57 protein-coding genes (2 of these 57 running past the window's edge) are annotated in these 55,006 nt (G+C 72.3%); 17 read left to right on the top strand and 40 right to left on the bottom strand.

The window, feature by feature from the left end; genetic code table 11:
- Positions 1-252: the end of an NCS2 family permease gene (locus DEJ24_RS09495; protein WP_111078417.1), read on the top strand. The gene continues 1,218 nt to the left of window position 1, outside the view; only the last 252 of its 1,470 coding nucleotides appear in the window; its start codon lies off the left edge, out of view; its stop codon occupies positions 250-252.
- A 118-nt stretch (positions 253-370) separates the two neighbouring features.
- On the opposite strand, the gene DEJ24_RS09490 is transcribed toward DEJ24_RS09495, so the two are convergent.
- Positions 371-826 carry a hypothetical protein gene (locus tag DEJ24_RS09490; protein WP_111078416.1) on the bottom strand — a complete coding sequence of 152 codons (456 nt, stop codon included), beginning with the start codon at positions 824-826 and terminating at the stop codon, positions 371-373.
- Positions 827-959: 133 nt separating this feature from the next.
- Here DEJ24_RS09490 and DEJ24_RS09485 point away from each other — a divergent pair, with 133 nt between their 5' ends.
- On the top strand, positions 960-1,223 hold the full coding sequence (locus tag DEJ24_RS09485) for a hypothetical protein (protein ID WP_110903650.1): 264 nt from the start codon (positions 960-962) through the stop codon (positions 1,221-1,223).
- Positions 1,220-1,807 carry a DUF1697 domain-containing protein gene (locus DEJ24_RS09480; RefSeq protein ID WP_258374772.1) on the top strand — a complete coding sequence of 196 codons (588 nt, stop codon included), beginning with the start codon at positions 1,220-1,222 and terminating at the stop codon, positions 1,805-1,807. Before DEJ24_RS09485 ends, DEJ24_RS09480 begins: the two co-directional genes overlap by 4 nt.
- Before the next feature lie 21 nt (positions 1,808-1,828).
- Here the strand turns inward: DEJ24_RS09480 and DEJ24_RS09475 are convergent, their stop codons facing one another.
- From DEJ24_RS09475 to DEJ24_RS09465, 3 genes are all read right to left on the bottom strand, one after another.
- Positions 1,829-2,596: an SDR family NAD(P)-dependent oxidoreductase gene (locus DEJ24_RS09475; RefSeq protein ID WP_111078415.1), complete on the bottom strand. Its 768-nt coding sequence runs from the start codon at positions 2,594-2,596 to the stop codon at positions 1,829-1,831.
- 146 nt (positions 2,597-2,742) lie between these two features.
- On the bottom strand, positions 2,743-5,250 hold the full coding sequence (locus DEJ24_RS09470; protein ID WP_111078414.1) for a glycoside hydrolase family 65 protein: 2,508 nt from the start codon (positions 5,248-5,250) through the stop codon (positions 2,743-2,745).
- A complete protein-coding gene (locus DEJ24_RS09465; RefSeq protein WP_111078413.1) occupies positions 5,247-6,017 on the bottom strand; it encodes an HAD family phosphatase in 771 nt (256 codons plus the stop codon). The genes DEJ24_RS09470 and DEJ24_RS09465 overlap by 4 nt, the downstream gene beginning before the upstream one ends.
- Before the next feature lie 158 nt (positions 6,018-6,175).
- Between DEJ24_RS09465 and DEJ24_RS09460 the strand changes: the two genes are divergently transcribed.
- A complete protein-coding gene (locus tag DEJ24_RS09460; protein WP_110903646.1) occupies positions 6,176-7,528 on the top strand; it encodes an APC family permease in 1,353 nt (450 codons plus the stop codon).
- A gap of 125 nt (positions 7,529-7,653) precedes the next feature.
- Here the strand turns inward: DEJ24_RS09460 and DEJ24_RS09455 are convergent, their stop codons facing one another.
- From DEJ24_RS09455 to DEJ24_RS09445, 3 genes are all read right to left on the bottom strand, one after another.
- Positions 7,654-8,298, bottom strand: a complete 645-nt coding sequence (locus DEJ24_RS09455) for a PepSY domain-containing protein (protein ID WP_111078412.1) — start codon at positions 8,296-8,298, stop codon at positions 7,654-7,656.
- 79 nt (positions 8,299-8,377) lie between these two features.
- Positions 8,378-9,724 carry a HAMP domain-containing sensor histidine kinase gene (locus DEJ24_RS09450; protein ID WP_111078411.1) on the bottom strand — a complete coding sequence of 449 codons (1,347 nt, stop codon included), beginning with the start codon at positions 9,722-9,724 and terminating at the stop codon, positions 8,378-8,380.
- The gene (locus DEJ24_RS09445; protein WP_111078410.1) at positions 9,717-10,394 is read right to left on the bottom strand and encodes a response regulator transcription factor; all 678 of its coding nucleotides are present in this window, start codon (positions 10,392-10,394) and stop codon (positions 9,717-9,719) included. The genes DEJ24_RS09450 and DEJ24_RS09445 overlap by 8 nt, the downstream gene beginning before the upstream one ends.
- A gap of 123 nt (positions 10,395-10,517) precedes the next feature.
- Between DEJ24_RS09445 and DEJ24_RS09440 the strand changes: the two genes are divergently transcribed.
- The gene (locus DEJ24_RS09440) at positions 10,518-10,883 is read left to right on the top strand and encodes an SHOCT domain-containing protein (RefSeq protein ID WP_111078409.1); all 366 of its coding nucleotides are present in this window, start codon (positions 10,518-10,520) and stop codon (positions 10,881-10,883) included.
- A 242-nt stretch (positions 10,884-11,125) separates the two neighbouring features.
- Here the strand turns inward: DEJ24_RS09440 and hxlA are convergent, their stop codons facing one another.
- Positions 11,126-11,755: a 3-hexulose-6-phosphate synthase gene (hxlA, locus tag DEJ24_RS09435; protein ID WP_110903642.1), complete on the bottom strand. Its 630-nt coding sequence runs from the start codon at positions 11,753-11,755 to the stop codon at positions 11,126-11,128.
- 20 nt (positions 11,756-11,775) lie between these two features.
- Positions 11,776-12,348: a 6-phospho-3-hexuloisomerase gene (gene hxlB / locus DEJ24_RS09430; protein ID WP_111078408.1), complete on the bottom strand. Its 573-nt coding sequence runs from the start codon at positions 12,346-12,348 to the stop codon at positions 11,776-11,778.
- Between the two features lie 113 nt (positions 12,349-12,461).
- Between hxlB and DEJ24_RS09425 the strand changes: the two genes are divergently transcribed.
- Positions 12,462-13,286, top strand: coding sequence for a LuxR C-terminal-related transcriptional regulator (locus DEJ24_RS09425; RefSeq protein WP_110903640.1), 825 nt, complete (start codon positions 12,462-12,464; stop codon positions 13,284-13,286).
- 166 nt (positions 13,287-13,452) lie between these two features.
- Here the strand turns inward: DEJ24_RS09425 and DEJ24_RS09420 are convergent, their stop codons facing one another.
- Both DEJ24_RS09420 and DEJ24_RS09415 read right to left on the bottom strand, forming a co-directional pair.
- Positions 13,453-14,139, bottom strand: coding sequence for a response regulator (locus DEJ24_RS09420; RefSeq protein ID WP_111078407.1), 687 nt, complete (start codon positions 14,137-14,139; stop codon positions 13,453-13,455).
- A complete protein-coding gene (locus tag DEJ24_RS09415) occupies positions 14,136-16,628 on the bottom strand; it encodes an ATP-binding protein (protein ID WP_111078406.1) in 2,493 nt (830 codons plus the stop codon). The genes DEJ24_RS09420 and DEJ24_RS09415 overlap by 4 nt, the downstream gene beginning before the upstream one ends.
- A gap of 192 nt (positions 16,629-16,820) precedes the next feature.
- Here DEJ24_RS09415 and DEJ24_RS09410 point away from each other — a divergent pair, with 192 nt between their 5' ends.
- Positions 16,821-17,588: an Abi family protein gene (locus DEJ24_RS09410; RefSeq protein ID WP_111078405.1), complete on the top strand. Its 768-nt coding sequence runs from the start codon at positions 16,821-16,823 to the stop codon at positions 17,586-17,588.
- Between the two features lie 11 nt (positions 17,589-17,599).
- Here the strand turns inward: DEJ24_RS09410 and kdpC are convergent, their stop codons facing one another.
- The 7 genes from kdpC to DEJ24_RS09380 all read right to left on the bottom strand — a co-directional run bounded on the left by kdpC (position 17,600) and on the right by DEJ24_RS09380 (position 23,870).
- A complete protein-coding gene (gene kdpC, locus DEJ24_RS09405) occupies positions 17,600-18,205 on the bottom strand; it encodes a potassium-transporting ATPase subunit KdpC (protein ID WP_111078404.1) in 606 nt (201 codons plus the stop codon).
- Positions 18,202-20,349 carry a potassium-transporting ATPase subunit KdpB gene (gene kdpB / locus DEJ24_RS09400; protein ID WP_111078403.1) on the bottom strand — a complete coding sequence of 716 codons (2,148 nt, stop codon included), beginning with the start codon at positions 20,347-20,349 and terminating at the stop codon, positions 18,202-18,204. Before kdpB ends, kdpC begins: the two co-directional genes overlap by 4 nt.
- Positions 20,349-22,031, bottom strand: coding sequence for a potassium-transporting ATPase subunit KdpA (kdpA, locus tag DEJ24_RS09395; RefSeq protein WP_111078402.1), 1,683 nt, complete (start codon positions 22,029-22,031; stop codon positions 20,349-20,351). The genes kdpB and kdpA overlap by 1 nt, the downstream gene beginning before the upstream one ends.
- Positions 22,031-22,120 carry a potassium-transporting ATPase subunit F gene (locus tag DEJ24_RS09390; protein ID WP_111043536.1) on the bottom strand — a complete coding sequence of 30 codons (90 nt, stop codon included), beginning with the start codon at positions 22,118-22,120 and terminating at the stop codon, positions 22,031-22,033. Before DEJ24_RS09390 ends, kdpA begins: the two co-directional genes overlap by 1 nt.
- Entirely contained in the window at positions 22,117-22,308 is a 192-nt protein-coding gene (locus DEJ24_RS16595) for a hypothetical protein (RefSeq protein ID WP_111236908.1), read from the bottom strand. The genes DEJ24_RS09390 and DEJ24_RS16595 overlap by 4 nt, the downstream gene beginning before the upstream one ends.
- Positions 22,309-22,366: 58 nt before the next feature.
- A complete protein-coding gene (locus DEJ24_RS09385) occupies positions 22,367-22,750 on the bottom strand; it encodes a cupin domain-containing protein (RefSeq protein WP_111078401.1) in 384 nt (127 codons plus the stop codon).
- Positions 22,751-22,847: 97 nt separating this feature from the next.
- On the bottom strand, positions 22,848-23,870 hold the full coding sequence (locus DEJ24_RS09380) for a YafY family protein (protein WP_111078457.1): 1,023 nt from the start codon (positions 23,868-23,870) through the stop codon (positions 22,848-22,850).
- 103 nt (positions 23,871-23,973) lie between these two features.
- Here DEJ24_RS09380 and DEJ24_RS09375 point away from each other — a divergent pair, with 103 nt between their 5' ends.
- Together DEJ24_RS09375 and DEJ24_RS09370 are read left to right on the top strand one after the other, a co-directional pair.
- On the top strand, positions 23,974-24,396 hold the full coding sequence (locus tag DEJ24_RS09375; protein WP_111078400.1) for a VOC family protein: 423 nt from the start codon (positions 23,974-23,976) through the stop codon (positions 24,394-24,396).
- A 69-nt stretch (positions 24,397-24,465) separates the two neighbouring features.
- Positions 24,466-25,170 (top strand): hypothetical protein, encoded by a 705-nt coding sequence (locus tag DEJ24_RS09370; protein ID WP_111078399.1) that lies wholly within the window; start codon positions 24,466-24,468, stop codon positions 25,168-25,170.
- Positions 25,171-25,196: 26 nt separating this feature from the next.
- On the opposite strand, the gene DEJ24_RS09365 is transcribed toward DEJ24_RS09370, so the two are convergent.
- Positions 25,197-26,024, bottom strand: a complete 828-nt coding sequence (locus DEJ24_RS09365; protein ID WP_111078398.1) for a putative RNA methyltransferase — start codon at positions 26,022-26,024, stop codon at positions 25,197-25,199.
- A 119-nt stretch (positions 26,025-26,143) separates the two neighbouring features.
- Here DEJ24_RS09365 and DEJ24_RS09360 point away from each other — a divergent pair, with 119 nt between their 5' ends.
- Positions 26,144-27,082 carry an aldo/keto reductase family oxidoreductase gene (locus tag DEJ24_RS09360; protein ID WP_111078397.1) on the top strand — a complete coding sequence of 313 codons (939 nt, stop codon included), beginning with the start codon at positions 26,144-26,146 and terminating at the stop codon, positions 27,080-27,082.
- A 39-nt stretch (positions 27,083-27,121) separates the two neighbouring features.
- Here the strand turns inward: DEJ24_RS09360 and DEJ24_RS09355 are convergent, their stop codons facing one another.
- The 12 genes from DEJ24_RS09355 to DEJ24_RS09300 form a co-directional block, all read right to left on the bottom strand.
- Entirely contained in the window at positions 27,122-27,319 is a 198-nt protein-coding gene (locus DEJ24_RS09355; RefSeq protein WP_111078396.1) for a hypothetical protein, read from the bottom strand.
- Positions 27,320-27,367: 48 nt separating this feature from the next.
- A complete protein-coding gene (locus tag DEJ24_RS09350; protein WP_111078395.1) occupies positions 27,368-27,637 on the bottom strand; it encodes a hypothetical protein in 270 nt (89 codons plus the stop codon).
- 43 nt (positions 27,638-27,680) lie between these two features.
- On the bottom strand, positions 27,681-29,303 hold the full coding sequence (locus tag DEJ24_RS09345; RefSeq protein WP_111078394.1) for a serine/threonine-protein kinase: 1,623 nt from the start codon (positions 29,301-29,303) through the stop codon (positions 27,681-27,683).
- Positions 29,304-29,347: 44 nt separating this feature from the next.
- Positions 29,348-30,187 (bottom strand): phosphatase PAP2 family protein, encoded by an 840-nt coding sequence (locus DEJ24_RS09340; protein ID WP_111078393.1) that lies wholly within the window; start codon positions 30,185-30,187, stop codon positions 29,348-29,350.
- Positions 30,188-30,276: 89 nt separating this feature from the next.
- Positions 30,277-31,962, bottom strand: coding sequence for a bifunctional 3'-5' exonuclease/DNA polymerase (locus DEJ24_RS09335; RefSeq protein WP_111078392.1), 1,686 nt, complete (start codon positions 31,960-31,962; stop codon positions 30,277-30,279).
- Positions 31,963-32,032: 70 nt separating this feature from the next.
- Entirely contained in the window at positions 32,033-32,227 is a 195-nt protein-coding gene (locus tag DEJ24_RS09330; RefSeq protein ID WP_110903623.1) for a multidrug transporter, read from the bottom strand.
- A complete protein-coding gene (locus DEJ24_RS09325) occupies positions 32,224-33,021 on the bottom strand; it encodes a hypothetical protein (protein ID WP_111078391.1) in 798 nt (265 codons plus the stop codon). The genes DEJ24_RS09330 and DEJ24_RS09325 overlap by 4 nt, the downstream gene beginning before the upstream one ends.
- Positions 33,018-33,926 carry a carbohydrate ABC transporter permease gene (locus DEJ24_RS09320; RefSeq protein ID WP_258368824.1) on the bottom strand — a complete coding sequence of 303 codons (909 nt, stop codon included), beginning with the start codon at positions 33,924-33,926 and terminating at the stop codon, positions 33,018-33,020. The genes DEJ24_RS09325 and DEJ24_RS09320 overlap by 4 nt, the downstream gene beginning before the upstream one ends.
- Positions 33,923-34,882 (bottom strand): carbohydrate ABC transporter permease, encoded by a 960-nt coding sequence (locus DEJ24_RS09315; RefSeq protein WP_110903621.1) that lies wholly within the window; start codon positions 34,880-34,882, stop codon positions 33,923-33,925. Before DEJ24_RS09315 ends, DEJ24_RS09320 begins: the two co-directional genes overlap by 4 nt.
- A 121-nt stretch (positions 34,883-35,003) precedes the next feature.
- A complete protein-coding gene (locus DEJ24_RS09310) occupies positions 35,004-36,320 on the bottom strand; it encodes a sugar ABC transporter substrate-binding protein (protein ID WP_111078390.1) in 1,317 nt (438 codons plus the stop codon).
- Positions 36,317-37,558: a Gfo/Idh/MocA family protein gene (locus DEJ24_RS09305; RefSeq protein WP_110903619.1), complete on the bottom strand. Its 1,242-nt coding sequence runs from the start codon at positions 37,556-37,558 to the stop codon at positions 36,317-36,319. The genes DEJ24_RS09310 and DEJ24_RS09305 overlap by 4 nt, the downstream gene beginning before the upstream one ends.
- A gap of 215 nt (positions 37,559-37,773) precedes the next feature.
- Positions 37,774-38,562: a DeoR/GlpR family DNA-binding transcription regulator gene (locus DEJ24_RS09300; protein WP_110903618.1), complete on the bottom strand. Its 789-nt coding sequence runs from the start codon at positions 38,560-38,562 to the stop codon at positions 37,774-37,776.
- A 132-nt stretch (positions 38,563-38,694) separates the two neighbouring features.
- Between DEJ24_RS09300 and DEJ24_RS09295 the strand changes: the two genes are divergently transcribed.
- The 5 genes from DEJ24_RS09295 to DEJ24_RS09275 are packed head-to-tail and all read left to right on the top strand — an operon-like array spanning position 38,695 to position 43,430.
- Entirely contained in the window at positions 38,695-39,573 is an 879-nt protein-coding gene (locus DEJ24_RS09295) for an SIS domain-containing protein (RefSeq protein ID WP_111078389.1), read from the top strand.
- Positions 39,573-40,529, top strand: a complete 957-nt coding sequence (locus DEJ24_RS09290; protein ID WP_111078388.1) for an ROK family protein — start codon at positions 39,573-39,575, stop codon at positions 40,527-40,529. The genes DEJ24_RS09295 and DEJ24_RS09290 overlap by 1 nt, the downstream gene beginning before the upstream one ends.
- Positions 40,526-41,650 (top strand): N-acetylglucosamine-6-phosphate deacetylase, encoded by a 1,125-nt coding sequence (locus DEJ24_RS09285; protein ID WP_111078387.1) that lies wholly within the window; start codon positions 40,526-40,528, stop codon positions 41,648-41,650. The genes DEJ24_RS09290 and DEJ24_RS09285 overlap by 4 nt, the downstream gene beginning before the upstream one ends.
- Positions 41,647-42,597, top strand: a complete 951-nt coding sequence (locus tag DEJ24_RS09280) for a 1-phosphofructokinase family hexose kinase (RefSeq protein WP_111078386.1) — start codon at positions 41,647-41,649, stop codon at positions 42,595-42,597. Before DEJ24_RS09285 ends, DEJ24_RS09280 begins: the two co-directional genes overlap by 4 nt.
- Positions 42,594-43,430: a class II fructose-bisphosphate aldolase gene (locus DEJ24_RS09275; protein WP_111078385.1), complete on the top strand. Its 837-nt coding sequence runs from the start codon at positions 42,594-42,596 to the stop codon at positions 43,428-43,430. Before DEJ24_RS09280 ends, DEJ24_RS09275 begins: the two co-directional genes overlap by 4 nt.
- Positions 43,431-43,466: 36 nt before the next feature.
- Here DEJ24_RS09275 and DEJ24_RS09270 read toward each other — a convergent pair whose 3' ends face one another.
- The 3 genes from DEJ24_RS09270 to DEJ24_RS09260 all read right to left on the bottom strand — a co-directional run bounded on the left by DEJ24_RS09270 (position 43,467) and on the right by DEJ24_RS09260 (position 48,172).
- A complete protein-coding gene (locus tag DEJ24_RS09270; protein ID WP_111078384.1) occupies positions 43,467-45,812 on the bottom strand; it encodes a hypothetical protein in 2,346 nt (781 codons plus the stop codon).
- A 120-nt stretch (positions 45,813-45,932) separates the two neighbouring features.
- On the bottom strand, positions 45,933-47,321 hold the full coding sequence (locus DEJ24_RS09265) for an L-serine ammonia-lyase (protein ID WP_111078383.1): 1,389 nt from the start codon (positions 47,319-47,321) through the stop codon (positions 45,933-45,935).
- 179 nt (positions 47,322-47,500) lie between these two features.
- Positions 47,501-48,172, bottom strand: coding sequence for a response regulator transcription factor (locus DEJ24_RS09260; RefSeq protein ID WP_111078382.1), 672 nt, complete (start codon positions 48,170-48,172; stop codon positions 47,501-47,503).
- Between the two features lie 135 nt (positions 48,173-48,307).
- On the opposite strand from DEJ24_RS09260, the gene DEJ24_RS09255 reads away from it, so the two are divergent.
- The gene (locus tag DEJ24_RS09255; RefSeq protein WP_111078381.1) at positions 48,308-48,583 is read left to right on the top strand and encodes a GlsB/YeaQ/YmgE family stress response membrane protein; all 276 of its coding nucleotides are present in this window, start codon (positions 48,308-48,310) and stop codon (positions 48,581-48,583) included.
- A gap of 156 nt (positions 48,584-48,739) precedes the next feature.
- Here the strand turns inward: DEJ24_RS09255 and DEJ24_RS09250 are convergent, their stop codons facing one another.
- On the bottom strand, positions 48,740-48,934 hold the full coding sequence (locus DEJ24_RS09250; RefSeq protein ID WP_111078380.1) for a PspC domain-containing protein: 195 nt from the start codon (positions 48,932-48,934) through the stop codon (positions 48,740-48,742).
- Positions 48,935-49,069: 135 nt separating this feature from the next.
- Positions 49,070-50,008, bottom strand: a complete 939-nt coding sequence (locus DEJ24_RS09245) for an NADP-dependent oxidoreductase (protein ID WP_111078379.1) — start codon at positions 50,006-50,008, stop codon at positions 49,070-49,072.
- 99 nt (positions 50,009-50,107) lie between these two features.
- Here DEJ24_RS09245 and DEJ24_RS09240 point away from each other — a divergent pair, with 99 nt between their 5' ends.
- On the top strand, positions 50,108-50,926 hold the full coding sequence (locus DEJ24_RS09240; protein ID WP_111078456.1) for a shikimate 5-dehydrogenase: 819 nt from the start codon (positions 50,108-50,110) through the stop codon (positions 50,924-50,926).
- Between the two features lie 283 nt (positions 50,927-51,209).
- Here DEJ24_RS09240 and DEJ24_RS09235 read toward each other — a convergent pair whose 3' ends face one another.
- The 4 genes from DEJ24_RS09235 to DEJ24_RS09220 all read right to left on the bottom strand — a co-directional run.
- On the bottom strand, positions 51,210-51,653 hold the full coding sequence (locus tag DEJ24_RS09235; RefSeq protein ID WP_111078378.1) for an SRPBCC family protein: 444 nt from the start codon (positions 51,651-51,653) through the stop codon (positions 51,210-51,212).
- Between the two features lies 1 nt (position 51,654).
- On the bottom strand, positions 51,655-53,100 hold the full coding sequence (locus DEJ24_RS09230) for an NAD(P)/FAD-dependent oxidoreductase (protein ID WP_111078377.1): 1,446 nt from the start codon (positions 53,098-53,100) through the stop codon (positions 51,655-51,657).
- Between the two features lie 66 nt (positions 53,101-53,166).
- Entirely contained in the window at positions 53,167-53,835 is a 669-nt protein-coding gene (locus DEJ24_RS09225; protein WP_111078376.1) for a hypothetical protein, read from the bottom strand.
- A gap of 275 nt (positions 53,836-54,110) precedes the next feature.
- Positions 54,111-55,006, bottom strand: the 3' portion of a protein-coding gene (locus tag DEJ24_RS09220) for a sugar ABC transporter permease (protein WP_111078375.1). Its footprint extends 373 nt past the window's final position; only the last 896 of its 1,269 coding nucleotides appear in the window; its start codon lies off the right edge, out of view; the stop codon is at positions 54,111-54,113.

Genomic DNA, 55,006 nt, shown 5'->3' with positions numbered 1-55,006 from the left:
ATGGTCGCGCAGGTCGCGGACATCGACTGGACCGACTTCGGGTCGGCGCTGCCGGCGTTCCTGACGATCGTCGTGATGCCGCTGACGTACTCGATCGCGAACGGCATCGGCGCCGGCTTCATCAGCTGGGTGCTCATCAAGGCGCTGTCCGGCAAGGGCCGGCAGGTCTCGTGGCTGCTCTACGTCGTCGCCGCCGGCTTCCTGCTCTACTTCGCACGCGGTCCGCTGGAGGCCCTGCTCGGCGTCGGCTGACCCCGCCCCCGAACGCCGAGACGCCGCCATGGCGTCGAGACGCCGCCGAAACTGGCGGCGTCTCGACAGCCTGGCGGCGTCTCGGCGTCTCGGCGTCTCGGCGTTCGGGAGGCCCGGATCAGTCCGGCAGGTCGGCCGGTGTCGCCTCGTGGTGGGGCTGGGCCGGCGTGCGCCGGTCCTCCTTCATGCCCGCCTCGAACAGGTGGCGCTTGCCGCCGACGAGCTGCTCGCGCGCGGTCCGCTCGAGCTCCTTCGCGGTCGCGTAGTAGCCGTCGTCGTAGTCCTCGACGATCTGGAACGTCCACCGCCCGGCGATGACGTTGCGGCCGACGAGCTCGGTGTCGATGCGCTCCGCGAGTTCGGTGTGCCCGGCCTTCCGCAGCTGCTCCACCGCCTCGCCGATGTTCAGGTCGGCGGTGCCGGTCAGCCGGTGGAACCCGTAGAGCAGGCCGCGGGCGTGCTCGATGACCTCGATCGCCGCAGAGAGGCTGCCGAGGGCCTCCACCGTCGCTTCGGAGACCCCGTCCGGGACCTGGTGTGCGGCGTCGGGACCCTGGTTGTCGTCGTTCGTCATGATGCCCGTCTACACGACCGGCCTCCGGCTGTCCCGCCGCGCTCCGGGGGACGAACACGGCGCGCCGGGCCGCTTGCAGGTGTCGGGCGGTCGACCTAGCATTCGAACACACGTTCGAACGAGGAGGCTCCTGATGATGATCGTCGACACCGCTGTCACCGTGTGGTGGACCGGCGGCGCACCCGTCCGACTGGTGTGGCTCGGGCGACGCTGGCGCGTCTCCGACGTCCCGACCCGGTTGACCACGACCCCGGCCGACCTGCCCACCGCCATCACCCACGCGCCGGAGCGCACCGCCGGGTGGCGCTTCCAGGCCACCGCGGAGGACGGGGAGACCCTGGTGGTCGACATCGTGCCAGAGGGTGGCGGCTGGACCGTCGCCCGGACCTGGACGTGAGCCGCACCGACGCGGCCACGACCCGCGTGGACCCGGTCGCCGACGCGCGCTACGGTCGCGGCATGACGAACTGGGTGGCGCTGCTGCGCGGGGTCAACGTGAACGGCATCACGATCCGGAGCGCGGACCTCGCCGAGCTGTTCCGCTCCCTGGGGCACGCCGACGTCCGGACGGTCCTGGCCTCCGGCAACGTCGTCTTCACCGCCGCCGACCCGGTCGATCCCGCGGTGCTGCGGTCCTCGATCGAGCAGGCGCTCCGGGACCGCTTCGGGTACGACGCCTGGATCGTGCTCGTCCGGCACGACTCCCTGGCCGACCTCGTCGCGGCGTTCCCCTTCGCGTCGACGGCCGACCGCCACGACTACGTCGTGTTCGCCTCCGAGCCCGCCGCGCTCGACGACCTGCTCGCCGGGCTCGACCTCGACCCGGCGATCGAGCAGGTCGCCCGGGGCGACGGTGTCGTCTACTGGTCGTGCCCGAAGGGGTCGAGCACGTCGACCACCTTCGCGAAGCGCGCCGGTGCCGCCCGCTTCAAGCGGACGACGACGGCCCGCAACACGAACACGCTCCGCAAGCTCCTCTGACCGGAGCAGCGGGCGCCGACGTCAGGCCTGCGCCGGCTGTCCGTTGCTCGCCATGGTGCCGCCGTCGACGGGCAGGATCGCCCCGGTGATGAACGACGCGTCGTCGCTGGCCAGGAAGAGCACCGCCGCGGCGACCTCCTCCGAACGGCCCCCGCGGCCGAGGGCGATGCGCTCCGAGAACTCCCGCTTGAGCTCCTCGTCCTCCGCCTGCGACTGCGTCAGGTCCGTCCAGATCAGGCCGGGTGCGACGGCGTTCACCCGGACACCGAACCCGCCGTTGTCCAGGGCAGCAGCCTTGGTGAAGTTCGAGACGCCGCCCTTCGCCGCGTTGTAGGGACTCATCCGCCAGTCCGCGGCCTCACCGGACACCGATGACGTGTTCACGATCGACCCCTTCGTCTCCCGCAGGAACGGCAGCGCGACCCGGGTGCCGTAGAACACGCTCGACAGGTCGGTCTCGACCACCCGGCGCCACTCGTCCGGCGAGATGTCGGTGATGTCGCCCGAGGTGAACGTGCCGGCGTTGTTCACCAGCACGTCCAAGCGGTCCCAGCGGTCGATCGCCGCGTCCACGACCGTCTGCCACGCGTCCGGGTCGGCGACGTCGGCCTGCAGCCACAGCGCCTGGGCGGTCGGCAGCGAGTCGGCGACGTCGCGGACCTTCTCCTCGACGCTGTCGACCAGGACGACGCCGGCGCCCTCCGCGACGAACGCACGCGCGGTGGCCGCACCGATGCCGGACCCCGCCCCCGTGACGATCGCGACCTTGCCCTCGAACCGCTTGCCCATGGTGTTCCCTCTCGCGTCGGTGGTCCCCGTGGAGGGACGCCGTCGGCCCGGAGGACACGGGAGACCACGGTGCCCGCCCCGGCCTGGACGGTGGTCCAGACGGGGGCGGGCATCGGGGCGGACAGAGGACGGGCCTCCAGAGCGGACTACGCGGTGGTGTCCTCGTGCTCCATGTCGCGTTCCAGCGAGATCGTCGGGATGGAGGCGGTGATCACGGAGCCGTCGGCGCGGAGCGTGCCCTGGATGTCGCTCGTCGTCGGCGCGTGACCGGACATGCGGGGACCCTGGTGGGGCAGCGGCACGACGGTCGGCTCACCGGGGGTGACCTCGATCTGCTGGTTGTGCACCCACGCGACGAAGCCGCCGCCGGTCTCCACGGTGAAGGTCAGCGAGTCCTCCTCGAGGTCGACGCGGACCCGCGAGCCGTGCACGGTCATCCGGTAGGTCAGGCGGTCCCAGTCGACGGGCAGTCGCGGGTTGAACGTCAGGCGTCCACCGTGGTCCCGCATGCCGCCAAAGCCGTTGACGAGCGCACCCCAGATGCCGCCGGTCGACGCGATGTGCACGCCGTCCGTGGTGTTGCCGTGCAGGTCGGCGAGGTCGACGTACAGCGCGGTCTGGAAGTACTGGTCGGCGAGTTCGCAGTACCCGACCTCGGCCGCCATGATCGACTGCACGACCGCGGACAGGGTGGAGTCGCCGGTGGTCAGGGCGTCGTAGTAGTCGAAGTCGCGGCGCTTCTCGGCGGGCGTGAACTCGTGGCCCTGCAGGAACAGGGCGAGCACGACGTCGGCCTGCTTGAGCACCTGGAACCGGTAGATGACCAGCGGGTGGTAGTGCAGCAGCAGCGGCCGCTTGGACTCGGGCGTGCGCTCGAGGTCCCACAGTTCCTTGTCGAGGAACTGGGCGTCCTGCGGGTGGATGCCACGGTGCGGGTCGAAGGGGATCTCCATCGACTCGGCGGCCCGCTCCCAGTTGACGACCTCGTCCGGGTCGAGCCCGGTGCGACGGACCATGCGGGCGTACTCGTCCGGGTCGTCGACGGCCAGCTGCCGACAGGCGTTGACGGCGGACCACAGGTTCGCCCGCGCCATCACGTTCGTGTACATGTTGTCGTCGACGACGGTCGTGTACTCGTCCGGGCCGGTGACGCCGTCGATGTGGAACTTCTGGTCGCCGTTCGAGCGCCAGAACCCCAGGTCCTCCCACAGTCGGGCGGTCTCGACGAGGATGTCGATCGCGCCGCGCTTCAGGAAGTCGGTGTCGCCGGAGGCCCGCACGTACTGCATGAGCGCGTGGGCGATGTCCGCGTCGATGTGGTACTGGGCGGTGCCGGCGGCGTAGTACGCGCTGGACTCCTCGCCGTTGATCGTGCGCCACGGGAACAGGGCTCCGCGCTGGTTCAGCTCGCGGGCCCGGGACCGGGCGGCGTCGAGCATGTTGTAGCGGAAGCGGAGCGCGTTCCGGGCGACGATCGGCGCCGTGTACGACAGGAACGGCAGGACGTAGATCTCCATGTCCCAGAAGTAGTGGCCGCCGTAGCCGGAGCCCGTGACGCCCTTCGCTGCGATGCCGTGGCCGTCGGTCCGGGCGGTGGCCTGCGCGAGCTGGAACAGGTTCCACCGGACGGCCTGCTGGATCTCGGGCTGACCGGCGATCTCGACGTCGCTGCGCGCCCAGTAGTCGTCGAGCCACTTGCGCTGGTCCCCGAAGACCTGCTCCACGCTCTCGTACTTCGCGCGGTCGAGGGTGCGGTCGCAGCGGTCGGCGAGCTCACGCGCCGGGACGCCGCGGGACGTGTGGTAGACGACGCTCTTGACCAGACGGATCGGCTGCCCGGCCTTCGCCTGGACCCGGTAGACGTGCTTGGCCAGGTCGTCCTCGATGCTCGAGGTCTCGTCCCAGCTGTTCTCGGTCTCCAGGCGGTGCTCGACGCCGACGCAGATCGTCATGCCGGAGCTGGTGGCCTGGTAGCCGAGCAGGGAGCGCGAGCCCGCGTTCCGCTTGAGCCGCGGCTGCAGCACCCGGTCGGTGAAGGACTCGGCCTTGCGCGGGTCGAAGGCCGCCGCGGCCGCCTTCATGCCGGCGTGGTACTCGTCGGCGACGTCCTGGCGGTTGAGCACCTGGCTCGACAGCAGGACGGAGGCGTCGTGGTCGAGCATGGTGACCTCGTAGTCGATGACGGCGAGGTGCCGTTCGACGAAGGACACCAGGCGCCGGGAGCGGATGAGCACCCGCTTGCCGGACGGCGTCGACCACTCCGTCTCACGCAGCAGGTAGCCCCCGCGGAAGTCGAGCCGACGGGTGTGCCGCAGGATGTCCGCCTCGGACAGGACGAGCGGCTCGTCGTCCACGTACAGGCGGATGACCTTGGCGTCCGGGACGTTGATGATCGTCTGCCCGGTCTTCGCGAACCCGAAGGCCGTCTCGGCGTGCCGGATCGGCCAGGTCTCGTGGAAGCCGTTGATGTACGTGCCGTACTGCACGCCGCCGCGGCCCTCGTCGAAGTTGCCGCGGAGGCCGAGGTACCCGTTGCCGACGGCGAAGTTCGTCTCGTCGACGCCCTGCTCGTCCGCGTACTCGGTCTCGATCAGCGCCCACTCGTCGACCGGGTACCGGACGCGGTCGAGGGGGTCGGAGGTGATGGGGTTCATGCGGTCTTCCGGGGTTCGACGGGAGGCAGGTCGGGGAGCAGGTCGGCGAGGTCCGTCACGACGACGTCCGCGCCGTGCTCGCGGAGGGAGTCGGCACCGGCGCCGCGGTCGACCCCGATCACGAGGCCGAACGCCCCGTTGCGGCCGGCTTCGACGCCGCTGGTGGCGTCCTCGACGACGACGCACTGCGCGGCGGTCAGGCCGAAGCGCGTCGCAGCATCCAGGTAGGTGTCGGGCGCGGGCTTGCCGGCGAGGCCGTCCGCGCGGGCGACGGCACCGTCGACGATGACGTCGAAGCGGTCGATGATGCCCGCGGTCCGGAGCACCTGCTTCGCGTTCGCGGAGCTGGACACGACGGCGACCTCGTACCCGGCGTCGATCGCCGCGGTGAGGAACCGCACCGAGCCGGGGTAGGGCGCCACACCGTGCTCCTGCAGCTCGGCGGTGAACTCAGCGTTCTTCCGGTTGCCGAGCCCGCAGACGGTGTCGAGCGAGGCGTCGTCCTCGGGGGTGCCCTCGGGGAGGTCGATGCCGCGGGCCTGCAGGAGCGAGCGGACTCCGTCGTACCGGGGCTTGCCGTCGACGTACGCGAAGTAGTCCTGCTCGGTGTACGGCGCAACCCCGTGGTGGTCGAGGTAGGGCGTGAAGAGGCGGCTCCAGGCACGCATGTGCACCTCGGCCGTGGGCGTGAGGACGCCGTCCAGGTCGAAGAGGAGCGCCCGCTGGTCAGCGAGCGGTGCAGGGGTTCGCCGGTCCGACGACGTCATGGGCAGACCTTCCAGGGGAGCGGTGTCGATCACGGTTGCTGCGGGGTCAACTCTAGGACCGCTCCGCCGCGCCGGGTTCCAGGTGGGGAGCGTGCCGCGCACGTCCGGGGAGCGCGGACCTGGACCCGCGTCCAGCCGGGTCCCGGGACGCTCGCGACATGACCACTGACACCTCAGCGCCGGCGCAGGACGGGACCGGATCGAAGCTCAAGCAGGCGATCACCGGTCCCCTGCTGTTCCTGTTCATCCTCGGCGACGTGCTCGGCGCGGGCATCTACGCGCTGATGGGCACCCTGTCCAAGGACGTCGGTGGTGCGCTCTGGGCGCCGCTGGTGCTCGCCCTGCTGCTGGCGCTGCTGACCGCCGGCTCGTACGCCGAACTCGTCACGAAGTACCCGAAGGCCGGTGGCGCCGCGGTGTTCGCCGAGCGTGCGTACAAGGTGCCGCTGGTGTCGTTCCTGGTCGGGTTCTCGATGCTCGCCGCCGGTGTCACGAGCGCCGCGGGTCTGTCGCTCGCCTTCGCCGGTGACTACCTCGGGACGTTCATCGACGTCCCGCCGGTGCCGGCCGCGATCGTGTTCCTGGCCCTCGTCGCCTGCCTCAACGCCCGCGGCATCTCGGACTCGCTGCGGAGCAACGTCGTGATGACGATCATCGAGCTCTCCGGTCTGGTCATCGTCATCGTCACGGTCGCCGTGATGATGGGCGGCGGCGGCGGGGACGTCTCGCGTGTCGGCGCGTTCCCCGCGGAGGCGAACCCGGCACTCGCGACCCTCAGCGCCGCGATCGTCGCCTACTACTCGTTCGTCGGCTTCGAGACGTCGGCGAACGTCGCCGAGGAGGTCCGCGAACCCCGCAAGGTGTACCCGCGTGCCCTGTTCGGCTCCCTCGCCACCGCGGGTGTCGTGTACGTGCTCGTCGCGCTGGCCAGCTCGATCGCGCTGCCGGCGTCGGAGCTGTCCGACTCGAGCGGTCCGCTCCTGGCGGTCGTCGCCGCCACCGGCGTCCCGATCCCCGAGTGGGTGTTCAGCATCATCGCCCTGGTCGCCGTCGCGAACGGCGCCCTGCTCACGATGATCATGGCGAGCCGCGTCACCTACGGGATGGCCGAGCAGCGCCTGCTGCCGCGTCTGCTCGGCAAGGTCCTGCCGAACCGGAAGACCCCCTGGACGGCGATCATCGCGACGACCGTGGTCGCGATGCTCCTGACCCTCGTCGGGGACGTCGGCACACTCGCCGAGACGGTGGTCCTGCTGCTGCTCTTCGTGTTCATCAGCACGAACATCGCGGTGCTCGTGCTCCGCAAGGACCGGGTCGAACACGAGCACTTCCGGGTGTGGACGTTCGTGCCCGTGCTCGGCGTCGCGTCCTGCATCCTGCTGCTCACCCAGCAGAGCGGGCAGGTCTGGCTGTACGCGGCGGTGCTGCTCGCGGTCGGCGTGGTCCTGTACTTCATCGCCCGGGCCACGCGGGGCCGGGAACGCACCGATTCGGAGACGTCGGCCCGCTGACGGTGGCGGGGCGGGCCTCCCGACCGCTCTGGAGGCCCGCTCCACGTCCGCCACGCGGCCCGCCCCGGAACCTGCGCCGTCGGTTGCGATCAGTACAGGTCACGACCCGGCTCGTGCCGCCGGGGTCAGTCCTCGGTGTCGACCGTGTTCGTGACGACCTCGCCGCTGCCGGCGTCGATGCGGATGCTGTGCTTCGTGCCGGATCCGTCGAGGACGTCGCCCTCCCAGACGACCGCGCCCGCGTGGTCGTCCAGGCCGAGCTCGGTGACGGTGCCGGTGCCGGAGACGGTCTTCGTCAGTGTCGAGGCGGCCTGCGCGACGGAGAGGTCGGCGGCACCGACGAACCGCTTGGCCTCCGTGACGTCCTCGGCGTCCGAGGTCTCCTTCGTCGGGCCCGCGGTGGTGCGCTGGCCGTCGGCATCGACGTGGACCTCCTGCTCGTTGCCGTCGGAGGTGACGACGAGGACCTCCCACGAGGTACCGCCGGCCTCCTGCTCGATCGAGGTCACGGTGCCGGAGCCGACGGCTTTCCGGGCGGTCCCGGCGGCGGCGGTGAGGGCGTCGTTCCCGGCGGCACTGCCCGAGGCGGGGGCGCTGGCACCGGTGCTGCCCTCGGTCGCGGTGGTTGCCGGAGCGGAGGCTGCCGGTGCGGCGACGTCGTCGCGGTCGTCGTCGTCGGACGAGCAGCCGGCGAGCGCCATGGCCCCGACGAGCGGGAGTGCGGTGAGGAGCGCGATGCGGCGGGTGGTGGTCTTCTTCGTGGTCTGCATGTGACCACCCTGGGCAACGGGCACTGAAGCAGACCTGAAGCGACCTGGGGCGACGCCCGGGCAGCCGGACGTCGCCGCTTCAGTCCTGCAGCAGCGGCAGCCGCACCGTGAACCGCGCTCCCCCGCTGGGCGCCGCCGACACCGTGACGCTGCCGCCGTGCCCGCGGACGACGGCGTCGACGATCGCGAGCCCCAGCCCGGATCCGCCGGCGTCCCGCGCCCGGCCCTCGTCGAGTCGTACGAAGCGCTCGAACACCCGGGCCCGGTCGGCCTCGGGGACGCCGTGCCCGTCGTCGTCCACGGTGAGCACCGCACCACCACCGTCGGTCCGGAGACCGACGACGACCGTGTCCGCGGCGTGCCGGACGGCGTTGTCGACCAGGTTCCGGACCACCCGGCCGAGCAGCCGGTCGTCACCGCTGACCCGCGCCGGGGCGACACCGGACACGTCGACCCGGACGGCCGCGCCCTGCACCGAGCGCGGTCGGGAGGCCTCGGCGTACACGAGGTCGTCGAGGTCCACCGCCCGGTCCCGGTCGCGTCCGCGTTCGTCGACGCGGGTGAGCAGGAGCAGCGACTCGACGAGCTCCTGCAGCCGCGCACCCTCGTCGAGCACGACGTCGGCGAGGTCCGCGGTGCCGGTGACGTCCGGGTGGGCGCGGGCGACCTCGGCGTGCTGCCGGATCGTCGCGAGTGGGGAGCGGAGTTCGTGCGAGGCGTCGGAGACGAACTGCCGCTGCGCCTGCTGCGACGCTTCGAGCCGTCCGAGCATCCGGTTCATGGTCGCGGCGAGCCGGTCGACCTCGTCCCCGGAGCCCGGTTCGTCGACCCGGGCGTGCAGGTTCGTGCCCTCGACGGCGTCCACCTCGCGGCGCATCCGGTCGACCGGGCGGAGCGCACGGCCGACGACGAACCAGGTCACGAGCGACATCAGTGCCACGACCACCGGGACCGCCACCACCAGCAGCACGCTGACGGTCCGGACGGCGGCGTCGGCGTCCTCGAGGGGAGCGCCGACGACCAGGACCCCGTCACCGCCGCCCGGCAGGTCGACGTCGTCGGCGACGAGCAGCCACCGGTCGCCGTCGTGCCGGGTGCGCGACTGCTCGGCGGTGTCGAGCGGCCGGGCGGGAGTGTCGTCGGCGCGGGCCAGCACGCGGCCGTCGCCGTCCTGCAGTTGGGCCAGCACGTCGTCGTCCTCCGCCTCCACGGCGGTGGGGCCGTCGGCCTCCACACGGGTGCTCAGGCCGTCGAGGGTCTGCTCCGCGGCGGTCTGGACACCGTCGGACAGCGAGGTGCGGAGGACGCCGACGAAGGCGACCGCCCCGATGACGAGGGCGACGAGGACGACGAGGGCCGCGCCTCCCGTCGCCCGCGTCCGGATGGAGACGGGCCGGCGAGAGCGACGGGGCGGGCGCTCAGCCACCGTCGACGTCGAGGCGGTACCCGGCCCCGCGGACGGTCTCGATGGCGTTCCGGCCGAACGGGCGGTCGACCGCGCGGCGGAGGTGACCGACGTAGACCTCGACGATGTTCGGGTCGCCGGTGAAGTCGTCGTCCCAGACGTTGGCGATGACGTCCCGTTTCGACAATACCTGGCCGGGGTGGCGCATGAGGTACTCGAGGACGGTGAACTCCCGGCTGGTCAGGTCGAGCAGGACCTCGCCCCGCCACACCCGTCGCTCCGCCGGGTCCAGACGCAGGTCGCCGGCCTGGAGGACCGTGGGGCGTTCCCGGGATCCGCGCCGGACGAGCGCACGGAGACGCGCGACGAGCACCGGGAACGAGAACGGTTTCGTGACGTAGTCGTCGGCGCCGGCGTCGAGGGCGTCGACCTGGTCCCACTCGCCGTCCTTGGCGGTGAGCATGAGCACCGGGGTCCAGTCCTGCTCGGCGCGGAGCGTCTCGCACACCTTCCAGCCGCTCATGCCCGGCATCATCAGGTCGAGGACGATCGCGTCGTACGGGTTCTCACGGGCGTACCAGAGCCCGTCCACCCCGTCGTGGGCGACGTCGACGGCGAAGCCCTCGGCCTGCAGCCCGTTGCGGATGCCCTCGGCGAGCCGGACTTCGTCGTCGACCACCAGCACGCGCATCGTCCGAGCATGGCGGGGCGGCCTGAACCGGGGCTGAAGCCGGGCCGTACAGGGGTCCCTCGGACGGGGTGCGGCTCGTCGTCCCCGTCGGGCGCTACTCTCGGGACGACGAGGGGGCTCTCCATGATCAGCATCGCGTCCGGCTTCGACCCGGCGTTCTCCACCGATGGCGGTTCCTGGCCGGTCGACGACTTCTCGCGGACCTTCTCGACTGCCTCGACGCTCATCACCGTCGTCGGAGTGCTGATCGTGATCGGCATCGTCGTGTCGGTCGGCATCGCGGTGTACCGCAGCACCCGGATGGCGAAGCGCGGCCAGAACCCGTTCACGATCGAGGAGGATCTCGCGCACTCCGCGATGCGGTCCCGTGCGCTCGCGCCGACGACGACCCTCGAGCAGCGGCTCGCGGAACTCGACGACCTGCACCGGCGCGGGGTCATCACCGACGAGGAGCACCGAGCGGCGCGGTCGGACGCGTTGCGCCCGTAGGGGCCTGCGCCGGTCAGCTCGAGACCCCACTCGCGCCTGCGGCACCTCGACGATCGTCCCGCTGCTGAGACGCCCCGTCTCTCCGCGACGCCCTGTTCTCCTCGAGACGCCGCCGGATGCCGCGGCGTCTCGAAGACCGAGCGGCGTCTCGAGGGCCGAGCCCCGCGGAACGCAACGTGGGCGGCCCCACGCAGCGGAGTACCGCTGCGAGGAACCGCCCACGTTGCGTGTTGCGGAGAGGACTACGCGGCGTCGATCGCGGCGCGGATCTCGGCGGCGGCAGCGCCGACGTCCGAGGCGCTGTAGATCGCGCTGCCGGCGACGGCGACGCGGGCTCCCGCTGCCTTGACCGAGGCGACCGTGGCGGCCTTCACACCGCCGGCGATCGAGAACGGCACGCCCGAGGCCTTGCCCTCGTCGAGGAGCGTGTCGAAGGTGAAGCCCTCTTCGGCCTGCTCGTCGAGGCCGGCGTGCACCTCGACGAACTCGACGCCGAGCTCGGTGACTTCGCGGGCACGAGCGGCCTTGTCGGGGACGCCGATCAGGTCGACGACGATGCCCTTGCCGTGCTTCTTCGCCGCGGCGACCGCGCCGACGATGGTGCTGTCCCCGGCGACACCGAGCACGGTGACCAGGTCAGCGCCGGCCTGGAACGCCATGTCGGCCTCGAGCTCACCGGCGTCCATCGTCTTGAGGTCGGCGAACACGATCTTGTCCGGGTGGGCTTCCTTCATCGCCGTGATGGCGGCGACGCCGGCGCTCTTCACGAGCGGGGTGCCGAGCTCGAGGATGTCGACGTGCGGGGCTGCCGCGGCGGCGAGTTCGAGGGCGGTCTCGGTGGAGAGGGTGTCGATGGCGAACTGGAGCTGCATGGTGGTTCCTTCCGGAGGGGTCATTCGAGGTTGGCGTGCCGCGGCCAGAGGTCGTCGGCGGAGTGTCCGCTGCGCTGCCAGAGCGCGTGGAACAGCGCGTCGCCGAGCAGGACGACGCCCTGCTCGAACAGGCTGCCGGCGTACTGGGCCGATGCGGTGCCGGATCGGTCGGTCTTCGTCGCTGCCGGCAGCACGAGGGTGACCTCGGCCAGCTCGGCGAGCGGCGACGAGGACGTGGTCGACACGGCGACGACCTTCGCGCCGACGTCCACCGCGGTCCGTGCGGCCTGCACGATGCTGCCGGTGGTGCCCGATCCGCTCGCGGTGAGCAGGACGTCGCCCGGCTCGATCGCGGGGGCCGTGACCTCGCCGACGACGTGCACGTCGAGGCCGAGGTGCATGAGCCGCATCGCGGTCATCCGCAGCGCGAGCCCGGACCGTCCGGCGCCGTGCACGAACACGCGTTCGGCACCGTCGAGCAGGTCGAGCGCACGGGCGGAAGCCGCCTGGTCGCCCTCAGCCACCCCGTCGACGAGGTCGTCGAGTTCGTGGCTGACGAGGTCGAGCGCGGCGGCGAGCGTCTGTTGGGACATGCAACGAGCATGCGCGTCGACCGCTGGACACACCGCTACCCGACACGGCGGGCGTCCCACCCGTTCGGACGGCTCCCTGTCCAGGGATGGGCAGGGCGGGTAGGTTCGTCCGGATGGACACGCAGCACGGCCGGGAGGCCCGGATCACCCCAGCCGAGCACGCTCGCCTCCTCGCCGACCGGACCGACCGGCACACGCTCACGCTGGAGTCCGTGCTGGCGGTGCTCCGCTCGCCCCGGGTCGGCGACGCCGCGGCCCGGGCTGAGGCGGTCGAGATCGCGTCGGCCGCGCTCGTGGACCTGCGGACGTCGACGGACCGGCAGCGCGAGGTCCTGCTGGAGCCCGTCGCCGGGGCGTTCTCGCGCCTCCGTGCCGACCTGCGACCCCTCGTCCGGTTCGGTGACCTCGACGTGCAGTTCGTCGAACCCCCCGCGAACGGACGTGCGCTGCCCGGGGACGTCGCGCACGCTGCCCGGGCCGTGGTCCGGACCGCGGTGCTGACCCTGGTCGACGAGGGGCGGGCGAACCGCGTCCGCATCCAGTGGGACTGCGACGGCCGGAACCTGCTCATGCAGCTCCGTGACGACGGTGCCGGGACGCACGACGTGCAGGACGACGCGATGCGACCGATCGCCGAACGGGTCGCGGCGCTCGCCGGGCAGATGCGGGTGGACTCGACGCCCGGGTGGGGGTCCGTGATCGACGTGACGGTGCCGCTCGACCCGCCTGTCGCCTCCGCTCCGGGACCCGAGGACTCCGACCTGACTCCCCGCGAACTCGACGTGCTGCGGCTCGTCGCGACCGGCGTCGGCAACCGGGAGATCGCCGACGGGCTCGGCATCTCCGTGAACACGGTGAAGTACCACGTGGCGAACCTGCTCCGGAAGCACGGTGCCCGGACCCGCGCGGAGCTCGCGGCGCACGCCCACGCCGGCTGAGCGGCGACGCGCTGGCGCGACCGTTGGGTGTCACAGCCCAACAGGAACCCGCTCGAACCACGGGATGCCGCGGTGCGAGCAGGACACGGTTGTGCTCGGCCGAACGGCACCAGCGAAACCGGCGGACGCGGTGCCGGCAAGACAGCAGCAGCGCCGCCATGTCGGATCAGCCGGCCGGTGCGAACCGGTAGCCCATCCCCGACTCGGTCACCAGGAACCGCGGGCGCGACGGCTCCGGCTCGAGCTTCCGCCGCAGCTGCGCCATGTACAGCCGCAGGTACCCGGAGTCGTTGCCGTGCGTCGGTCCCCACACCTCCGTCAGCAGCATCTCGCGCGTCAGCAGCCGATCGGGGTTCGTCACCAGGACCTCGAGCAGCCGCCACTCGGTCGGGGTCAACCGGATCGCCGGACCGTCGGGAGCGGTGACCTGCTTGGCGACGAGGTCCACCACGAGCTCACCGATCCGGATCGTCGGCGTGGCCTCCCCAGCCGCCGGTGCCCGCCGCCGCCCGAGCGCCCGCAGTCGCGCCAGGAGCTCGTCCATCTGGAACGGCTTCGTCACGTAGTCGTCGGCCCCGGCGTCCAGGGCGTCGACCTTGTCGCCGGAGTCCGTCCGCCCGGACAGCACGAGCACGGGGACCTGCGACCAGCCGCGGATGCCCTCGAGCACCCCGATGCCGTCCAGCCGCGGCATCCCGAGGTCGAGCATCACGATGTCCGGCCGCTCGGTGATGACGGCGTCGATCGCGGCACGACCGTCGCGGGCGGTGACCACGTCGTAGCCGCGGGCACCGAGCGTCACCGCGAGCGCCCGCACCAGCTGCACGTCGTCGTCCGCGATCAGGACCTTCATCTGCCCACCACTCCCAGGTGTCCCGCGATCGGCAGACGCACCACGACGGTGAGGCCACCGCCGGGGGTGTCGTCGACCTCGATCGTGCCGCCCATGCCCTCGGTGAACCCGCGCGCGAGCGCCAGGCCGAGTCCGAGTCCGGTGTCGTTGTCCGTGTCCCCGAGGCGCTGGAACGGTTGGAACACGTCTTCGCGGCGGTCCTCGGGGATGCCCGGCCCACGGTCCGCGACCCGGAGCTCGACGCCGCCGGCGAAGGCGCTCGCCGCGATCCGGACCCGCTCCCCGTCCGGTGAGTACCGGACGGCGTTCGCCAGCAGGTTCACGACGACGCGCTGCAGGAGCACCGGGTCGGCGAGGACGGGCGGGAGTTCGGCGGGCAGGTCGAGGTCGACGTCCTCCGGGCCGAGTTCGAGCTCGTCGAGTGCAGGGGCGACGACCGTGTCGAGCGACGTCGGGACCGGGGACGCGGCCAGCACCCCGGCCTGCACCCGACTGACGTCGAGCAGGTCGGCCAACAGCACCGCCAGCTGACGGAGGCTCTCGTCGGCGGTCGCGAGCAGGGCCTCCCGGTCGGCCTCGCCCAGTCGGACGTCCCGCGCGCGGAGGGACTGCACGGCGGCGGAGGCGGCCGCGATCGGTCGCCGGACGTCGTGGCTGACGGCCGCGAGGATGGCACTCCGGACCCGGTCGACGGCTGTGATCCGCTCCGCGTCGACGGCGGTGCGGGTGAGCGCGCGGTGTTCCAGGGCGGCGTCGAGCTGCTGCTCGACGACCCGCAGCAACCGCCGCTGGGTGGGGTCGTCGGGTGCGCCGGCGAACTCCAGGACGGCTCCGGACGGGAGGCTCGTGGCCGCGTCCGGCGTGTCCCCGAACGTCCCCGACGTGGCCGGCACCTCGTCGCCCTGGCGGACGCGGACGCCGGCGAAGCCGAAGGCCTCGCGGGTGCGCTCGACGAGGGCCTGGAGGGCGTCGTCGCCGCGGAGCACGCTGCCGGCGATCCCGACGAGGAGCCCGGACTCGGCGGCGGCTCGGCGGGCGGTGCGGGAGCGGCGGGCCGACCGGTCGACGACGAAGCTGACGAGCACCGCGCTGACGACGTACATGACGAGCGCGAACAGGTGCCAGGGCTGCTGGACGGTGACCTGGTGCAGGGGTCGGACGAAGAAGAAGTCGAGGCTCAGGCCGGACAGCACGGCGGCGAACACGGCGGGGAGCATGCCGCCGATCAGGGCGACGACGAGCACCAGCAGCTGGTAGGCGAGCACGTCGACGGTGATCGAGTCGGGGTCGTCGGTGAGGCTGAGGAGCCAGGTCAGGACGGGTCCGGCGACCAGGGCGAGCAGGAACGCGGCCACGATCCGGGAGCGGGACAGGCTGCCGCCGAGCTTCGGCAGGGCCAGGCCACCGCCGGCGCGCTCGTGCGTGACCACGTGCACGTCGATGTCGCCGGACTCGCGGATGACGGTGCTGCCGATGCCCGGGCCGGTGAGGGCGGCGACGAGTCGGCTGCGACGGCTGATGCCGATCACGATCTGCGTGGCGTCGACGGAGCGGGCGAACCGGACGAGGGTGGTGGGCACGTCGTCGCCGACCACCTGGTGGTAGGTGCCGCCGAGCTGTTCGAGCAGGGCGCGCTGCTTGCCGAGCGCGCCGGGATGCCGCTCGCGGAGACCGTCGTTCGTGGTGACGTGCACGGCGGCGAGCTCCCCGCCGGCCGAGCGGGCGGCGATGCGGGCGCCCCGGCGGAGCAGGGTCTCGCCCTCGGGGCCGCCGGTCAGGGCGACGAGGACACGCTCCCGGGTCTCCCACCGGTTCGCGATGCCGTGTTCGGCGCGGTAGCGCTTGAGCGCGTCGTCGACCTCGTCGGCGAGCCAGAGCAGGGCGATCTCGCGGAGGGCGGTGAGGTTGCCGAGGCGGAAGTAGTTCGACAGGGCCGCGTCGATCCGGGCGGCCGGGTACACGAGCCCGTCGGACAGTCGGTCACGGAGGGCCTGCGGGGACAGGTCGACGACCTCGATCTGGTCGGCGGCGCGGACCACGGCGTCGGGGACGGTCTCACGCTGCACGGTGCCGGTGATCTCGCGCACCACGTCGCCGAGGGACTGCATGTGCTGGACGTTCACCGTCGAGATGACGTCGATGCCCGCAGCCCGCAGTGCCTCGACGTCCTGCCACCGTTTCTCGTGCGGGCTGCCGGGGGCGTTCGAGTGCGCGAGTTCGTCGACCAGGGCGACCTCGGGGCGTCGGGCGAGGACGGCGTCGAGGTCCATGTCGTCGAGGGCGACCCCGCGGTGCTCGACCGTCCGGCGCGGGACGACCTCGAGCCCGTCCACCAGTGCGGCGGTGGCGGCGCGGCCGTGGGTCTCGACGACGGCGACGACCACGTCGCGGCCGTGGTCGGCCATCCGGCGGCCCTCTTCGAGCATCGTGTAGGTCTTGCCCACGCCGGGGGCCGCACCGAGCAGCACTCGCAGCTTCCCTCGCTTCACGCGCTCATCCTCTCGTGTTCGACGTTGACGGCACGGCCATCCACTGATATATTGGTATCAATCGTTCCCGCCAAGGCTCGAGCTCACGCTTCCTCAAACCGGCGGGACTTTTCATTGCTCATGATGTTCCCTGCGCTGTAGTTGCTGCCGGCTTGCCCGAGATCACGATCATCCGTCGTCCTCAGGAGCCACATGTCGCACCACCCGCTCGCCGTCTCGGTCCACCGACACGAGCAGTTCCGGCAGGCGTTGCGCGCTCACGAGCTCCCCACGTCCGATGCTGACGTCGACCGGCTCCAGGATTTCGACGGCGAGTTGCGAGCCGTCCTGCTGTCCCTGATCGAGCGGATCGAGCTCGCGCTCCGTGGGCGCCTCGACGAGGCCGGAACCGAGACGGCCGGAGCGTTCTGGCACCTCGAGCACCGCTCGTTCCGCCCACGAGCCCCCGTCGGGACGTTGCGAGCTCGGTTCGCGCACGCGTTGGCGCAGTCGCACGACGCCGACCTGCGCGATCGTCCGCTCGACGACCTCCCCTTCGCCGTCCTGGCCGAGGAGCTCAGCCTCGGCACGTTGTCCCGGACGGCCGGCGCCGTCGTCCCCCGGCTCCAGGAGCAGGTGTCCCGGTCGTTCCGCATGCCGCAGCCCACCTTCCGCGCGACCCTGCAGCACATCACCCACGTCCGGAACTGCTGCGCGCACCACGCCCGACTCTGGGGTCGACCCCTCGGCGTCCCGACGCCGCACTACCGGCGACCGACAGACCTCGTGGAGCGGCTGGCCGGAGCGCCGGTCCGGAGTCCGTACCGCTCGGTCGTGCTCATCGACCACCTCGCCAGCACGGCCCGGCGGCCGTGTTCCCGGTCGCAGAGGCTGACGGAGCTCCTGGCGTGTCACCCCGACCTCCTCCACGGACTCCACCATCCGGGAGGGCAGCAGCGAGCCGAGGAGGGGTCGGAGTGAGCGCGTCACGATCAGGGCGCGGTCCGCGCCAGGGCCAGGTTCAGCTCGAGGACGTTGACCGTAGGAGCACCGAGAACGCCGAGCTGGCGAGCCTCGGTGTGCGACGCGACCAGGGCACGTACGCGCGACTCCGACAGGCCACGGGTCGACGCCACTCGGGCGATCTGCAGGCGCGCGTACGCCGGGCTGATGTCCGGGTCGAGGCCGGAGCCCGACGCGGTCACGGCGTCCGCGGGCACCTGGGAGGCGGGCACCCCGTCGACCTTCGCGATCGCGGCCCGGCGCTCCTCGACCGCCTTGGTCAGGTCGGGGTTCGACGGGCCGAGGTTCGACCCGGACGAGGCGTTCGCGTCGTAGCCGTCCTCGCCGGCGGCCGACGGGCGGGACTGGAACCAGCGGTCCGCGTCCTTCCCGGCGAACGACTGTCCGATCAGCGACGAGCCCACGGTCGTGCCGGAGGAGTCGGTGACCATCGAGCCGTTCGCCTGGTCGGAGAAGGCCGCCTGGCCGACGCCCCACACCGCGAGCGGGTAGGCGACGCCGAGCACGACGGTGGCGAGGACGGTGAGGCGGACAGCCACACCACTGGAACGGAGGAAGGAGCGAGTGGAAGTCATGACGAGAACCCCGGGATGAGACCGACGACGAGGTCGATGAGTTTGATGCCGATGAAGGGGACGATGACGCCGCCGAGCCCGTAGACGAGCAGGTTGCGGCCGAGGATCGACGACGCCGAGGCTGCGCGGTACTTGACGCCACGCAGGGACAGCGGGATGAGCGCCACGATGACGAGCGCGTTGAAGATGATCGCCGACAGGATCGCCGACGCCGGAGAGTGCAGCCCCATGATGTTGAGGGCCGCCAGTCCCGGGAACGCAAGCTGGAACATCGCCGGGATGATCGCGAAGTACTTGGCGATGTCGTTGGCGATCGAGAACGTGGTGAGCGCACCACGCGTGATGAGCAGCTGCTTGCCGATCCGGACGACGTCGATGAGCTTCGTCGGGTCCGAGTCGAGGTCGACCATGTTGCCGGCCTCCTTCGCCGCGGTCGTCCCGGTGTTCATCGCCACCCCGACGTCCGCCTGCGCCAGGGCCGGGGCGTCGTTCGTGCCGTCGCCGGTCATCGCGACGAGGTTGCCGCCCTCCTGCTCCCGGCGGATCAGCGCGAGCTTGTCCTCCGGGGTGGCCTCGGCGAGGTAGTCGTCGACGCCGGCCTCGGCCGCGATGGCCTTGGCGGTGCGCGGGTTGTCGCCGGTGATCATCACGGTGCGGATGCCCATGCTGCGGAGCTCGGTGAACCGCTCGGCCAGGCCGTCCTTGACGACGTCCTTGAGGTGCACGACGCCGAGCAGCTGGACCGTGCCCGAGGCGTCGCGGCGGCCGACGACGAGCGGGGTGCCGCCCTGGTCGGAGATCTCCGCGACGGTCGCGTCGATCGCGGCAGCAACACCGCCGTCGCCGGTGTCCGCCCAGGCCAGCACTGCGGCCGCGGCGCCCTTCCGCACCGAGGACCCGTCGGGCAGGTCGACGCCGGACATCCGGGTCTGCGCGGTGAACGGCACCTCGACCCCACCGGCCGGGAGGGACGTGGAGACCCCGGCGGCGAGCGCCAGGTCCACGATCGACCGGCCCTCGGGCGTCCCGTCGGCAGCGCTCGACAGCGCTGCCGCTTCCATGAGCGAGACCTCGCTCACACCCGGCACCGGCACGACTCGAGAGGCCCGTCGATTGCCGTACGTGATCGTGCCGGTCTTGTCGAGGAGCAGCGTGGTGATGTCGCCGGCGGCCTCGACCGCGCGACCGGACATGGCCAGGACGTTGTGCTGCACGAGCCGGTCCATGCCGGCGATGCCGATCGCGGAGAGCAGCGCCCCGATGGTGGTCGGGATGAGGCAGACGAGCAGCGCGATGAGCACCGTGATGCTGACGGTCGAGCCGACGAGTCCGGCGATGGGCTGCAGCGTGAGGCAGACGATCACGAAGACGATCGACAGTGACGCGAGCAGGATGTTCAGCGCGATCTCGTTCGGCGTCTTCTGCCGTGCGGCACCTTCGACGAGGCGGATCATCCGGTCGATGAACGTCTCGCCCGGGGTGGAGGTGATGCGCACCACGATCCGGTCGGACAGCACCCGGGTACCCCCGGTGACGGCGCTGCGGTCACCACCGGACTCGCGGATCACCGGGGCCGACTCGCCCGTGACGGCGGACTCGTCGACCGAGGCGATGCCGTCGACGACGTCTCCGTCACCGGGGACCACCTCGCCGGCGACGACCACCACGTGGTCACCCTTCGCCAGGTCGACCGAGGCGACGTCCTCGGTGCCGGCGGACAGCGCGGCCGGATCGGCGGCCGAGTAGCCGACGACACGGCGGGCCGTGGTCGTCGAGCGGGTCTTGCGCAGCGTGTCGGCCTGCGCCTTGCCGCGCCCCTCGGCGACGGACTCGGCCAGGTTCGCGAACACGACCGTCAGCCAGAGCCACACGGCGATCGCGATGGTGAAGGAGGACGGGACGGGCGTGCCGGAGTCGGACGCGCCTCCCGACCGGGTGAAGGGCTCGACGACGGCGGTGACCGTCGTCAGGGCGGCTCCCACCTCGACGATGAACATCACCGGGTTCTTCCACATCAGCCGGGGGTCCAGCTTCCGGAACGCACCCGGGAGGCCCGCCGCCAGTTGACGGGGTCCGAAGGCCGACGGGCGTCGGCCCGGTTGCTCAGCGGTGTGCTGCTCCGACTCGGGAGTCAGGGTGGTCATCAGGACAGTCCTTCTGCGAGCGGGCCCAGTGCGAGCACCGGGAAGTACGTGAGTGCGGTGACGATGACGGCGACGCCGCCCAGGAGCACGATGAACAGCGGCCGGTGCGTGGGCAGCGTGCCGACGGTCGCCGGCACCTTGTCCTGCGACGCGAGCGACCCGGCGAGCGCCAGGACGAACACCATCGGCACGAAGCGACCGAGCAGCATCGCGACGCCGAGCGCGGAGTTCATCCACGTCGTGTTCGCGGTGAGGCCGCCGAACGCCGAGCCGTTGTTGTTGCCGGCGCTGGTGAACGCGTAGAGCAGTTCGGACAGGCCGTGGTTGCCCGGGTTGAACAGCGACGTGCCGAGCACCTGCTCGCGGACGCCGGGGATCAGGAGCGACAGGGCCGTGCCGGTGAGCACCACGGTCGGGGTGACCAGGATGTACAGCGCGGCGAAGGTCATCTCCTTGGCGCGGATCTTCTTGCCGAGGTACTCCGGCGTACGGCCGACGAGCAGCCCGCCGATGAAGACCGTGATCACGGCGAGCACGAGCATGCCGTAGAGGCCGGAGCCGACACCGCCCGGGGTGACCTCGCCGAGCATCATGTTGACCAGCGCCATCATGCCGCCGAGCGGGGTGAAGCTGTCGTGCATGGCGTTGACGGCACCCGTGGACGTCGAGGTCGTCGCGGTGGCGAAGAGCGTCGAGCCGAGGATGCCGAAGCGGACCTCCTTGCCCTCCATGGCGGCACCGGCGGCGTGGGTCGCGGCTCCGCCACCGGCGAGTTCGGCGAGCGACATGGCCGACAGGGACGCCAGGAAGATGCCGCTCATGACGCTGACGATGGCGGTGCCCTGGCGGGTGTCGCCGACCATCTTCCCGAAGGTCCTGGGCAGTGAGAACGGGATGACGAGCATGAGGAAGACCTCGAACAGGCTCGTCCAGGCCTGCGGGTTCTCGAACGGGTGCGCGGAGTTGACGTTGAAGTAGCCGCCGCCGTTCGTGCCGAGCTCCTTGATGGCCTCCTGCGAGGCGACGAAGCCGTCCGGGATGTGCTGCGCGCCGCCGGTGAGCGTCGTGACGTCGGTCCCGGCGCCCCAGGACTGGATGACGCCGCCGGCGACGAGCACGAGCGCCGAGACGAAGGCCAGCGGCAGGAGCAGCCGGCCGGTGCCGCGGACGACGTCGACCCAGACGTTGCCGAGCGTGCCGGACCGCCGCCGGGCGAACCCGCGGACCAGGGCGACCGCGACGGCGAGACCGACGGCTGCGGACAGGAAGTTCTGCACCGCCAGACCGGCCATCTGCACGGTGTACCCGACGGTGGCCTCGGGCGAGTACGACTGCCAGTTCGTGTTCGCCACGAACGACGCCGCCGTGTTGAACGCGAGCGCCGGTCCCACGGCGGGCAGCCCGAGGTCGCCCGGCAACACCACCTGGATGCGCTGGAGCAGGTAGACGAGCAGCAGCCCGGCGACGCTGAACAGCAGCACGCCGCGCAGGTACGCGGCCCACGACTGCTCGGCGTCGGGGTCGACGCCGATCAGGCGGTAGACCCCTCGCTCGACGCGGCCGTGGCGGGAGCTCGTGAAGACGCGGGCCATCCAGTCGCCGAGCGGCCGGTGCGCCACGACGAGGAGCAGCACGAGGAGGGCGACCTGGGCGATGCCGGCCCAGGTCTGCGCGGCGCCCATCAGAACCGCTCGGGGCGGACGAGCGCCCAGACGAGGTACACGACAGCGGCGATGCCGAGGACGGCGGCGGCGATGGTGATCGCGATCACAGTCGCTCCACCCCCTTGGCGATCAGTGCCACCACGCCGAACACGGCGAGGACACCGGCGACGACGAAGACGTCGAACACGTGGGACTCCTGGAGATCGAGGTGCCCGCGGCAGACGCCGTGGACCGCACCGGTTGTGGTGCGGTACCGATGCTGCGTCCGGGGGCGGGCCTCCAGGCCGGTCCTCACGGTTCCCTGACGCCCGGTTGGGCGACACGTGCGGAGCGCTAACGGCCCCGTGCCGGCCTCAGCGGAAGTCGCCGACCTGGTTCTCGACCGGGACGGTGCCCTCGACGACGACGGCACCGGTGTGCGCGGTCGTGACGGTCTCGATGAGGACGATCTCGACCTCCTCGTCCGCGATCGGGTTGTGCCGGACGCCTCGGGGGACGACGTGGAACTGACCGGGCGTGAGCACGACCTCCTGGTCGTCGGGCAGCTGGATGCGGAGCCGGCCGGAGACGACGAGGAACATCTCGTCCTCGGCGTCGTGGGCGTGCCAGACCAACTCACCGAGCAGCTTCGCGACCTTCACGTACTGGTCGTTCACCCGCCCGACGACCCGCGGTGTCCAGTGGGCCTGGACCTGTCGGAGTTCAGCGGCGATGTCGATCCCGTGGAGAGCAGTCATGACCTGATCATCGACCCTGGAACGCCCGTCCCGCAGGTCGACGGCCCCAGCGATGGTGTCCTCTGGTTGGCGGAGTCGGACAGCAGCGCGCTGCCCGTCACGGCGGTCCTGCTCCGCGGGTCCCGGCCGCAGCGAGCCGCGCGGCCACCCGGACGGCCGCGTCCCGCAGGGGCGCGGGCGCGGTGACGGCGAAGTCGGCGTCGAAGCCGGCGAAGACCGCTGCGAGCGCAGTCCACGACCACGAGCCGGTCGTGAGTCGGCAGGTGCCGTCGCCGAGGTCCTCGAGGACGGCGTCCTCGGCCACGTACGGCGCGATGGTGTGTGCCGACACCTGCAGCACCGCCGTCCCGACACACGGCCAGGCCGAGCCACCACCACCCGAACCACCCGTACCGACCGTGCCGTCCGCGCCGTCCGCGCCGCGGAAGCGGGCCGCGACGAACGCCCCCGGGTCGCCGCCCGGGACGGCCCGGGGGACGAACGGGAGGCCCGTGGGCACCTTGGGCGCGATCCGGTCCACCCGGTAGGTGCGCCAGTCCTCCGCGTCGGTGTCCCACGCGAGCAGGTACCAGCGGCCGGCCCGTGCCAAGAGTGCGTGTGGTTCCACCCGGCGGGGTGGCCGGTCGTCCTCCGCTCCCGGCGGCCAGGCGGGCGTGTAGCCGAAGCGCAGGACGGTGCGGGTCCGTACTGCCTCGCTGACGGCGACCAGCACCGCGGGGTCGACGACGACGGCTCCGGGCGTGGTGACCACCTGGACGGCGTCGATCCGGTGCCGCAGGCGGGACGGCATCACCTGCCGGACGGTCGTGAGCGCACGGGCTGCGGCCTCCGCGATGTCGGCACCCGAGGCCGGTGCGACGGCCAGTGCGAGGGCGATCGCCACGGCCTGGTCGTCGTCGAACAGGAGCGGCGGCAGGTCCGACCCGGCCGAGAGCCGGTAGCCGCCGGCCGGGCCGCGGAGTGCGTCGACCCGGTACCCGAGCTCCCGCAGACGGTCGACGTCCCGCCGCACGGTCCGTGGGCTGACGTCCAGCCGCCTGCCGAGGTCGTTGCCCGACCACTCCCGGCGGACCTGCAGCAGGGACAGCAGCGACAGCAGTCGGGAGGACGGAGCGGGCATGACCCCGAGCATGCCAGGAGGAGCGGACAGGATCTGACCGCATCTGCCGCGATGCTGCTCGGGACGAGGCCGACCGGCGCTCGCACGACGACGAGGAGTCGACATGACCATCACCACCATCCCGCACGTGAACTTCGACGGACAGGCCGCCGCGGCGCTGGCGTTCTGGGGTGCAGCCCTCGGCACCGAGCCCGTCGTCGTGACGTACGGCCAGAGCGGCGCCGTCGAGGATCCGGCGTGGGCGGACCGCGTCGTCTGGGGCCAGGTGACCTCGGCGAGCGGCGTCCGGGTCATGGCCTTCGACGTGTGGCCGGGACAGCCCTACGACCAGGGCACGAACAGTTCGTACGTCTACCTGAGCGGCACGGACGAGGACGAGATCCGGGCGGTGTGGGCGGGCCTGCAGGAGGGCGCCGAGGTCCGACAGCCGCTCGGGCCGTCGGCGTGGTCCCCCCTGGCCGGCCAGCTGCGCGACCGCTTCGGTGTGGTGTGGGCCCTCGACGTGCCGGCTGCGCAGCAGCACTGACGACCGACGGCGGCGGATCGACGGCGGTACGGCACGGACGCGACCGCCGCCGATCCGTACGCTGACCGCATGGGGACCACGATCACATCCGTGACCATCGCCTTCGTCATCGCCGCCGTCGTCCCGGTGGTCGTGACGTCGGCCATCCGCCGGGGGGACCGGAAGCGGAAGCACCAGCGCGTGCTCGCCGGGGCGGCCCCGGACGCACTGTTCACCGTGCGGCCGAGACGGTGGCAGCGGGTCATCCTGCGGACCATCGGCATCCTGGTCATCGTCCTCGGCGGCGTGCTGCTGCTCGGTGCGGCCTCGACCACGGACGACCCGGACGCGTTGCCGATGGGCATCGCGGGCACTGTCGCTCTGCTCGGCGGGGTCGCGTTCGTCCTGCTCGCCAGTGCCCTGGCACGGACGCGGATCGATGCGCTGCCGGACCGGCTGATCGTCCGGAAGGGCTTCCGGACCGAACGTGAGGTGCACCACACCGCCATCGCGTCGATCCGGCCCTGGACCGGCCCGTACGGCGGGATCCAGGCGCGCGACCCGGAGGGGACCGTGCTGTTCGACACGGTGTCGATCGCCATCGGCTACCCCGATCTCGAGGCCTGGCTCGCCGAGCGGGCGCCGTGGGCATGGGTCGCGTACGCGGGGGCAGGCACCCCGGCGCCGAACTGGCCCGCAGCGGGCGCTGCGGCACAGGGCTGGCCGGCGCAGCGCGGTCCCGCCGAACCGTGGCCGACACCCGACGACACCGGGCGGGACATCCGTCCGCGCTGACCCCGGTCGAGTCCGACGCTCGTCGCTCAGCGCGCGGGCGTCCAGGTGCTGACGGTCACCGCCGCCGTCACCGTCTCCGGCGTGAACACCGTGTCCGCCGCCACGTGGTGGTGACTCGGCCCCATGTGCACCAGGTCGTGCACGGCCTCGGCGGTGAGTTCCATCGTCCAGGTCAGGTCCTCGGTCGAGCGCGGCGTGAACGCGGGTGTCAAGCTGTCGTGCAGCCGGCGTTCCTTCTCCGGGTCCACGCTGATCGTGGCGGCCGCGAGTTCCGCCAGGTGTCCGACCCGGGGCGTGACGACGACGAGCACGCCTCCGGGGTGCAGCACCCGGGCGTACTCGTGCTGGTTGCGCGGCGCGAAGACGTCGAGCACGACGGCGGCGGCGTGGTCGACGACCGGGAGGCGCTCAGTCACGTCCCCGACGACGGCACCGACGTGCCCGTGGATGCGTGCCGCGCGGCGGATGGCGACGGCCGAGAGGTCCAACGCGACCCCGAGCCTCCTGGCAGCATCGCCATGTGTCGTGCCGTCGAGCGCGTGCGCGAGGTACGTGCCCGGGCCGGAACCGACGTCGAGGACCACGCCGGGTGCGGTCGCGTCGGCGACCACGCTCGTGAGCGCCCGCTCGACCGGCGCGTAGTGACCGCGACCGAGGAAACGCAGCCGCGCGTCGACCATCTCCGGGGTGTCCGCGGTGAGTGCTCGGCGCTTCGCGGGCAGGAGCGTCAGGTGGCCCTGCTTGGCCTCGTCGTACCGGTGCCCGTTGCGGCAACCGGCCTGCCCCGGGGCGGTGCGGGCGAGCGGCTCGGTGCACACCGGGCACGCGAGCACGGGCAGCAGGTCGTCACGCACCGGTCCAGGGTACGGGGCGGCGGGACGGGTGGCCCGGTGCGGTGGTCGCGGTCGGGGAGCGCCCCGGGGGTACGGCCAGGGCCTGGCTCACACGGGTGGCCGCTGGCAGGATCGGTGGGGTGAAGACACTGGAGTTGCCACAGACGGACCTCACCGCCTCCGACGTGATCGTCGGGATGATGCGGATCAACGACATGAGCGACGAGGACATCCGTTCGCTCTACACGGCCTCGCGCGACGCGGGCGTGACGATGTTCGACCACGCTGCCGTGTACGGCGTCTGGCACGGCTGCGAGGAGCGCTTCGGCTCCGCGGTGACGCTGTCGTCCTCCGAGCGGGCCGACATCCAGCTGCAGACGAAGGTCGGCATCCGGCCGACGGAGCACGGCGCGTACTTCGACTTCTCGTACGAGCACATCCTGTCCTCGGTCGAGGAGTCGCTCACCGCCCTGCGCACGGACTACATCGACGTGCTGCTGCTGCACCGCCCCGACGCCCTCGTCGAGCCGGAGGAAGTGGCCCGCGCGTTCGACGAACTGCACGCCGCCGGCAAGGTGCACCACTTCGGTGTCTCGAACCACACCCCCGGGCAGGTCGAGCTGCTGAAGAAGTCCGTGCGGCAGCCGCTCGCGTTCAACCAGGTGCAGCTGAGCATCACCCACGCGAACGTGATCACGCAGGGCCTCACCGCGAACATGGGCGGGCTCGACCAGTCCATCGACCGCGACAACGACATCCTCAACTACTCGCGTCTCAACGACGTGACGCTGCAGGCCTGGTCCCCGTTCCAGAAGGGCTTCTTCGACGGCGTCTTCCTGGGCGACCGTGAGCAGTACGCCGAGCTGAACGACGTGCTCGAGGAGCTCGCCTCGGCGCACGGCGTCACCCCGACCGCCATCGCGGTGGCGTGGATCACCCGGCACCCCGCGCACTTCCAGGTCGTCCTCGGCACGACGAACCCGCAGCGTGTGCGCGACTCGGCCGCCGGGTCCGACGTCGAACTCAGCCGCGAGGAGTGGTACCGCGTGCTCACGGCGGCGGGGCACACCGTCCCCTGAGTGGGCGGTCCCACCGCGGACGACGCGTCGGCGCAGCACTCAGGGCGCTGGCGCGTCGTCCTCGTCGGGCTCACGCGGAGGCAGCGCTGCTGCGGGGTCCGCTGACCCGCCGGACACGACCTCGAACCGGATCCCGAGCGCGGCCGGGTCGTCGTCGAGTTCGAGCCCGTCGCCGCTGGGCTGCTCCTCGGGGATGGCGAGACCCTTCGACGGGTCGAACGCACTGCTCATCGACATCCGACGAGCATGCCCGGCCGACCCGGGAGTGCGCGCAACGCGCGCTGGTCAGTCGCCGAGGTCGCCCGGGTGCAGACGGTCGCCGGGATGCGGGGTCCGGAACACCGGGCCGCCGCCGGCCGCGTCCTCGTCGTCGTGTCGGACCGGGGAGTCCCCGGGGTCGCCGATCGCATCGGCGCCGGAGACGTCCGCCCCGGACGGCCCGTCAGCGGGGGGAGCCGCGCGCGACTCCTCCACCTCGAGCTCGTCCTGGTCGGAGCCGTCCGGGGGAACGTCGCTGCCCTGCTGCTGGGGATCGAACGGTGCACTCATCGACATGGGTCGAGTGTGCTCCGCCCAGGTGGACAGCAGGTCAGCCTCGTCATTTGTTGTGGCCCGGTGCGTCTCCGGACTTCCCGGGACCGGTCGCCCCGCCCGGACCACTGTCGGCCGGGCCCTGCTGTGAGGTCGTGTCCGCCCCGGTGTCCAGCGGGTCCTGCACGGGCAGCGTCGTGTCGGTGCCCGGCACCGGTGCGGTCGTCGGCACCTGATCGGTGGGTTCGCTCGGCTCGTCCGACGGCTCCGAGGGCTCCTCGGACGGCTGTTCCTGCGTCGGCTCGGAGGGCTGCTCCGACGGCTGGTCGGCCGGCTGGCTCGGCTGCTGCTGGGCGGGCTCGCTGGACTCGTCGGACGGCTCGGAGCTCGGCTGGTCGTCGACCGGTGCGGTCTGCTGCGTCGATTCGCTGGGGTTCGGTGACGTGGTGTCGTCACGGTTGAACGCGAGGGCCGCGACGACGATGCCGGCGACCACGAGGACCGCCAGGACGATCAGCGCCACCACCCAGCGCTTCCGCCGGGGCTCGTCGGGGTCCGTGGCCAGCGGCCGGGCCGGACCAGCGGGCCCGCCCGCACGACCACCGGCGCCACCACCCGGACCGGCTGCTGCGGCTCCCGGCGTCCCGAGGACCGTGGTGGCCACGTCGTCGTCCGCACTCCGCGCCGGCTGGGACTGGGTCGGGAGCCGTCGGGTGGCGTCGTCCGGGCGGGAGGCTCCCTGCACCGGCATCGCGCGCGTCGCCTCGTCCGCGGATGCGGTTCCGGCACCCGCGCCGGCGGCGGCTGCACCGGCCACCCCGGCACCGGCGGCGGCGCGCGTGACTGCCCCCGGGCCTCCCGGCAGGAGCTGGGTGGCAGGCGCGACCTCGTCCCTGCCGAGTGCGCGGAGGCGCGCGGCAGCCTCGGCGGCGGACGGACGGTCCTCCGGGTGCTGCGCCGTCATGACGTGCAGCAGCGTGCGCCACGCCGTCGGCAGGTGCTGGTCGATCTCGGGCGCTCGGGCGAGTCGGGCGGTGGCGGCCTCGACCGCGCTGCCCGGGAACGCCTGCTTGCCGGTCAGGGCCTCGAGGAGCATGAGGCCGAGTGCGTACACGTCGGCCTCGCCGGTGACGGGCTGGCCGAGGACCTGCTCGGGAGCCAGGTACGCGGCCGTCCCGATGACGGTGCCGGTGCCGGTGACGCGGGCGGCGTCGCGGAGCAGCGCGATGCCGAAGTCGGCGAGCTTGACGTGCTCGCCGTCCTGCTCCAGGAGGACGTTGGCGGGCTTCACGTCACGGTGCACGATGCCCTGGGCGTGCACGGCGGCGAGCCCCTCGGCGACCTGCGCACCCACACGGGCCGTGGTCGTCGGGTCGAGCGGACCCTCGCGGAGACGGGTGGCGAGGTCGCTGCCGGGGACGAGCTCCATCACGAGGAACGAGTCGCCGTCGACGTCGTCGAGGGCCGCGTCGAACAGGGTGACGAGGTTCGGGCTGCGGAGGCCGGCGAGCACGTGGATCTCGGCCTCGGCGCGCGCACGCTCACCGTGGTCGACGGGTCCGATGCGGAAGAGCTTGACCGCGACCTCTCGTCCGAGCTGCTCGTCGACGGCGCGGTAGACCGATGCCATCCCCCCGTGCCCGAGGGTCCCGGTCACCCGGTACCTGCCGCCGATCAGCCGTTCTTCCATGCCGGAAACCTACCGGGCTGACCTGACGAGGGCGCGCAGCCCCGTCACGACGGGGTCGGCTCGGCGCCCCGGTGCAGCGCGGTCAGGTACAGCCGGTGCGCGGTGACGACGAGCGCCAGCCAGGCGAGCCCGAGCGCCCACGCCGCCAGGACGTCGGTGGTCCAATGGTGCCCGAGGAACACCCGCGAGACACCGACCGACAGCACGAACAGCGTCCCGACGACGATCGTCCAGACCCGGGCCACGACGCGGGTCTGCCGGAGGAGCAGCAGGTACACGATCGTGCCGACGACGACCGTGGCGTTCAGGGTGTGCCCGGACGGGAACGACGGCGAGTGCTCGAACGGCGGGACGGCGTCGGACAGCGGCGGCCGGGCTCGACCGATCAGGTCCTTGCCCGCGATCGTCATGGCCAGGGAGCCGGCACTCGCGGCGACGAGGAGCACGAGCGGCGTCCACGCCCTGCGTTGGATCGTCAGGCCGACCAGGAACAGCACGGCGACGATCGGCATCCCGATGGTGCCGGCGATGTCGGTCCACCACGTGACGCCCTGGTCGAGCGCGGGCGACCGGTGCGTGAGCATCCAGTCGAGGACGGGCCGGTCGAGCACGGCGACGTCGTCGGACTCACGCACGGCGTCGTAGACCTCGGAGGCCACCCACGTCGCGACCGCGGCGATGCCGATCCCGACGAGCAGGGTGAGCAGCAGCAGCGGGAGCGCCCCGTATCGGCGGCCGAGTGCCGCCCACGAGTCGGCGACGCTCCGGCCGACCCGCGTGCGCCACCGGGTGAGGTCGACGTCGCCGACGGTACGGTCGACGCGCTCGCGCTCGGCTCCGCCGATCACGGGTGGTCGGCCGCCGGGTGCGTGGTGCTCTTCCATCGGACCAGCCTGCCCGTCAGCGGCTGTGCGGGCACGGCCGGCCTCGACCGGGGCGCCACCGCGGCAGCACCCGGGACCCGGTCGGGTCGCTACTTCGCCTGGTCGTACGACCGGACCACCGCGACCGTCAGCGGGAAAGTGACCGGGAAGCCACCGAACATGATCCGCCCGGCGTCGACCGCCGCGGCCCGGACCTGCTCGGCCACCCACTCGGCGTCCGCGGCCGGTGCGTGCACCACGAGTTCGTCGTGCACGAAGAAGACCATGTGCGGCCCGGACGTGACGGGCCCGTCGCTCCGCGCGGCCAGTCGGGTGCGCAGGCCGCCCATCCAGGACAGCGCCCACTCGGCCGCCGTGCCCTGCACCACGAAGTTCCGTGTGAACCGTCCCCAGCTGCGGGCCCGGGACTCGACGGCCCGCTGCATCGCGGGGGTGCCGTCCACGGAGTACGCCCGGTTCCGCGCCTCGAACCACGACTGCTCCGGCACCGGCGACGTCCGACCGAGCCGGGTCGTCACGGGTTCGCCCCGTTCCCCCGCCCGGGCCGCCTGCTCGACCAGGTCGAGCGCCCGCGGGAAGGCCCGGGCCAGCCGGGGCACGAACCGCCCGCCCTCGCCCTGCGTGGCGCCGTACATCGCGCCGAGCATCGCCATCTTCGCCTGCTGCCGGGTCTGCACCGCACCGGAGGCCACGACCCCGTCGTAGAGGTCCTGTCCGTCCCCGGCCGCGGCCATGTCGGTGTCGCCCGACATCGCGGCGAGGACCCGCGGTTCGAGCTGCGCCGCGTCGGCGACCACGAGCTCCCATCCGGGGTCGGCGACCACCGCTCCGCGCACCTGCTTCGGCAGCTGCAGGGCCCCGCCGCCGTTCGCCGCCCAGCGACCGGTCACCACCCCGCCGACGACGTACTCCGGGTGGAACCGGCCGTCCTGCACCCACTCGTCGAGCCACGTCCACCCGTTGGCGGTGAGCAGGCGGTACAGGCGTTTGTACTCCAGGAGCGGTTCGATCGCCGGGTGCTCCAGCCGCTCGAGTTCCCACTTCCGGGTGCTGTCCACGACGAGTCCGGCCCGCCGCAGGGAGCGCAGGACGTCGGCGGGCGAGTCCGGGTTGAGGTCGGGGTCGTCGAGTCGCTGCCGGAGGACCGCGGCGAGCTCCTCGAGCTTCCGGGGCCGCACCCCGTACGGCACCCGCGGGCCGAGGGCGTCGGCGAGCAGCCGCTCGTGCACGTCGGTCCGCCAGGGCAGCCCGGCGTACTTGATCTCCGCGGCGACGAGCGCGCCGGCGGACTCTGCCGCGAGGAGCAGGCGCAGCGCTCCCGGCTCGCTCGCACCGGCCACCGCGTCGAGCTGCGCCCGGAGCTCGACGACCGGGTCGAGGTCGTCGTCGGCCGGGGCGACCGTGAACAGGTCGTCGTCGAAGAGCGAGGCCTGCGTGGCGGGCGCGGGACGGGCCTCCAGCGCGACGGCGGCGTCCCAGGCGCTCAGCGGCGCCTGCGCGAGGGCGGAACCGCGGGTGGCGAGGGCGGTGCGGAGCAGCCGGTGGCCGAGTCGGAGGTCCACGCATCGGGCCACGCGACCGCCCGCAGCCAGCACGGCCGGGTACCAGCGTGCGGTGTCGGACCAGACCCAGCGGACGCCCGGTCCCTCGTGCGCCGCGACGAAGGCCGGGAGGCCCGACTCGGTCAGGCGCACCGGCTCACCGTCCGACGTCCCCGCGTCCGTCAGCGGCGTCGCGGTGAGGCCGCCGTCGACACGGGCGAGGACGATGTGCACGCCGACGATTCTGCCGTGCCCCACCGTCCTCGCCGCACCGTCACGCGCGGGTGGCCGCAGTGGCGGGCGCTCAGTCGCCCGGTCGGACGGCGGCGCTGTCGGCGATGTCGATACGGACGTCGCCGGACTCGGTCTCCTCGACCTCGACCCGCGGCGCCTCGTCGTGCTCGTCGGACCCCGACATCCGACGGAACGTGTCGTGGCGACGCTCCTCGAAGGTCATGTCGACGCCGTCGTCCAGGTGGTCTCGGTCGGGTGCGCTCATGTCCGTGACGGTACGCCGACCGGCGCGGTGCCGGTGCGCTCCGACCAGTGCCCGCCCGCCGCCCACCGCTCCTGGACCGCACGCTGGAGCCGACCGGAGGGCACCGCCTGACGCGCGGACGCCAGGTCGGTGCCGAAGACGAACTTCGCCATCGAGTCGTCGCCCTCTTCCACCGGTCCGTGCGGTTCGGGCGGTTCCGGCAGCAGCGTGAACCGCGCCGCGAAGCGCGCCGTGTTCGACGACGGCCCCAGCACGGCCGCGACCTCCGGGTCGAGCAACCACGACGAGCACACGAAGGTGTCCACCGTCGTGTCCGGGTCGAGCCGCCGGAGCACCGCGGGCGCGGCCGCGAACGACCGGTCGCATGCGTCCGGGTCCAGCGGTCCGACCTCCGGCACGTGCACGCCCCAGGCCGGCGTCCCGTCCGGCAGGTGGGTGGCCCGCTCGAACTGGAGGCGCCCCACGGCCACCACGCGACCGGTCGCCACCTGCACGAGCCAGTCCAGACCCGTGCCGTCCAGGCCGTACCGGTCGATCTTGCGGTCCACGTCGGCGACGCTCGACGCGGCGTCCTCGGGGCTGCAGCCGTGGGCGACGAGCCACTGCTCGGTGACCGGGAGCACCGCGCGGAGGGCGGCGAGGAGAGCCGCCTCCCGACCCTCCGGGCCGAGGTGTCGCACGGCGTCCTCGAGCGCCGGTGCCAGCCCCGCGGGCTCGCCTGGCGAGCCGACGGCGGCGGTGAGGAGCGCGACGGGGTCGGGCCGGGCCTCCCGTCCGACGTCTGCCGCGCTCACTTGAGCCCGGAGGAGGCGAGACCGTCGATCACCCGGCGCTGGAGCACGATGAACATGATGAGCACCGGCGCCATCGCCATCAGGCTCGCCGCCATCAGCAGCGGGTAGTCGATGGTCCGGTCGCTCGACAGGGTGGCCAGGCCGGCCGCGAGCGGCATGTCCTCGGCGCGGGTCGAGACGACGAGCGGCCAGAGCAGCTCGTTCCACGACCACAGCACGGTCGTGATCGCGAGCACGCTGATCGACGGTCGGGCGAGCGGCAGCATGATCCGCCAGAAGGTCTGGAACGGGTTCGCGCCGTCCATGCGCGCGGCCTCCTCGAGCTCGGCCGGCATGTTGAGGAACGCGGTCCGCATCAGGAACGTGCCGAAGGCGCTGAACAGCCCGGGGGCGACGATCCCGGCGAGGGTGTCGAGCCAGCCGAGCCCCTGCACGATCTGGTACTGCGAGATCAGGTACACCTGCGACGGCACCAGCAGGATCGACAGGACGATGCCGAGGATGACGGCCCGTCCCCGGAACCGCATCCGGGCGAAGGCGTAGCCGGCCAGGGTGCAGAGCACGATCTGCGCCGCGGTACGGATCAGGGTCACCCAGATCGACGTGCCGAGTTGGCTGAGGAAGGGCAGGCGGTCGAAGACGCGGACGAAGTTGCCCCACTGCAGTTCACCCGGCCAGAAGGTCGGCGTGGGCGCGGTCACCTGGGCGTTCGTGGAGAGCGCCATGATGATCTGCCACAGGAACGGGAACGCCATCACGAACCCGCCGATGCCGAGCACCACGTGGATCCACCAGTGGCTGCCGCCGCGGCGACCGGGGCGGGCGTCGGCACGGACCCGGGTGCGGCTGGCGGCCTTCGTCGCCGCCGTCAGCTTGCTGCCGTGCGCCTCGATGATGCCGGTCATGACTGGACCCACTTCCGCTGGACCCGGAACTGCACGACGGTGATGATCCCGATGAGCACGAAGATCACCATCGCGATCGCAGCCGCGAAGCCCTTGTCGTTGTCGATGAACCCGGCGCTGTAGAAGTAGAAGACGAGGGACATCGTCTTCGGGATCACCGGGTTGGTGGAGCCGAGGATGGCGTAGAGCAGGTCGAACAGCTGGAAGCTCGAGATCGTCGTGATGATGAGCACGAAGAAGATGCTCGGTGTCAGCAGCGGCACGGTGAGCGAGTGGAACTGCCGCCACCGGCTCGCGCCGTCGAGTTCGGCGGCCTCGTACAGCTCCGGCGGGATGTCCTTGAGCCCGGCGCCGAGGATGATCATCGAGAAGCCGAGCGACGACCACAGCCCGACCAGCGAGACCGCGACGAGCGCGAAGCCCGGGGTCGAGATCCAGTACGGACCGTCGATGCCGAACAGCCCGAGGAACCAGTTCACGATGCCGAAGTCACCGTTGAACATGATGCGCCAGACCAGCGCGATCGCGGCGGGCATCGCCACGTACGGCAGGAAGAACAGCACCCGGTAGAACTGGGCGAAGCGCAGGCCCGGGGTGTTCAGCAGGCTCGCGAGCCAGACCGCGACCGGGATGCCGAGCAGCACGATCACCGTGTAGACGACCGTGTTGAACAGCGACTGGTACAGCTGCGGGTCGGACAGCAGACGCGCGTAGTTCGCGAACCCGGTGAAGCTCGATCCGCCGAACACCCCCCAGCTCGTGAACGAGTAGTAGAACGTCTGCAGGATCGGCCAGATGAAGAACGTCCCGACGCCGATGAGCAGCGGCAGCACGAACAGCCACGGCCAGAAGCCGTCGGTGCGTGGGGCCCGCGTCGGCCGCGAGGGGTCGGCGGGGCGGGTCTCGGGCGGCGGGGACGCCTGCGCGGCATCGGGTCGCTGGGTGTGGATCGTCATCAGGTCGCTCCTCGGCCAGGGCGGTCGGATCGGGTGGTCCGGGTGGTGCTGGGTGCAGCGGGTGGTGCGGACGTGCGGGTGCCGGCCGGTCGGGCGTGGGCCCCGACCGACCGGCTCGTCGTCACTCCTTGGCGAGTGCCGCGTCCATCTTCTGGGCGAGTTCCTCCGTCACCTGGTCGACGGGCTCGGAACCGTCGAACGCACTCGGCAGCAGGTTCGTCTCGAGGGTGTTCCACGCGGCGGTGTTCTTCGACACCGGCAGCGGCTTGGCGTAGTCGACCGCGTCGAGGAAGACCTGCAGGTCGGCATCGGGCATCGTCTTCGTGAAGGCGTCCTGCGTGCCGGTGTAGGCGGGGATGACGGCGCCCATGTCACCCTGCTGCTGCTGGGCGGGCTTGCTGGCCAGGTAGGCCTGGAGTGCCTGCGCGGCGGCCTTGTCCTTCGAGCCCTCCGCGACGACGTTCGAGACGCCGTGGATGACGGTCGCCTGCTCCTTGCCCTTCGGCAGCGGGTAGGCGACGACGTCCTTCTCGATGTCGCTGCCGATCAGCGCGGAGCGGAACCAGCTGCCGCCCTGGTACATCGCGACCTTGCCCGAGGTGAACCACTGGTCAGCGGTCGTGTCGGTCAGCTGCTTGATCGTCGGCGAGGCGCCGGACTTGATCAGGTCGGTCCAGAAGCCGATGCCCTCCTGCGCGGCCTTCGTGCCGTACTCCGACTCGTCCCCGTCGATGACGGAGCCGCCGGCCTGGAAGATCGTGTCGTAGTAGGTGGTCTGGCCGTCCATGCCCGCCGCGGCGCCGTACGCACCGTCCGACTTCAGCTTCTCGGAGAGCTCGGCACCGGTCTTCTGGAAGTCGTCCCAGGTCCAGTCCTTCGACGGCATGGCCACGCCGGCCTTCTCGAACAGGGCCTTGTTCATCCAGACGCCGATGGTGTCGAAGTCCTTCGGGACGCCGTACTGGGTGCCGTCGTACGTGTAGAGCTTGTTGAGCGCTGGCGAGTAGTTCTCCGGGTCGATCGCGCCGGACTTCACCTCGCCGGTGATCGGGGCGAGCTTGCCGTTCCCTGCGTACAGCTGGAAGTTCGGGCCGTTCATCCAGAAGAGGTCGGGGAGCGTGTTGCTCGAGCCCTGCGTCTGCAGCTTCGTGAAGTAGTTGGCGTACGGCGTGACGTCGACGTTCACCTTGATGTCGGGGTACTCCTCGTTGAACCCCTTGATGTTGGCCTTGATGGCCTTCACCTGGTTCTGGTCCCAGACGGCGTACGTCAGGTTCGCCTTGGTGTCCTTCGCGACCTCGCCCGAACCGGAGTCCGAGGACCCTGCGGAGGACTGGCTGCTGCATCCGGCGAGGAGCGCGACGGCGCTGACGGCGGCTGCGAGACCGAGCAGTGCGCGGCGGCGGCCGCGGCCCGGACGGGCGGTTGGAGCGGTCATCGGGTGGTCCTTTCGGGAACGTCGTCGCGGTCGGGAGTGGTCGCGAAGTGTCGGAGGGTGGCGTCGGGAAGGGGCGGCACGTCGATGGGGACGGAGCCGTTGCGGAGCGAGCGGGTGGCGAGCGCGCCGGCGGCGACGGCCGCACGGGCCGCGATCGGGGACAGGGTGGTCGGCTCCCCGAACGCCAGCGAGCGGAGGAACTCGGTCATGGTGAGCAGGTCGGCGTCGGCGTGGCCGTCCTCGACGCCGTCGATCGGGTATTCGACATCCCCGGCGACGTCCCAGTTGCGACGGTGGTTCCACACCTTGACCACGCCACCGCCGGTGTCCCCGATGTTCTCGAGGCGTCCGTGGGTGCCGATGACCGTGTAGTTCCGCCAGTAGTCGGGCGTGAAGTGGCACTGCTCGTAGCTGGCCTGCACGCCGTTCTCGAGGGTCATCATCACCATCGACACGTCCTCGACGTCGACGACGGGGTTGAGACCGGTCTGCTCCGCGGGCGGCCAGTTGTCGAACGAGAACCAGTCGGTCATGAGCTCGTCGCTGCGGTCGCGACGGTCGGTGACGTCTCCGTAGACCGAGAGCGACCCCATGCCGACGACGCGGCTGGTGTAGGCCCCGGCGAGGGCGTGCACGACGTCGAGGTCGTGGCTGGCCTTCTGCAGCAGGAGCGAGTTCACGCGGCTGCGGTCGGCGTGCCAGTCCTTGAAGTAGTAGTCGCCGCCGTTGCCGACGAAGTGGCGGACCCAGACGGCCTTGACCTCGCCGATCTCACCGCGTGCGATCACGTCGAGCATCAGGCGCACCACGGCCGCGTGGCGGAAGTTGTGGCCGACGTAGAGCGGGGTGCCGGTCTCGGCGGCGGTGTTGAGGACGGCGTCGGCGTCCTCGACCGTGATGGCGAGGGGCTTCTCGAGGTAGACGGCGATGCCGGCGCGGAGCAGGTCGATCGCGATCTCGGCGTGGGTCCAGTCCGGTGTGGTGACGATCGCGGCGTCGACGGCGTTCGGGGCACCGTCGGTCCCGATCAGGGCGCGGTGTCCGTCGACGACGGTGGCGTCCGGCCAGGCCTCGGCGGCTCGTCGCCGGCCGGATTCGGTGACGTCGGCGGCGGCCACGATCCGGGCGTCGACCCCGTCGGCGTCGAGTCCGGCGGCGGCGACGTGGTTCGCGATGTACGACCGCTGGCCGATGCCGACCACGCCGACTCGGAGTGTGCGCGTGCTCGTGATGCTCATCTCGCTCCCTTGCGTGATTGTGACGGCCATGATGCCAAATCGATCATGAATGCACAATATGCGCTCACGGATCGCTCACGGAAGCGTGATGCGAGGGTTTAACACGCCGGTAACGTGACCGCGCTCGGCCGGGAGGCGCACGGCGGGTTCCCGAGCGTCGGGCAGGCCCCGGGGGAGCCGGTCGCGGCGACGCACGTGGTCGCCGGACGTGCCGGTCAGTCCGCGACGACGAGCTCCGCGCCGGCGGCGGCCAGGTCCGCGGCGAACCGCGGCGGGACGTCCCGGTCGGTGACGAGCACGTCGATGCGGTCGAGCGGGCAGATCCGGGCGAAGGTCGAGCGCTCGATCTTCGTCGAGTCGGCGACCACGATCACCCTGCGGCCGACCGAGGCGAAGTGGCGGCTGACCTCGGCTTCGCCCTCGTGCATGGTGGTCGCGCCGTACTGCCCGGTCAGACCGTCGACGCCGAGGACGACGACGTCGAGGGCGAACTCGTCGAGCGTGTCCCGGACCAGCGGCCCGATCAGCTCGTACGACTGCCGACGGGCGACGCCGCCGGTGACGACGATCTTGACGTTCGCGCGGACGGACAGCTCGTACCCGATGTTCAGCGCGTTCGTGACGATCGTGATGCCGTACTCGCCGTCGGCTCGGATGAACCGCTCGCTCTTGCCGAGTTCCCGCGCCACCTCGGTCGTCGTCGTTCCGCCGTTGAGCCCGACCGTGTCCCCGGGGGCCACGAGCGCGGCCGTCGCCCGGGCGATCGCGGTCTTCGCCTCGGCCTGGCGGGCGATCTTGTACTGCAGCGGCAGCTCGTACCCGGCACCGAGGGCAGCGGCGCCGCCGTGGGTCCGGGTGACGAGACGCTGGTCGGCGAGCGTGGCGAGGTCGCGGCGGGCCGTCGCCGCGGAGATCCCGAGCTCGTCCCCGATCTCGGTGATCGAGACGTTGCCGCGGTCGCTCACCAGCTCGAGGAGGGCGTTGAGCCTCTGCTGCGGGGTCATGGCGTCATCCTACGGGCGCTCCTCCGCGGGCTCCATGATCGGAAATGACGTTTTGCACTTGCATCGAGCACGATCGATCGTCATGCTGGCCGATATCCGATCACCAAGGATCGGTCCGACCGGAAGGACACCATGTCCGACACCTTCGTGGGCGACGAGCTGGCATCGCAGCCGGCCTCCTGGCGCTCCGCCGCGGCACTGCTGCCCTCGTTCATCGACGTCCTCCCCCAGCCGGGCGAGCGCGTCGCCGTCATCGGCTGCGGCACGAGCTGGTTCATCGCGATGAGCTACGCCGTCGCCCGTGAGTCCGCGGGCCTCGGCCTGACCGACGCCTTCGCCGGCTCCGAGTACCCCGCCGGCCGCCAGTACGACCGCGTCGTCACCATCTCGCGCTCCGGCACCACCACCGAGATCATCGACCTCCTGCGCGCCCTGCCGGACCAGCGCACCGTCCTGATCACGGCCGTGCCGGACAGCCCGGCCGCAGCGGACGCCGGCGACGTCGTCGCGCTGCCGTTCGCGGACGAGCGCTCCGTCGTGCAGACCCGCTTCGCCACCACCGCGCTCGCCCTGCTCCGCGCATCCCTCGGCGACGACGTCGAGGCCCTCGCCGTCCAGGCCGAGACCGCGCTGACGCTGCCGATCGACGACCTGCTCGACGCCGAGCAGGTCACGTTCGTCGGCCGTGGCGCCGCCGTGGGCCTGACGTTCGAAGCCGCCCTGAAGACCCGGGAGGCCGCACAGTTCTGGGCCGAGTCGTACCCCGCGATGGACTACCGTCACGGGCCGATCGCGATCGCGCAGCCCGGCCGCCTGGTGTGGTCGCTCGGCCCGGTGCCGGACGGTCTGGCCGACGAGGTCGCCGCCACCGGAGCCCGCCTGGTGCACCACGACCTCGACCCGCTCGCCGGACTCGTCGTCGTGCACCGGTTCGCCGTCGCCCTGGCGGAGCGCCGCGGTCTCGACCCGGACCACCCCCGCTCGCTCACCCGTTCGGTCATCCTCACCTGATGACCGCGCGCGGGGCAGTGCTCGGGGTCGACGTCGGCGGCACGGGCATCAAGGCCCGACTGACCGCCGACGACGGACGGTTGCTCGGCGAGCAGCGCGTCCCGACCCCGCGTGACGACCCCGCTGCCGAGGCACTCGCCGTCGTCGTGGCCGAGCTCGCCGTGCACGCGCGCTCGGTCGCCCGACAGCACGGCGTGGCACTCGACGCCGTCGGCCTGGTCGTCCCCGGCGTGGTCGACGAGGACGGCGGCCGCTCGGTGCTGTCCGTGAACCTCGGCTGGCAGGACGTGCCGGTCCGCCAACGGGTCGCTGCGGCCCTCCGGGCGACGGGTACCGACGTGCCGCTCGCGTTCGGCCACGACGTGCGCGCCGGGGCCCTCGCCGAGGTGCAGGCCGGTGGGCTCGACCACGGCACGGTCGCGTTCGTCCCGGTCGGGACCGGGCTCGCGAGCGCCCTCGTCGTCGACGGTCGGGTCGTCAGTGGTGACGGCTGGGCCGGTGAGATCGGCCAGGTCCGCATCGCCCACGGTCCGCACGCGGGCCTCCGGGTCGAGGAGATCGCCTCGGCCGGTGCCGTCGCGCACCGGAGCGACGCACCGACCGCGCACGCCGCGATGCTCCGCGTCCAGGACGGCGAGCTCCTCGCCCGCCAGGTGTGGGACGACTGCGTCGACGTCCTCGCCGACGCCCTCGCCTGGCTGACGGCCGCCGCAGGGTGTCACACGCTGGTCATCGGCGGCGGACTCGCGCAGTCCGGTCCGCTGCTGCTCGACCCCCTCACCGCGGCGCTGAGCGACCGGCTGGTGGGCGTCCGGGTCCCGGCCCTCGTCGGCGCACGACACGGTGACGCCGCAGGCGCGATCGGTGCCGGTCTCCTCGCACGGGAGCTGCTGGGGCGCGACCTCCCCGCCCGTCACCAGCGCGTCGACGACGGCCCGACCGCGGTGTCGGCGTGACCACGCTCGTCCGCGCCCCCCGGGTGGTCACCGCGGAACTCGACCTGGTCGACGGCTGGATCGCGGTCAGCGACGGTCGGGTCGCCGCGGTCGGCACCGGACCGACACCGGCACACGACCGCGTTGTCGACGCCCCCGGCACCGTCGTCCCGGGCTTCGTCGACCTGCACGCGCACGGCGCGCTCGGCCACGACTTCGCCTCGTGCTCGGCCGACGAGGCCCGCGCTGCCGTCGCCCACCACGCCGGACGCGGCACCGCGCACCTGGTCGCGTCGATCGCGACCGGGACGGTCCCGGACACGGTCGCCGCGCTCCACCGGCTGCGCCCACTCGTCGTCGACGGCACGCTCGCCGGGCTGCACCTCGAGGGCCCCTGGCTCGCACCCGCCCGACGCGGTGCGCACGCGGTCGCCCTGCTGCACCCACCGACCCCCGCCGAGGTCGAACTCCTGGTCGACGCCGGAGGCGTGGCCCTCCGGGTGGTCACGCTCGCCCCCGAACTCCCCGGTGCGATCGAGACGATCCACCGTCTGGTCGACGCCGGCGTCGTCGCCGCGATCGGGCACACCGACGCCGACACCGAGCAGGTGCAGCGCGCGGTCGACGCCGGTGCGACCCTGGTCACCCACCTCTTCAACGGCATGCCGCCGCTGCACCACCGTGAGCCCGGTCCGGTCGGGGTCGCCCTGACGGACGAGCGCCTGACCGTGGAGTGCATCGTCGACGGCCACCATCTCGACCCGGTCGCCGTCGACCTGGTCCGCCGCGCCGCCGGTGACCGGCTGGTGTTCGTCTCGGACGCGATGGCCGCCACCGGCTGCGCCGACGGGCCGTACCGGATCGCCGGATCGGACGTCGTGGTCGACGGCGGGGTCGCGATGCTCGCCGACGGGTCATCGCTGGCCGGCAGCACGATCACCGTCGGTGACGCCGTCGCCCGGGTCCTCGCCGCTCGTCCCGACGACGCCGCTCGTCACGACGTCCGGGAGGCCGTGGCCGCCTCGTCCGTGCGCGCCGCCGCCCTGCTCGGCCTGCGTCCACCCCTCACCGTCGGTGCCGCCGCCGACCTCGTCGTCCTCGACCCGGAGGGCCGCCCCACCCCCCTGGAGGTCCCCGCGTGATCGTCGTCATCACCCCGAACCCCGCGGTCGACGTCACCTACCGCGTCGCCGAGCAGGTCGTCGGGGTCACCCAGCGCGTCCTGGACGTCGTCCGCCGTCCGGGCGGGAAGGGCGTCAACGTCGCCCGGGTGCTCGACGCCGCCGGCGTGCCGACGACCTCCGTCCTGCCGCTCGGCGGGACGAGCGGGGCGTGGGTCGCCGCCGCGCTGCAGCGGGACGGCCTCGCGACGGCCGCCGTGCCGGTCGCGGGTGACACCCGGACCACGGTCACCGTCGTCGACGACCACGTCCACCCGACGATGTACGGCGAACCCGGGCCGGCGGTGACGGCCGACGAATGGGCCGCCGTGACGGGTGCCGTGCGTACCGCGCTGGCGGCTGCGAGCGCCCTCGTGGTGTCCGGGTCCCTGCCCCGCGGGACCGACCCGAGCGTGGTCCGGCCCTGGATCCGCGGCGCGGTCGACGCCGGCCTGCTCGTCGTCGCCGACCTGTCGGGGCCGTCGTTGCTCGAGGCGGCCGCAGCCGGCGCCACGGTCTGCAAGCCGAACCGGGAGGAACTCCTCGACGCCACGGGCGCCCGGGACGAACGCTCCGGCGCCCTCGACCTGCTCGCACGCGGAGCCGGGGTCGTCGTCGTCTCCGCGGGCTCGGCGGGCATCACCGCGCACACGCCGGACGCGGTCGTGACCGTCCCCGCGGTGCCCGACGTGCACGGCAACCCGACCGGTGCCGGGGACGCCGCCACCGCCGGGCTCGTCCTCGCGCTGACCGCACCAGGCACCCGGACGGCCGCCGACGTCACCGTACCCGACGTGCTCCACCGTGCCCTGGTCTCCGCAGCCGCGTACGGCGCCGCCGCGGTGCTCCGCCCCGTCGCGGGCGAGGTCGACCTCGCCGCCGTCGACCGATTCACCACCCAGCTCGACCGAACCGGGAGCCCCACATGACCACCGCCCTCGCCCTCACCGGCCTCCTCGACTCCGCACGCACCGCCCGTCGTGGTGTCGGCGCGTTCAACGTCGTCCTGCTCGAGCACGCCGAGGCGATCGTCACCGGGGCCGAGCGGGCCGGCCTGCCCGTGGTGCTGCAGGTCAGCGAGAACTGCATCCGCTACCACGGCGGGCTGACGCCGATCGTGACCGCGACCCAGGCCGTCGCGCGGGCCGCCGACGTGGAGGTCCTCGTGCACCTGGACCACATCGAGGACACCGCACTGGTGCACGCGGGCATCGACCTCGGCGTCGACTCGATCATGTACGACGGGTCGCACCTGGACTACGACGCGAACGTCGACGCGACCCGGGCGCTGGCCGACCGGTGCCACGCGGCGGGCATCGCGATCGAAGCCGAGCTCGGCGAGGTCGGCGGCAAGGACGGCGTGCACGCTCCCGGGGTCCGCACCGACCCGTCCGACGCTGCCGCGTTCGTGGCGGCGACCGGGGTCGACGCCCTGGCGGTCGCCGTCGGCACGTCGCACGCGATGCAGACGCGCGAGGCGTCGGTCGACCGTGACCTCGTGGAGCGGCTGCGGGCCTCCGTCCCGGTGCCCCTGGTCCTGCACGGCTCGTCCGGGCTGTCCGACGACGAGCTGCGGGGCGCGGTCCGCGCGGGCATGACGAAGATCAACATCTCGACGCACCTGAACGGGCTGTTCACCCGGGCGCTGCGCGACGTGCTCGACGAACGACCGGACCTGGTCGACCCGCGCCGCTACGTCGCCGCGGGCCGGGACGCCGTCGCCGCCGAGACCGCCCGGCTGCTCACGCTGCTCGCCGGGTAGGTCGGGCGGTCGGGCCTGGCCGGGCACTGGCCGGGGTCACCCCCGGGTGTGGCTCGCCCAGATCGCCGACGTGCCCTTCCGGAGCACGACGTTCCCGTCCGACTGCATCCGGAGGGTGACGCCGGCTCCACCCTTCCGGCCCGTGCCGGTCGACCAGCGTGTTGCCCCGAGGGGCCCCGCGAGCACGAGGTCGCCGTTCGGCAGGAGCAGCAGGGACGACCCCGCACCACCGCCGGTCTTCTGGAAGAGGCGCGTGCTGCCGGAACTCGCGACGAGGAGCCCGTTCGACCGGACGCCGAAGCGCCGCGTCCCGCTCGCGTCCCGGATCGACTGCCCGGCGACGAGGGTGGCGCCGGGGACCAGCTGGTCGGTGCCCGGTGCGCCGTTGTGCCAGAGGAGCTTCCCGTCGCGGGCGGTCAGTCGTACGTCGCCGGCGTCGTCGACGGTCAGGCGGGCGCCGCCGGAGGTGGTCCGGGCCGACGTCGACCAGAGGACCGCACCGGACGGGGCGACGACGGCGAGTCGACCGGTCGCGTCGAGTCGCAGCCCGGCGCCCGCGGCCGTTCCGCTGCTCCGCCAGAGCCGTCGACCGTTGCCCCACTCGACGAGCGAGCCGTCGCCCTGCAGGTCGAGCCAGTACTGCCCGTACGGTGAGTGGATCGACGTCCCGGCGGGCACGGTCCGGCTCCCGGAGGCGATCGAGGTCGCGGTCGCCCCGGCTGCGGCGGCGGTCGTGGTCGGCGCCGTGCAGTCCGAGGCCTTCGGGAGCACGCGCCCCAGGGCCGACCAGTTCGGCGATCCGAGTCCGGTCGCCGCGTCCCAGCCGCGCGCTGCCCGCGCCGTGCCGTTGCCGCCGGTGACGACGTCGCGGAACGCCGCCGGGTTCCGGTAGAGCGCCTGGTGGACGTCACCGACGCCGGCGGCACACCCGCGGGCGGTCAACGCGACCGCGAGCTGGCCGGCGAGCACCGGGGAGGCCAGGCTGGTCCCGCCACCGAGCACGAACCCGTGTGCGGTCGACAGGTACACCCCGAGCCCCTTCGCCGGGTCGGCGAGTGCGGCGACGTCGGGCAGCAGGCGCTTCGTTCCGCTGATGCCCGTCCCGGTCTGCCACGCGGGCTTGGCGTAGGCGCTCGAGGTCCCGCCCCCGCCGGCACCCAGGGAGTTCGACCAGCCCGCCTCGGTCCAAGTGGTCCCCGTCTTCGTCACCGTCTTCGTGAGCGAGGTACCGCCGACGCCGACGACCGCGGGCGACGACGCCGGGTACGACACGTCGCGGATGGTCGTCGTCGGTCCGGTCGGGCAGCGCGCGCCGTCGTCCCCGGTGGCGGCGAAGACGGTGGCACCGGCAGCGACGATGCGCGCCAGGGCGGCGTCGAGTGCGGCTCGGGCCGCCGCCGGGGTCTGCGTCTCGCAACTGCCCCAGGAGATGCTCACCGCGGTGATGCCGGCGGTCCGCACCTCGTCCGCGATCCGGCTGTACGCGTCGTAGCTGCCTCGGAACGAGTTCTCCGTCACGTACACGCGCTGCCGTGCTCCCGGCGCGACGGCGAGCAGGGCCTGCTGGTCGAGGGCGACCTCGGTCTCACCCTGGGACCCGTCGCCGACGTGTGGGTCCGCTCCCGCGACCGCGATCTGGTCGAGCGCCGGCAGTGGACGCCCCGTCGCTGCGGCGGAGGCGCTGAGGTCGTTGCGGTCCCACCCGGAGAACTGCACGGTGGCGATCGTCGCGCCGGCCCCCGCCGTGGCCGAGCCCGAGGACCGGTACGCGCCGGCGAGGTCGGCGGGCGCGTACCCGGCGGGGACGGCCGCGTGGGCGAGCGCCGGGCGGGCGTCGAGCCCGAGCACCGAGACGACGGACCCGCCGAAGGACCGCGGCAGCGCCGGCTCCGCGGTCGGGTGCATGCCGTCACCGGTGCCGACCAGGCTCACGTGGAACAGGGCCTCGGCATGGGCAGCGGTGCCGTGCGCCTCGACCTCCCACGTGTCCGAGTCGGTCACGGTGAAGCCGGCGCCGGTCAGGACCGATCGTGCGCGTGACCGGGCGTCGTCGACGGGGGCCACGGCCTCCACGGCGTCCGCGCGCTGGGCGGCGCTGTCCCCGGTGGTCGCCACGGGCAGGGCGGCGAGCGCGGCCGGGTCGACCGGCCGGAGCACCAGCGTCAAGTCGACGGGGGTGTCACCCGGGGTCGCGCCGACCGTGGGGTCGGTGGGTGCGGGGACGCCACCGGCGGCCGACGCAACGGTCGCGGGCGCAGCGGTCGCGGGCGCAGCGGTCGCGCTGGCAGCGGCCGATGCCTGCGCCGGCAGGCCCGTGCCGGTGACGGCGAGCGCCGCGACCACGGCGGACACGGCGAGGAGGGTCGGGGTGGCGCGTGACATCGGCGATCGCTTCCGGGATCCGAGACGACGACCGTCCCTGGCCGCCGGTCCGGCAGGTTCCGGACGGTGCACGCTACCCCGCCGCTCGACACCCGCCGCAGCCCCAGTTCCGGGGCCGGGTCAGCAGAGCGGGACGTTCACCGCGAGACCGCCCATCGCGGTCTCCTTGTACTTGTGCGACATGTCCGCGCCGGTCTGGCGCATGGTCTCGACGACCTGGTCGAGCGAGACGTGGTGCACGCCGTCACCGCGGAGCGCCATCCGGGCGGCGTTCACGGCCTTGTTCGCCGCGATCGCGTTCCGCTCGATGCACGGGATCTGCACCAGACCACCGATCGGGTCGCACGTCAGACCGAGGTTGTGCTCCATCGCGATCTCGGCCGCGTTCTCGACCTGCTCGGGCGTCCCGCCGAGCAGTTCGGCGAGTCCGGCGGCGGCCATCGAGGCGGCCGAGCCGACCTCGCCCTGGCAGCCGACCTCCGCACCGGAGATGGACGCCCGCTCCTTGTAGATCGAGCCGACGGCGCCCGCGGTCAGCAGGAAGCGGACGATCGCGTCGTCCCGTCGGTCGGGTGTGATCGTCGGCACGTAGGTGAGCGCGTAGAAGAGGACCGCGGGGATGATCCCGGCTGCACCGTTCGTCGGGGCGGTGACGACACGGCCCCCCGAGGCGTTCTCCTCGTTCACGGCCATGGCGGTGAGGTTCGTCCACTCCATCGCGAAGAGCGGGTCGTGCCCGGGGTCGTCACGGGTCAGCTGCTCGAACCAGTCGGCGGCTCGGCGTCGGACCTCCAGCCCGCCCGGCAGGGTGCCGGTGCGACGGACGCTGCGGTCGACGCAGTCCTCCATCACGGCGTGGATGCGGAGGAGTCGGTCCCGCACCTCGGCCTCGGGGCGGGTGGTCGACTCGTTGGCCAGGGCGACACCGCTGACCGGGAGGCCCGTGGTCGCGCAGGCCGCCAGCAGCTCGGCTCCGCTGGAGAACGGGTGGGGCACCGCGTCGGTCTCGACCGGGATCGCGGTGCCGGCGACGTCTTCGCCCGGCTCCTCGTCGCCGTCGCGGGCGATGAACCCGCCGCCGATCGAGTAGTAGGTCTCCACGGCGGTCTCGGTGCCGGTGGCGTCGAAGGTCCGCAGGCGCATGGCGTTCGGGTGCCGGGGCAGCATGGTCAGCGGGTGCAGGACGATGTCGGTCAGCCGGAACGCGACCGTCGGGCCGCCCGCCAGTGTCAGGAGACCGCTGGACTCGAGGCCCTCGAGCGCGGCGGTCAGGACGTCGGGATCGACGTCCTCCGGCCGGTGTCCCATCAGGCCGATCGCGACGGCGCCGAGCGTCCCGTGCCCGTGTCCGGTCGAGGCGAGTGAGCCGTACAGGTCGACCCGGATGCTCGTGACCGGCAGTCCGACGACGCGTTCGGCGAAGTCGACGCCGGCGCGCATCGGGCCCACCGTGTGGGAACTCGACGGCCCCACACCGATGCTGAACAGATCGAAGACGGAGACCGGCACGCCGTCACCCTACGCCGTCCGGACGGGAGGCTCAGTGGCCTGGTCGGGCCTGCCACCGGTTGACCAGGCCACGACGACCCCGAGCGCGACCAGCCCGAGCCCGATCAGCAGGTGCGCCGGGGAGGCGCCGTGTCCGGAACCGCCCGGGTGTCTCGTCCCGCTGCTCGTCGCCGTCGGGATCAGGGCCCGCCAAGCCAGTGGTCGATCCGGTGGTGATCCGGGCTGAACCCGTTCGCGACCCCCCAGAGCACCGCCTGGGTGCGACTGTCGGACCCGATCTTGCGGTAGACGGAACGGATGTGTGACTTCACGGTGTTCGGGCTGAGGTAGGTCAGCTGAGCGACCTCCGCGTTGCTCTTGCCCTGCGTGATGAGCGCGAGGACCTCGGACTCGCGATCGGTGATACCGACGCCCTTGCCCGGCCAATCCAGGCCGTCGGCGCTCGGGGCGCGACGTCCGGCGCGGCTGACCACGACCTCGCCGGCAGCGATCCGCTCGAGCGCGTCCACCAGGTCGGCGGCACCCAGCGTCTTCGACAGGTACCCGTGCACCCCCTCCGCGAGCGCAGCGTCGACGAGCTCCTGTTGTGAGTTCCAGGTGTAGACGACGACGTGCCGTGCTCGTGGGTTCGCGACGAGTGCGGCGATCTCGAGCTGGTCGGACTCCGGCTGCGCGAACGAGTCGTAGAGCACGATGTCGATCGAGTCGTCGAGCTCTGCGTTGGCGTCGATCTCGGCCACGACGATCCGGTCGCGGTGCGCGTCGAACATGTGCGCGAGGCCCTTGAGGACGACGTCGTAGTCGTCGACGAGCGTCACGAGGAGCGGAGTGGTGGGAGCGTCGACCGGCATGGGGCCACCTTTCCACCCCAAGGGGTGAGACGGAACACCCTTGGGGGTGGAAGGGTTGTCGACGTCACCCGATCGGGTGACGGACGCGCTCGGCCCCTTCTACCGGTCGTGCAGAACGCACCAAGGAGTCAGCCCATGCTCGGTCTCATCCTCAGCCTCATCATCGTCGGCCTCATCGCCGGCGCACTCGCCCGTCTCATCGTCCCCGGTAAGCAGGACATCAGCCTCGTGATGACGATCGTGCTCGGCATCATCGGCTCGTTCGTCGGTGGCTTCCTCGGCTTCCTGGTCTTCCAGCACGACCCGATGGACGGCTTCTTCCAGCCAGCCGGCATCATCGGCTCCATCATCGGCGCGATCATCGTGCTGCTCGTCTACACGCGCTTCGCTGGTGGCCGCAGCCGCCGCTGAGCGCCTGAACGACGAACAGGGTCCGGATGCAACGCGTCCGGACCCTGTTCGTCGTTCCCGTCCCGGCCTCCCGACGCCGGGAGATGTCGACAGGAGCCGCCTCCTGACTTCCCGGCGCGTCCACATGGCGGGACGGACCCGCGGGAGCGGGCGGGATCAGCGCCGCTTGCCCTGCGTCGGCATCACGATCCAGAGCACGACGTAGGCGATCCAGAGCGGTCCGGGGAACAGGCTGAGGATGACCCAGAGGACCCGGACGCCGGTGCGGGACCAGCCGAAGCGGTCCGCGATGCCGGCGCAGACGCCGGCGAGCAGGCGGCCGGCACGGGGGCGGTGCAGTGTGTTCGTCATGTCCTCGACGCTACGGGTCGAGGCTGCGCGGCGACATCCGGCCAGGCCCCCACTCCGGGGTGAGGACAACCCCACCGAGACGGGACGAGCCCGCCGGACGGTGGTCGGGCCTCCCGGCCGGTCCGGCCCGCCGTCCTACGGGAGCAGGACGATCTTGCCGCGGGTGTGGCGCTCCTCGAGCTGGGCGTAAGCGTCCTGCACCGCGTCGAGCGGGAAGGTGGCGGCGATCGGGACCTCGACCGAACCGTCCGCGACCATGTTCGCCAGTGCCGACAGGATCTCGGGGTCGGCGGTGTCGGCGCTGCCGGACGCCTTGGCGCCGACCTCGGCCGCGGCCGCGAAGGCGATCGTCGTCTCGATCCGGTCGGTGGGCACGCCGAGGGTGATGCCGAGGTGCACGTACTCGGCGCCGAACGTGTCGATGACGGCGTCGATGCCGTTCGTGGCGAGCTCGCGGATGCGGTCCTCGAGCCCGTCGCCGTACGCGACCGGGCGGGCGTTCTTGGACCGCAGCCAGTCGTGGTTCGACTCGGAGGCGATCGCGATGACGTCGACGCCCTCGTTGGTCAGCAGCTGCGTGACGAACGAGCCGACGCCGCCGGCGGCACCGGACACGACGACGGTCTCGCCGGCTCGCGGGTCGACGGCGCGGACGGCGGCGGCAGCGGTGGTCGCGGCGACGTCCAGGCCACCGGCGGCCTCCCACGAGAGCAGACGGGGCTTCGGGACGAGCTGCCCGGCGGGGACGGAGACGTACTCCGCCTGGCTCGAGCGCTCCCACGACCAGCCGAGGACCTCGTCGCCCTCCTCGAACCCGTCGACGTCGAGGCCGATCGCGGCGACCGTGCCAGCGAGGTCGGTGCCCTGGCCGGAGGGCAGCTTCTCGGGGTCGTGGTCGTCGACGACGCCCTGGCGGATGGCGGACTCACCGGGGTTGATGCCGGCGGCGCGGACCTTCACGATCACGCGGCCGGGAGCGACCTCGGGGACGGGGACCTCGGCGACGTGCAGGACGGAACGGTCGCCCCACTCCTCGAAGCGGACGGCGCGCATGGTGTCAGGGAGAGCAGTCATCCCCGGTCACGGTACGCCAGGCCGGCGACGGACGCCGCACTCCTCGCGGACGGATCCGTGATGGACCGCTCCATCGCTGCCACGTGGGACACTGACGACATGCCCATCCTCCACAAGGACATGCAGCTCTGCATCTCGCTCGCCGCCCGTCCGAGCAACATCGGCACCCGGTTCCACAACTTCCTCTACGACGAACTCGGGCTGGACTACGTCTACAAGGCGTTCACCACGACGGACCTGCCCGGGGCGGTCGCGGGCATCCGGGCGCTCGGCATCCGCGGGTGCTCGGTGTCGATGCCGTTCAAGGAGGACGTGATCCCCCTCGTCGACGAACTCGAGGAGTCCGCGGCCGCGATCCGTTCGGTCAACACGATCGTCAACGACGCCGGGGTCCTCACCGCGTCGAACACCGACTACGAGGCCGTCGCCGCGCTGCTCGACTCGCACGGGGTCGACCGTGACGCCCGCGTGCTCCTGCGGGGCTCCGGCGGCATGGCGAAGGCGGTCACGGCGGCCTTCCGCGGTGCCGGGTTCGAGCACCTCACCGTCGTCGCCCGCAACGAGGCGACCGGCAGCGCCCTCGCGGACCAGTACGGGTACACGTGGGTGGGCGCCGAGGAGCAGGCCGGGGACGCCGACGTGCTCGTCAACGTCACCCCGCTCGGCATGCGCGGCGACCAGGAGGCCGCACTGTCGTTCGCCCCGGACCGCATCACCGCCGTGGGCACCGTCTTCGACGTGGTCGCGTTCCCCTCCGAGACCCCGCTCGTCCGGGCCGGCCGCGACGCCGGTGCGCACGTGATCACGGGCGCGGAGGTCATCGCCCTGCAGGCGGCACGCCAGTTCGAGCGGTACACGGGCGTCGCCCTGACCGCCGACCAGGTCGCACGCGCGAGCGCGTTCTCCCGCGAGGAGTAGGCGGGCGCGGCGGCGGCGAGACGCCGCCGAGTGCGCCGGACACCGCCGAGTTCGCACGACGCCGCCGACTTGGGCGGCGTTTCGCACGTTGGGCGGCGTTTCGCGTCGATGGGGGCGTCGCGACCGGGAGGCACGTGGCGGGCCCGCACCGCGCCTCCCGTCCGCCGCGGACCGGCCCGCTACCGCGGCGAGACGCCGCCGAGTGCGCCAGACACTACCGATTCTGGCGGCGTCTCACACGGACCGCGGCGTCTCGCGCTGAGCGCGGCGTCTCGCGGAGGGCTCAGTGGCTGCGCGCGCGACCGGCCGCGACCCAGCCGAGGCGGCGTGCCGTCTCGTGGTTGCGGAACCAGATGCCGGGCTGTGCGAGGAAGCCGGGAACGAGCGTCCCCGGGCCCTTCACGGGGTTCTCCCGCAGGGTGACACGGCAGCCGCGGGGGTGCGGTTCGACCTCGACCTCGACGCGGGCCTCCCCAACCGGCCAGCCGCGCGCCTGGATCACCATGCGTCGGGGCTCGTCGTACTCCAGGACGCTCGTCGTGTCGTTGATCACGAGCGGCCAGACGCCGAACGAGTGGTGCAGCTTCGTGCCGACCGCGGGCCAGCCGGGGTCCTCGCCGCGCATCCGGGACGCGCCGACCACCCACGTGGGGTAGAGCCAGCCGTCGCGGAGGACGTCGAAGACCTCCTCGGGCGTGCAGTGGATGATCCGGACGTTCTTCGCCATGTCAGCTCCTCGGTGCCAGGTCGACGTCCACCGGCAACCCGTAGGTGTGTCGGAGGGCGCTCTTCGCCGCGTGCCAGCCTGCCATGCCGTGCACCCCGGGACCGGGAGCCGCGGACTGCGACGCCAGGTACATCCCGCCGCCCATCCGCCACGGGTCACTCGAGAGCACGGGCCGCTTCACCAGCTGCCAGAAGCTCGCGGCACCGGCGGCGATGTCCCCGCCGGAGTAGTTCGGGTTGTACTGCTCCATGTCCTCGGCGGTCCGGCTGTTCGTCGCGACGATGGTGTCGCGGAAGCCCGGGGCGAACCGTTCGATCTGACGGATGACGGACTCCTGGTGGTCGACCGTCGAGCCGGCGGGGACGTGGGCGTACGCCCAGAAGACGTGTCCGCCCGCGGGGGCCCGGCTCGGGTCGACGACGGTCGGCTCGGAGCCCAGGACGTAGGGGCGGTCGGGGTCCTGACCGCGGGCGACCTGCGCCTCGGCCTCGGCGATCTCGGCGCGGGTGCCGCCGATGTGCACGGTGCCGGCGCGGTGGAGCTCGGGGTTCGTCCACGGCACCGGCTCGGACAGCGCGAAGTCCACCTTGGCCGCCGCGTTGCCGAACCGGAAGTGCCGCAGGGCACCGCGCTTCGGTGCGGGCAGCTGGTTGCCGGCGATCCGGAGCATGGACGGGACGCTCGTGTCGAAGAACACGGCCTTGGCCGGGGTGAGGTCGCCGAGGGAGTGGACCTCCCGCCCGGTCTCGATCGTGCCGCCGTGTGCGACCAGGTCGGCGGCGAGCGCGTCGACGATCGCCTGGCTGCCGCCGATCGGCACCGGCCAACCGCGGGCGTGCGCGTACACGCCGAGCGACAGCGCTGCGGCCGCGGTGGCGAGCGAGGGCATGTGCTGGATGGAGTGCGCCGCGACACCGCTGATCATGGCCGGGGCGACGTCGTCGCGGAAGCGCAGGTTCCACGCGCGGGAGCCCTGCTCGAGCGCACGGAGGCCGAACCGGGCGACGGTGACCGGGTGCCGCGGGACGTGCAGGAGGGCGTCCGTGGCGAAGTCGGAGACCTCGTCGGCGTGCGACACCAGTGGGGCCATCAGCTGCCGGTACGCACGGCCGTCGACTCCGAGCGCGTCGGCGGTGCGGTCGAGGTCCTGGTACGCGATGCCGGCACGGCCGCCGTCGAGCGGGTGACCGTACTGCACCTCGGGCAGCCGGAGCTCGATGCGCCGTTCCATCCCGAACGCCCGGAAGAACTCGGACTGCAGTGCCATCGGGTGCACCGCGGAGCAGACGTCGTGCAGGTACCCGGGAAGCGTGAGCTCCTTGGTCCGGGCCCCGCCGCCGATCGTGTCGTTCCGCTCGACGACCTCGACACTGAGGCCGGCCCGAGCGAGGGTGACCGCTGCGGCCAGCCCGTTCGGTCCGGCTCCGACGACCACCGCATCAACCATGCGGGCGAGCCTACGGAGCGACGGCTGGACACGGGTCGAGGCCCGCGTCCGGAACCGTGCGCGCGGTCAGCTCGTGGTGGTGTCCGCCTCGGCCGGGTCGGTGCCGTCGTCCGGTCCGTCCGCGTCCGGCTCGTCCGCGCCGACCGCGGTGCCGGATCCGACCCGGTGCTCGGCGACGAGGGTCGCGAAGTCCTCGTCGAGGAGCTGCTGCAGCCGTTCGTCGCGCCCGACCTCGTAGTCGTCCGCGGGCCGCTGGGCCCAGCCGAGACGGCCGACGACGGTCGTGCCGATGTCGTCCCACGCGCGGGCACGGGCGGCGAGGACGATGCCGTCGACGAAGTGCTGGTCGTCCCGGCGGGCGTCGAGGCGCCTGGCGAGTTCCTCGTACGTGGCCTCGCGGGTGCGGAGCTTGAGGTCGTCACCGCGCCGGTAGTCGTGCTGGTGCTGCGAGCGCCCGCCCTGCTTGCTCGACCGGACCCGGATCTCCCGCATCCGTTCGGCGTCGCCGCGCTGCTCCTCGGCCATCCGGTGCAGTTCCTGACGCGCGGCGTCGGCGATCAGGGCGTGGTCGAAGTACCCCTGGTCGCGCAAAGCGTTGGTGATGATGCGGTTCGCCACGGCGACGGTCACCGCTGCCCTGGCGATGAGGAACCCCTCGTCCACCGCGCGCTTCAGCTCGACCTGGCTGACGGGCCGATCGCGCACGTCGGGCTTGCGTCGTCCGAACAGTGCCATGCGTCGACGATACCGGCGACCGACGACGGTCCGCCTGGAGACGGAGACGGATCACCGCCTGGAGGGACGACGGCGGGTCCTGACGCGGGCAGCACCGGACGGGAGGCGCGGCACCCGCTGGCACCGGGCCTCCCGACCGTGACGTGGTTCCCTCCGTGACGTGGTTCCCTCCGTCGAGACGCGTCCCTCGACGCACATCGCGCCCCGTCGGAACGGGACGCGATGTGCGTGCGGGGGGCGACCGACAGGGCCGCCGGTGGACAGGCGCGGTGCGGTCAGGCCGCCCCGTGGCTGGCGCGGCTGCGGCGCGACAGCGAGTCGATGATGACCGCGAGCAGCAGGACGGCTCCGGTGATCATGTAGCGGATCGACGAGTCGAGGCTGAGCAGGGTGAGCCCGTTCGAGATCGACTGGATCACGATGATGCCGAGCAGCGCCGACCACGCGCTGCCGCGTCCGCCGAAGAGGCTCGTCCCGCCGATGACCGCCGCCGCGATCGCGTTGAGGTTCGTGTCCCCGGCACCGGAGGACAGGCTGGCCGAGTTGAGCCGAGCGGCAGCCAGGATGCCGCCGATCGTGGCGAACAGCGACGTGAGCATGAACACCGAGATGTAGATGCGGTTCACCCGGATCCCGGAGCGGCGTGCGGCCTCGACGTTGCCGCCGACCGCGAAGACCGAGCGGCCCCAGCGGGTGCGCTTGAGCAGGAAGTTCATCAGCACGACGAGCACCACGAAGAACACGAACGACGTGCCGGTGCCGAAGTCCCGCGACAGGTACCAGACCATCACCGCGAGCCCGATGAACAGGGCGGCGGACTTCGCGATCGTCAGGGACATCGCGCCGGTGGACAGGCCGGCACGGCGACGACGACCGGCGCGACGGACCTCGGTGACGAACAGTCCGCCGGCGGCGACCGCGGCGAGCACGTACGCCAGCCACGGCGGCAGGTACGACGCCGAGGCGAACTGCACGATCGGCGACGTGTAGGGCAGGTTGATCGAGCCGTTCGGGCCGAGGATGAGCAGCTGCAGGCCCAGGAACCCGAGCAGACCGGCCAGGGTGATGACGAAGCTCGGGACACCGAAGCGGGTGAAGAGCAGACCGTAGAGCAGGCCGGCTGCCGCGCCGACCGCCAGTGCGACGACGATGACGAGCCACAGCGGCCAGC

The sequence above is a fragment of the Curtobacterium sp. MCPF17_001 genome (assembly GCF_003234615.1).
Taxonomy (GTDB): domain Bacteria; phylum Actinomycetota; class Actinomycetes; order Actinomycetales; family Microbacteriaceae; genus Curtobacterium.
This window is presented reverse-complemented; position numbering and strand designations above follow the sequence as displayed.

Excerpts from the sequence above, each read along its gene's own strand:
- DEJ24_RS09490 (WP_111078416.1), bottom strand. The coding sequence starts at position 826 with ATGACGAACGACGACAACCAGGGTCCCGACGCCGCACACCAGGTCCCG.
- DEJ24_RS09485 (WP_110903650.1), top strand. The coding sequence starts at position 960 with ATGATGATCGTCGACACCGCTGTCACCGTGTGGTGGACCGGCGGCGCA.
- DEJ24_RS09475 (WP_111078415.1), bottom strand. The coding sequence starts at position 2,596 with ATGGGCAAGCGGTTCGAGGGCAAGGTCGCGATCGTCACGGGGGCGGGG.
- DEJ24_RS09470 (WP_111078414.1), bottom strand. The coding sequence starts at position 5,250 with ATGAACCCCATCACCTCCGACCCCCTCGACCGCGTCCGGTACCCGGTC.
- DEJ24_RS09465 (WP_111078413.1), bottom strand. The coding sequence starts at position 6,017 with ATGACGTCGTCGGACCGGCGAACCCCTGCACCGCTCGCTGACCAGCGG.
- DEJ24_RS09460 (WP_110903646.1), top strand. The coding sequence starts at position 6,176 with ATGACCACTGACACCTCAGCGCCGGCGCAGGACGGGACCGGATCGAAG.
- DEJ24_RS09455 (WP_111078412.1), bottom strand. The coding sequence starts at position 8,298 with ATGCAGACCACGAAGAAGACCACCACCCGCCGCATCGCGCTCCTCACC.
- DEJ24_RS09445 (WP_111078410.1), bottom strand. The coding sequence starts at position 10,394 with ATGCGCGTGCTGGTGGTCGACGACGAAGTCCGGCTCGCCGAGGGCATC.
- DEJ24_RS09440 (WP_111078409.1), top strand. The coding sequence starts at position 10,518 with ATGATCAGCATCGCGTCCGGCTTCGACCCGGCGTTCTCCACCGATGGC.
- hxlA (WP_110903642.1), bottom strand. The coding sequence starts at position 11,755 with ATGCAGCTCCAGTTCGCCATCGACACCCTCTCCACCGAGACCGCCCTC.
- hxlB (WP_111078408.1), bottom strand. The coding sequence starts at position 12,348 with ATGTCCCAACAGACGCTCGCCGCCGCGCTCGACCTCGTCAGCCACGAA.
- DEJ24_RS09425 (WP_110903640.1), top strand. The coding sequence starts at position 12,462 with ATGGACACGCAGCACGGCCGGGAGGCCCGGATCACCCCAGCCGAGCAC.
- DEJ24_RS09420 (WP_111078407.1), bottom strand. The coding sequence starts at position 14,139 with ATGAAGGTCCTGATCGCGGACGACGACGTGCAGCTGGTGCGGGCGCTC.
- DEJ24_RS09410 (WP_111078405.1), top strand. The coding sequence starts at position 16,821 with ATGTCGCACCACCCGCTCGCCGTCTCGGTCCACCGACACGAGCAGTTC.
- kdpC (WP_111078404.1), bottom strand. The coding sequence starts at position 18,205 with ATGACTTCCACTCGCTCCTTCCTCCGTTCCAGTGGTGTGGCTGTCCGC.
- kdpB (WP_111078403.1), bottom strand. The coding sequence starts at position 20,349 with ATGACCACCCTGACTCCCGAGTCGGAGCAGCACACCGCTGAGCAACCG.
- kdpA (WP_111078402.1), bottom strand. The coding sequence starts at position 22,031 with ATGGGCGCCGCGCAGACCTGGGCCGGCATCGCCCAGGTCGCCCTCCTC.
- DEJ24_RS09385 (WP_111078401.1), bottom strand. The coding sequence starts at position 22,750 with ATGACTGCTCTCCACGGGATCGACATCGCCGCTGAACTCCGACAGGTC.
- DEJ24_RS09380 (WP_111078457.1), bottom strand. The coding sequence starts at position 23,870 with ATGCCCGCTCCGTCCTCCCGACTGCTGTCGCTGCTGTCCCTGCTGCAG.
- DEJ24_RS09375 (WP_111078400.1), top strand. The coding sequence starts at position 23,974 with ATGACCATCACCACCATCCCGCACGTGAACTTCGACGGACAGGCCGCC.
- DEJ24_RS09370 (WP_111078399.1), top strand. The coding sequence starts at position 24,466 with ATGGGGACCACGATCACATCCGTGACCATCGCCTTCGTCATCGCCGCC.
- DEJ24_RS09355 (WP_111078396.1), bottom strand. The coding sequence starts at position 27,319 with ATGTCGATGAGCAGTGCGTTCGACCCGTCGAAGGGTCTCGCCATCCCC.
- DEJ24_RS09350 (WP_111078395.1), bottom strand. The coding sequence starts at position 27,637 with ATGTCGATGAGTGCACCGTTCGATCCCCAGCAGCAGGGCAGCGACGTT.
- DEJ24_RS09345 (WP_111078394.1), bottom strand. The coding sequence starts at position 29,303 with ATGGAAGAACGGCTGATCGGCGGCAGGTACCGGGTGACCGGGACCCTC.
- DEJ24_RS09340 (WP_111078393.1), bottom strand. The coding sequence starts at position 30,187 with ATGGAAGAGCACCACGCACCCGGCGGCCGACCACCCGTGATCGGCGGA.
- DEJ24_RS09330 (WP_110903623.1), bottom strand. The coding sequence starts at position 32,227 with ATGAGCGCACCCGACCGAGACCACCTGGACGACGGCGTCGACATGACC.
- DEJ24_RS09320 (WP_258368824.1), bottom strand. The coding sequence starts at position 33,926 with ATGACCGGCATCATCGAGGCGCACGGCAGCAAGCTGACGGCGGCGACG.
- DEJ24_RS09315 (WP_110903621.1), bottom strand. The coding sequence starts at position 34,882 with ATGACGATCCACACCCAGCGACCCGATGCCGCGCAGGCGTCCCCGCCG.
- DEJ24_RS09310 (WP_111078390.1), bottom strand. The coding sequence starts at position 36,320 with ATGACCGCTCCAACCGCCCGTCCGGGCCGCGGCCGCCGCCGCGCACTG.
- DEJ24_RS09305 (WP_110903619.1), bottom strand. The coding sequence starts at position 37,558 with ATGAGCATCACGAGCACGCGCACACTCCGAGTCGGCGTGGTCGGCATC.
- DEJ24_RS09300 (WP_110903618.1), bottom strand. The coding sequence starts at position 38,562 with ATGACCCCGCAGCAGAGGCTCAACGCCCTCCTCGAGCTGGTGAGCGAC.
- DEJ24_RS09295 (WP_111078389.1), top strand. The coding sequence starts at position 38,695 with ATGTCCGACACCTTCGTGGGCGACGAGCTGGCATCGCAGCCGGCCTCC.
- DEJ24_RS09290 (WP_111078388.1), top strand. The coding sequence starts at position 39,573 with ATGACCGCGCGCGGGGCAGTGCTCGGGGTCGACGTCGGCGGCACGGGC.
- DEJ24_RS09275 (WP_111078385.1), top strand. The coding sequence starts at position 42,594 with ATGACCACCGCCCTCGCCCTCACCGGCCTCCTCGACTCCGCACGCACC.
- DEJ24_RS09270 (WP_111078384.1), bottom strand. The coding sequence starts at position 45,812 with ATGTCACGCGCCACCCCGACCCTCCTCGCCGTGTCCGCCGTGGTCGCG.
- DEJ24_RS09260 (WP_111078382.1), bottom strand. The coding sequence starts at position 48,172 with ATGCCGGTCGACGCTCCCACCACTCCGCTCCTCGTGACGCTCGTCGAC.
- DEJ24_RS09255 (WP_111078381.1), top strand. The coding sequence starts at position 48,308 with ATGCTCGGTCTCATCCTCAGCCTCATCATCGTCGGCCTCATCGCCGGC.
- DEJ24_RS09250 (WP_111078380.1), bottom strand. The coding sequence starts at position 48,934 with ATGACGAACACACTGCACCGCCCCCGTGCCGGCCGCCTGCTCGCCGGC.
- DEJ24_RS09245 (WP_111078379.1), bottom strand. The coding sequence starts at position 50,008 with ATGACTGCTCTCCCTGACACCATGCGCGCCGTCCGCTTCGAGGAGTGG.
- DEJ24_RS09240 (WP_111078456.1), top strand. The coding sequence starts at position 50,108 with ATGCCCATCCTCCACAAGGACATGCAGCTCTGCATCTCGCTCGCCGCC.
- DEJ24_RS09235 (WP_111078378.1), bottom strand. The coding sequence starts at position 51,653 with ATGGCGAAGAACGTCCGGATCATCCACTGCACGCCCGAGGAGGTCTTC.
- DEJ24_RS09230 (WP_111078377.1), bottom strand. The coding sequence starts at position 53,100 with ATGGTTGATGCGGTGGTCGTCGGAGCCGGACCGAACGGGCTGGCCGCA.
- DEJ24_RS09225 (WP_111078376.1), bottom strand. The coding sequence starts at position 53,835 with ATGGCACTGTTCGGACGACGCAAGCCCGACGTGCGCGATCGGCCCGTC.